Origin of the sequence: Arthrobacter zhangbolii, assembly GCF_022869865.1 — a bacterium.
Taxonomy (GTDB): domain Bacteria; phylum Actinomycetota; class Actinomycetes; order Actinomycetales; family Micrococcaceae; genus Arthrobacter_B; species Arthrobacter_B zhangbolii.
On record NZ_CP094984.1, the window covers coordinates 2981743 to 3038170 of the forward strand.

At 66.0% G+C, this 56428-nt stretch carries 50 protein-coding genes, 1 tRNA gene, 3 pseudogenes and 1 riboswitch (2 of these 55 running past the window's edge); of the genes and pseudogenes, 27 read left to right on the top strand and 27 right to left on the bottom strand.

The features are described 5' to 3' along the window. The 3 genes and pseudogenes from MUK71_RS13865 to MUK71_RS13875 form a co-directional block, all read left to right on the top strand. A protein-coding gene (locus MUK71_RS13865; protein ID WP_227902534.1) for an MFS transporter crosses the window boundary here: on the top strand, positions 1-813 show its 3' portion. The gene continues 528 nt to the left of window position 1, outside the view; only the last 813 of its 1341 coding nucleotides appear in the window; the start codon falls outside the window, past its left edge; its stop codon occupies positions 811-813. Between the two features lie 7 nt (positions 814-820). After that, entirely contained in the window at positions 821-1282 is a 462-nt protein-coding gene (aroQ, locus tag MUK71_RS13870) for a type II 3-dehydroquinate dehydratase (RefSeq protein WP_227902535.1), read from the top strand. A 79-nt stretch (positions 1283-1361) separates the two neighbouring features. Then, positions 1362-2267, top strand: a pseudogene (locus MUK71_RS13875) (DUF2332 domain-containing protein); the annotation flags it as partial. A gap of 4 nt (positions 2268-2271) precedes the next feature. Here MUK71_RS13875 and MUK71_RS13880 read toward each other — a convergent pair. Further along, positions 2272-3453: a MarP family serine protease gene (locus tag MUK71_RS13880; RefSeq protein WP_227902538.1), complete on the bottom strand. Its 1182-nt coding sequence runs from the start codon at positions 3451-3453 to the stop codon at positions 2272-2274. A gap of 224 nt (positions 3454-3677) precedes the next feature. On the opposite strand from MUK71_RS13880, the gene MUK71_RS13885 reads away from it, so the two are divergent. Then, positions 3678-4355 (top strand): Crp/Fnr family transcriptional regulator, encoded by a 678-nt coding sequence (locus tag MUK71_RS13885; protein WP_146360700.1) that lies wholly within the window; start codon positions 3678-3680, stop codon positions 4353-4355. Between the two features lie 99 nt (positions 4356-4454). On the opposite strand, the gene MUK71_RS13890 is transcribed toward MUK71_RS13885, so the two are convergent. From MUK71_RS13890 to sp36, 3 genes are read right to left on the bottom strand one after another with little or no spacing between them, the layout of a single operon-like run. Beyond that, a complete protein-coding gene (locus tag MUK71_RS13890; protein ID WP_227902539.1) occupies positions 4455-5366 on the bottom strand; it encodes an NUDIX hydrolase in 912 nt (303 codons plus the stop codon). Continuing rightward, the gene (locus MUK71_RS13895; RefSeq protein WP_227902541.1) at positions 5359-5841 is read right to left on the bottom strand and encodes a RidA family protein; all 483 of its coding nucleotides are present in this window, start codon (positions 5839-5841) and stop codon (positions 5359-5361) included. Before MUK71_RS13895 ends, MUK71_RS13890 begins: the two co-directional genes overlap by 8 nt. Then, positions 5838-5996 carry a Sp36 family protein gene (gene sp36 / locus MUK71_RS13900; protein WP_227902544.1) on the bottom strand — a complete coding sequence of 53 codons (159 nt, stop codon included), beginning with the start codon at positions 5994-5996 and terminating at the stop codon, positions 5838-5840. Before sp36 ends, MUK71_RS13895 begins: the two co-directional genes overlap by 4 nt. 35 nt (positions 5997-6031) lie before the next feature. Between sp36 and MUK71_RS13905 the strand changes: the two genes are divergently transcribed. The 3 genes from MUK71_RS13905 (at position 6032) to MUK71_RS13915 (ending at position 9548) form a co-directional block, all read left to right on the top strand. Beyond that, entirely contained in the window at positions 6032-8368 is a 2337-nt protein-coding gene (locus MUK71_RS13905) for a transglycosylase domain-containing protein (RefSeq protein WP_227928563.1), read from the top strand. Beyond that, entirely contained in the window at positions 8368-9309 is a 942-nt protein-coding gene (locus MUK71_RS13910) for a metallophosphoesterase (protein ID WP_227928561.1), read from the top strand. Before MUK71_RS13905 ends, MUK71_RS13910 begins: the two co-directional genes overlap by 1 nt. Before the next feature lie 162 nt (positions 9310-9471). Then, a tRNA-Pro gene (locus tag MUK71_RS13915) sits at positions 9472-9548 on the top strand. Positions 9549-9711: 163 nt separating this feature from the next. Here MUK71_RS13915 and MUK71_RS13920 read toward each other — a convergent pair. Both MUK71_RS13920 and purD read right to left on the bottom strand, forming a co-directional pair. Then, entirely contained in the window at positions 9712-10614 is a 903-nt protein-coding gene (locus tag MUK71_RS13920; protein WP_227928559.1) for a phosphoribosylaminoimidazolesuccinocarboxamide synthase, read from the bottom strand. Beyond that, complete coding sequence (purD, locus tag MUK71_RS13925) at positions 10611-11936, bottom strand: phosphoribosylamine--glycine ligase (RefSeq protein WP_227902553.1); 1326 nt, start codon at positions 11934-11936, stop codon at positions 10611-10613. The genes MUK71_RS13920 and purD overlap by 4 nt, the downstream gene beginning before the upstream one ends. Before the next feature lie 324 nt (positions 11937-12260). Here purD and MUK71_RS13930 point away from each other — a divergent pair, with 324 nt between their 5' ends. Genes MUK71_RS13930 through purM form a run of 5 tightly spaced genes read left to right on the top strand, consistent with a single transcriptional unit; the run spans position 12261 to position 16720 of the window. Next, positions 12261-13265, top strand: a complete 1005-nt coding sequence (locus MUK71_RS13930) for an asparaginase (protein ID WP_227902554.1) — start codon at positions 12261-12263, stop codon at positions 13263-13265. A gap of 4 nt (positions 13266-13269) precedes the next feature. Beyond that, on the top strand, positions 13270-13632 hold the full coding sequence (locus MUK71_RS13935; RefSeq protein ID WP_227928558.1) for a sterol carrier family protein: 363 nt from the start codon (positions 13270-13272) through the stop codon (positions 13630-13632). Positions 13633-13641: 9 nt separating this feature from the next. After that, positions 13642-13986 carry a hypothetical protein gene (locus MUK71_RS13940; RefSeq protein WP_227928556.1) on the top strand — a complete coding sequence of 115 codons (345 nt, stop codon included), beginning with the start codon at positions 13642-13644 and terminating at the stop codon, positions 13984-13986. Between the two features lie 50 nt (positions 13987-14036). Continuing rightward, a complete protein-coding gene (gene purF, locus MUK71_RS13945; RefSeq protein WP_227902561.1) occupies positions 14037-15605 on the top strand; it encodes an amidophosphoribosyltransferase in 1569 nt (522 codons plus the stop codon). Further along, positions 15602-16720 (top strand): phosphoribosylformylglycinamidine cyclo-ligase, encoded by a 1119-nt coding sequence (gene purM, locus MUK71_RS13950; RefSeq protein ID WP_227928555.1) that lies wholly within the window; start codon positions 15602-15604, stop codon positions 16718-16720. Before purF ends, purM begins: the two co-directional genes overlap by 4 nt. Positions 16721-16868: 148 nt before the next feature. Here purM and MUK71_RS13955 read toward each other — a convergent pair whose 3' ends face one another. Then, a complete protein-coding gene (locus MUK71_RS13955) occupies positions 16869-17102 on the bottom strand; it encodes a DUF3073 domain-containing protein (protein ID WP_227902565.1) in 234 nt (77 codons plus the stop codon). A gap of 276 nt (positions 17103-17378) precedes the next feature. Between MUK71_RS13955 and MUK71_RS13960 the strand changes: the two genes are divergently transcribed. Continuing rightward, entirely contained in the window at positions 17379-19640 is a 2262-nt protein-coding gene (locus MUK71_RS13960) for a septum formation family protein (protein WP_227928553.1), read from the top strand. Between the two features lie 111 nt (positions 19641-19751). Here the strand turns inward: MUK71_RS13960 and clpB are convergent, their stop codons facing one another. Together clpB and MUK71_RS13970 are read right to left on the bottom strand one after the other, a co-directional pair. Continuing rightward, positions 19752-22376, bottom strand: a complete 2625-nt coding sequence (gene clpB / locus MUK71_RS13965; RefSeq protein WP_227902568.1) for an ATP-dependent chaperone ClpB — start codon at positions 22374-22376, stop codon at positions 19752-19754. 173 nt (positions 22377-22549) lie between these two features. Continuing rightward, positions 22550-23146 carry an SRPBCC domain-containing protein gene (locus tag MUK71_RS13970; protein WP_227928552.1) on the bottom strand — a complete coding sequence of 199 codons (597 nt, stop codon included), beginning with the start codon at positions 23144-23146 and terminating at the stop codon, positions 22550-22552. 437 nt (positions 23147-23583) lie between these two features. Between MUK71_RS13970 and betT the strand changes: the two genes are divergently transcribed. The 4 genes from betT to MUK71_RS13990 all read left to right on the top strand — a co-directional run bounded on the left by betT (position 23584) and on the right by MUK71_RS13990 (position 30793). After that, a complete protein-coding gene (gene betT / locus MUK71_RS13975; RefSeq protein ID WP_227902574.1) occupies positions 23584-25692 on the top strand; it encodes a choline BCCT transporter BetT in 2109 nt (702 codons plus the stop codon). Next, complete coding sequence (locus MUK71_RS13980) at positions 25689-27173, top strand: aldehyde dehydrogenase family protein (RefSeq protein ID WP_227902576.1); 1485 nt, start codon at positions 25689-25691, stop codon at positions 27171-27173. The genes betT and MUK71_RS13980 overlap by 4 nt, the downstream gene beginning before the upstream one ends. A 6-nt stretch (positions 27174-27179) precedes the next feature. Next, on the top strand, positions 27180-28751 hold the full coding sequence (locus MUK71_RS13985) for a GMC family oxidoreductase (protein WP_227928551.1): 1572 nt from the start codon (positions 27180-27182) through the stop codon (positions 28749-28751). Between the two features lie 101 nt (positions 28752-28852). Beyond that, the gene (locus MUK71_RS13990; RefSeq protein ID WP_227928549.1) at positions 28853-30793 is read left to right on the top strand and encodes a penicillin-binding transpeptidase domain-containing protein; all 1941 of its coding nucleotides are present in this window, start codon (positions 28853-28855) and stop codon (positions 30791-30793) included. 135 nt (positions 30794-30928) lie between these two features. Here the strand turns inward: MUK71_RS13990 and MUK71_RS13995 are convergent. Further along, positions 30929-31324: pseudogene (locus MUK71_RS13995) on the bottom strand (YccF domain-containing protein); the annotation flags it as partial. Between the two features lie 87 nt (positions 31325-31411). Between MUK71_RS13995 and MUK71_RS14000 the strand changes: the two are divergent. After that, complete coding sequence (locus MUK71_RS14000; protein WP_227928546.1) at positions 31412-31873, top strand: pyridoxamine 5'-phosphate oxidase family protein; 462 nt, start codon at positions 31412-31414, stop codon at positions 31871-31873. A 90-nt stretch (positions 31874-31963) separates the two neighbouring features. Here the strand turns inward: MUK71_RS14000 and MUK71_RS14005 are convergent, their stop codons facing one another. Continuing rightward, positions 31964-33580, bottom strand: a complete 1617-nt coding sequence (locus MUK71_RS14005; protein ID WP_227902594.1) for a DEAD/DEAH box helicase — start codon at positions 33578-33580, stop codon at positions 31964-31966. A gap of 267 nt (positions 33581-33847) precedes the next feature. Between MUK71_RS14005 and trmB the strand changes: the two genes are divergently transcribed. After that, positions 33848-34693, top strand: coding sequence for a tRNA (guanosine(46)-N7)-methyltransferase TrmB (trmB, locus tag MUK71_RS14010; protein ID WP_227902596.1), 846 nt, complete (start codon positions 33848-33850; stop codon positions 34691-34693). 6 nt (positions 34694-34699) lie between these two features. Here the strand turns inward: trmB and MUK71_RS14015 are convergent, their stop codons facing one another. Next, the gene (locus MUK71_RS14015; RefSeq protein WP_227928544.1) at positions 34700-35464 is read right to left on the bottom strand and encodes an SDR family oxidoreductase; all 765 of its coding nucleotides are present in this window, start codon (positions 35462-35464) and stop codon (positions 34700-34702) included. Between the two features lie 101 nt (positions 35465-35565). On the opposite strand from MUK71_RS14015, the gene MUK71_RS14020 reads away from it, so the two are divergent. From MUK71_RS14020 to MUK71_RS14030, 3 genes are all read left to right on the top strand, one after another. Further along, complete coding sequence (locus MUK71_RS14020; protein ID WP_227928543.1) at positions 35566-36405, top strand: helix-turn-helix transcriptional regulator; 840 nt, start codon at positions 35566-35568, stop codon at positions 36403-36405. A gap of 163 nt (positions 36406-36568) precedes the next feature. Continuing rightward, on the top strand, positions 36569-37558 hold the full coding sequence (locus tag MUK71_RS14025) for an NYN domain-containing protein (protein ID WP_227902603.1): 990 nt from the start codon (positions 36569-36571) through the stop codon (positions 37556-37558). A gap of 90 nt (positions 37559-37648) precedes the next feature. Next, positions 37649-38296, top strand: a complete 648-nt coding sequence (locus MUK71_RS14030; RefSeq protein ID WP_227928541.1) for a class I SAM-dependent methyltransferase — start codon at positions 37649-37651, stop codon at positions 38294-38296. A 54-nt stretch (positions 38297-38350) separates the two neighbouring features. On the opposite strand, the gene MUK71_RS14035 is transcribed toward MUK71_RS14030, so the two are convergent. The 5 genes from MUK71_RS14035 to dnaK form a co-directional block, all read right to left on the bottom strand. Beyond that, positions 38351-39088 carry an MOSC domain-containing protein gene (locus MUK71_RS14035; protein ID WP_227928540.1) on the bottom strand — a complete coding sequence of 246 codons (738 nt, stop codon included), beginning with the start codon at positions 39086-39088 and terminating at the stop codon, positions 38351-38353. A 53-nt stretch (positions 39089-39141) separates the two neighbouring features. Continuing rightward, on the bottom strand, positions 39142-39654 hold the full coding sequence (locus MUK71_RS14040) for a heat shock protein transcriptional repressor HspR (protein ID WP_227928538.1): 513 nt from the start codon (positions 39652-39654) through the stop codon (positions 39142-39144). A 62-nt stretch (positions 39655-39716) separates the two neighbouring features. Next, positions 39717-40712, bottom strand: coding sequence for a DnaJ C-terminal domain-containing protein (locus tag MUK71_RS14045; protein ID WP_227902614.1), 996 nt, complete (start codon positions 40710-40712; stop codon positions 39717-39719). Positions 40713-40852: 140 nt separating this feature from the next. Further along, positions 40853-41488 (bottom strand): nucleotide exchange factor GrpE, encoded by a 636-nt coding sequence (locus tag MUK71_RS14050; RefSeq protein WP_227902615.1) that lies wholly within the window; start codon positions 41486-41488, stop codon positions 40853-40855. Positions 41489-41490: 2 nt separating this feature from the next. Next, on the bottom strand, positions 41491-43371 hold the full coding sequence (dnaK, locus tag MUK71_RS14055) for a molecular chaperone DnaK (protein WP_227902616.1): 1881 nt from the start codon (positions 43369-43371) through the stop codon (positions 41491-41493). A gap of 244 nt (positions 43372-43615) precedes the next feature. On the opposite strand from dnaK, the gene MUK71_RS14060 reads away from it, so the two are divergent. Genes MUK71_RS14060 through MUK71_RS14070 form a run of 3 tightly spaced genes read left to right on the top strand, consistent with a single transcriptional unit; the run spans position 43616 to position 45604 of the window. Continuing rightward, a complete protein-coding gene (locus MUK71_RS14060; RefSeq protein ID WP_227902620.1) occupies positions 43616-44419 on the top strand; it encodes a methyltransferase domain-containing protein in 804 nt (267 codons plus the stop codon). 50 nt (positions 44420-44469) lie between these two features. Continuing rightward, the gene (locus MUK71_RS14065; protein WP_227928537.1) at positions 44470-45006 is read left to right on the top strand and encodes a low molecular weight protein-tyrosine-phosphatase; all 537 of its coding nucleotides are present in this window, start codon (positions 44470-44472) and stop codon (positions 45004-45006) included. Continuing rightward, a complete protein-coding gene (locus MUK71_RS14070) occupies positions 44996-45604 on the top strand; it encodes a nucleoside/nucleotide kinase family protein (RefSeq protein ID WP_227928535.1) in 609 nt (202 codons plus the stop codon). Before MUK71_RS14065 ends, MUK71_RS14070 begins: the two co-directional genes overlap by 11 nt. 24 nt (positions 45605-45628) lie before the next feature. Here MUK71_RS14070 and cls read toward each other — a convergent pair whose 3' ends face one another. Beyond that, a complete protein-coding gene (gene cls, locus MUK71_RS14075; RefSeq protein ID WP_227928534.1) occupies positions 45629-47104 on the bottom strand; it encodes a cardiolipin synthase in 1476 nt (491 codons plus the stop codon). Between the two features lie 84 nt (positions 47105-47188). On the opposite strand from cls, the gene MUK71_RS14080 reads away from it, so the two are divergent. Continuing rightward, on the top strand, positions 47189-48064 hold the full coding sequence (locus MUK71_RS14080; RefSeq protein WP_227928533.1) for an aminodeoxychorismate lyase: 876 nt from the start codon (positions 47189-47191) through the stop codon (positions 48062-48064). Between the two features lie 31 nt (positions 48065-48095). On the opposite strand, the gene MUK71_RS14085 is transcribed toward MUK71_RS14080, so the two are convergent. From MUK71_RS14085 to MUK71_RS14095, 3 genes are read right to left on the bottom strand one after another with little or no spacing between them, the layout of a single operon-like run. Further along, positions 48096-48917, bottom strand: a complete 822-nt coding sequence (locus tag MUK71_RS14085) for an energy-coupling factor transporter transmembrane component T family protein (RefSeq protein ID WP_423724606.1) — start codon at positions 48915-48917, stop codon at positions 48096-48098. Then, positions 48914-50530: an ABC transporter ATP-binding protein gene (locus MUK71_RS14090; RefSeq protein ID WP_227928531.1), complete on the bottom strand. Its 1617-nt coding sequence runs from the start codon at positions 50528-50530 to the stop codon at positions 48914-48916. The genes MUK71_RS14085 and MUK71_RS14090 overlap by 4 nt, the downstream gene beginning before the upstream one ends. Before the next feature lie 2 nt (positions 50531-50532). Then, positions 50533-51087: an ECF transporter S component gene (locus MUK71_RS14095; RefSeq protein ID WP_227928669.1), complete on the bottom strand. Its 555-nt coding sequence runs from the start codon at positions 51085-51087 to the stop codon at positions 50533-50535. Between the two features lie 179 nt (positions 51088-51266). Next, positions 51267-51400: riboswitch (TPP riboswitch) on the bottom strand. 109 nt (positions 51401-51509) lie between these two features. On the opposite strand from MUK71_RS14095, the gene MUK71_RS14100 reads away from it, so the two are divergent. Further along, positions 51510-51773, top strand: a complete 264-nt coding sequence (locus MUK71_RS14100) for a DUF4235 domain-containing protein (protein WP_227902630.1) — start codon at positions 51510-51512, stop codon at positions 51771-51773. A 221-nt stretch (positions 51774-51994) separates the two neighbouring features. Here MUK71_RS14100 and mnhG read toward each other — a convergent pair. The 6 genes and pseudogenes from mnhG to MUK71_RS14130 form a co-directional block, all read right to left on the bottom strand. Further along, positions 51995-52363, bottom strand: a pseudogene (mnhG, locus tag MUK71_RS14105) (monovalent cation/H(+) antiporter subunit G); the annotation flags it as partial. Between the two features lie 3 nt (positions 52364-52366). Continuing rightward, on the bottom strand, positions 52367-52624 hold the full coding sequence (locus tag MUK71_RS14110) for an MrpF/PhaF family protein (protein ID WP_423724610.1): 258 nt from the start codon (positions 52622-52624) through the stop codon (positions 52367-52369). After that, on the bottom strand, positions 52624-53202 hold the full coding sequence (locus MUK71_RS14115; RefSeq protein WP_227928527.1) for a Na+/H+ antiporter subunit E: 579 nt from the start codon (positions 53200-53202) through the stop codon (positions 52624-52626). Before MUK71_RS14115 ends, MUK71_RS14110 begins: the two co-directional genes overlap by 1 nt. A 14-nt stretch (positions 53203-53216) precedes the next feature. Continuing rightward, complete coding sequence (locus MUK71_RS14120; protein ID WP_227928525.1) at positions 53217-54827, bottom strand: Na+/H+ antiporter subunit D; 1611 nt, start codon at positions 54825-54827, stop codon at positions 53217-53219. Then, positions 54824-55312, bottom strand: coding sequence for a Na(+)/H(+) antiporter subunit C (locus tag MUK71_RS14125; protein ID WP_227902642.1), 489 nt, complete (start codon positions 55310-55312; stop codon positions 54824-54826). The genes MUK71_RS14120 and MUK71_RS14125 overlap by 4 nt, the downstream gene beginning before the upstream one ends. Continuing rightward, positions 55309-56428: the 3' end of a Na+/H+ antiporter subunit A gene (locus tag MUK71_RS14130; protein ID WP_227928523.1), read on the bottom strand. Its footprint extends 1922 nt past the window's final position; only the last 1120 of its 3042 coding nucleotides appear in the window; its start codon lies beyond the right edge, outside the window — the gene reads right to left on this strand; it ends in the stop codon at positions 55309-55311. The genes MUK71_RS14125 and MUK71_RS14130 overlap by 4 nt, the downstream gene beginning before the upstream one ends.

Sequence of the window (56428 nt, forward strand, 5' to 3'; positions counted from 1 at the left end):
ACCGGCATTTTCCTGCTGCTGGCCCAGGTCTCCGATGAAGCCATGGAAGCGGGGGTCTGGCGGATTCCGTTCCTGCTCGCCTTCCCCTTTATGGGCATTGCCCTGTACATGCGGTTGGCCATTGATGAGACCCCCGTCTTCAAGGGCGTAGCCAAGGCACACCAGGTCATCCGCGTTCCTGTCCTGGAAGTGCTGCGCACGCAGTGGCTGGCGCTGCTGGTGGCCGCCTCAGCCGCCCTGCTGGGCATCGGCTCCTACTTCCTGATGACCACCTACACCCAGTCCTACGGGATCACTGAGCTGGGGCTGTCCCAATCCACGGTCCTGAACGCTGCGCTGGTGGGTTCGGTGCTGCAACTGGCAACCATCCCCGCCTTCGGCTTCCTGGCCAACCGGATCGGCTCAGCCCGCATGGTCCTGGCCGGCGCGGTGGCCACCCTGCTGATTTCCTTCCCGCTGTACTTCATCATCAGCAAGGCAAACGAGCCGGTGTACATCCTCACCATCCTGATCGGCGGTATTGCCCCGACAGCAGCCTGGGCCGCCCTGGGCGGGCTGATGGCCGACCTGTTCCCCGCCCGCACCGGGTTCACGGCCATGTCCCTGGCCTACAGTTTCGCCGGCATCCTGTCCGGGTTCACCCCGTCCATCACCGCGTGGTTCGGCATCCAAACCGACGGCGCCTGGTGGCATCCCGGCGTCGTCCTGGCCGCGATGTCCCTGATTACCATCGCCGGCGCGCTCCTTTCGCGGCGGATGACACCGCGTAACACAGCCGACCTGCCGTCTTCAGAGGTATCTGCTCCGGCATAGTTAAGCCATGACTACAGCGCAGACCCGCAACCTCCTGATCGTCAACGGACCCAACCTGAACCTGCTGGGCACCCGTGAGCCGGCCATCTACGGCAGTGACACGCTGGAGGACGTCGAGGCGGCGGCACTGGCCGCCGCCTCAGCCCACGGCTGGACAGTGGACTGCGTGCAGTCCAACCACGAAGGCGACCTGATCGACGCGATCCACAGCGCCCGAGGCACTGCTGACGGCATTGTCATCAACCCGGCCGGGTACAGCCACACATCCGTAGCCATCGCCGATGCCCTGTCCGGTGTGGAGCTGCCCGTAGTGGAAGTGCACCTGAGCAACATCCACCGGCGCGAGGAGTTCCGGCACCACTCGTTCGTCTCGGCGGTGGCCGAGGCAGTGATCTGCGGTGCAGGGATCAGCGGCTACCGGATGGCGGTGGAGTACCTGGTGCAGATCTCGGAGCCGTCCGGTGGCTGACGCGCCGCCCACTGGGCAGCGGTACGAACAGTTCGCCCGCCTGGAGGCCCGCGGTTCCTCGTAGCTCTACGAGCAGTGGGCCATGGAAATCAGCCGCGACACCGAAGTGCTGGAGCTGATTGACGGTTTACCCCGCAACAATCGCCAACCCAACCTGGTGCTCTCCGCCGCCCGAAGCCGGGGCGCCGACGACGGCCCCTACAGCGCGTTCCGTACCTTCCTGAAGGATCATTGGAGCGGCATCCGGGACGTCATCCTGAGCCGCAGCACACAAACCAACGAGCCGCGCCGATGTGCCGTGCTCCTTCCCGTACTGGCCGGGATCGCGCGGAGCGAGGGCCGCCCGCTGGCGCTGATAGAGGTTGGTGCGTCCGCCGGCCTCTGCCTGTATCCGGACCGGTACGCCTACCGGTACGACGGCGGCGCTGTCATCAACGGCCAGGGACGCCGGGACCTGGTGTTGGAATGCCGAACCACCGGCAATCCCCCGCTTCCCCGCGCTGTCCCGGACATCATCCACCGGACAGGCGTGGACCTCAATCCGCTGGATCCGGGCAACCCCGAAGACCTGGCCTGGCTGGACGCTCTGATCTGGCCGGGCATGGAGGACCGCCGCAGGCTGCTGCGCGCGGCGGCAGCGGAGGCTGCCCGCACCCCCGCCGAAGTGGTCCGGGGCGATCTGAATGACGAAGTTGCCGGACTCATAGAGGCCGCCCCGCCCGAGGCCGCCGTCGTCGTATTCCACACCGCGGTGCTGGCCTACCTGCCGGAAGCAGACCGGGAGGTTTTCCGGGACACCATGTCCGGCCACCTGAACGTTCCGGGACGCCCTGTGCATTGGCTCGCCAACGAAGGGCAGGGAGTAGTTCCGGGCTTTGAGGCGCCCTCCGGAGAGATGGCCCCCGGCCTGTTTGTGCTGCACCACAACGGCACACCTGTGGCGCGCACGGGCCCCCATGGCCAGTCCCTGGACTGGCTCAGCTAACCGGCTATTTGCTGGTGCACTGGCCCGCGGAGACAGGCTCGCTGTAACCGGGAGCAGCCTCGATAACGGGGCCCGCTTCAGCCAGTGAGAGGGCGTAGCCGATGGGCTGGTCCCCCGTGGTCTTGGCAAAGATCACTCCGGCTATGCGCCCGTCGATGTCCAGCAGCGGCCCGCCGGAGTTGCCCTGCTGCACGTTCGCGGCCAGGGTATAGACCTCCAGCACCTCGGGCGCGGTTCCATAGATGTCGCGCACGGCGACGTCGGAGAGTCCCTCAACACTGGCGGCCTGCAGCCGGAAGGGGCCGCCGGCCGGATACCCGGCAAAGGCCGCCGTGGCGCCCGCGGCCAGCTCCTCGCCTACCGGCAGCGCCGCGGCATCCAGGTTGTCCACGGCAAGAACCGCCAGATCCCGGGCCGAATCGAAATACACTACCCGGCCGGGAAGCACGCTTCCGTCCGGCACTTCCACCACGGGTTCATTCACGCCGGCAACCACGTGGGCGTTGGTAACCACCCTGTCATCGGCCACCACGAAACCGGACCCCGTCTGGTTCTGCCCGCACTGGTACGCCGTGCCGGTGATCTTCAGTACCGAGGCGGACGCCGTCCGCAAAGCCGGGGAATCCACTTCTGCGCTGGGCGGGACCACCGATTGGGGAGCCGCACTGTCCAGGATGGTCGGCAGCCCCTCGGAGACCGTGAAGGAGCGGATCTGTGCACTCCAGGCCTTCACCTGTTCCGGTGTGGCGTCGTCAATGGTGCCCAGCACCCTGGACGCGGCGATCTGCTGCGAAAGGAAGGGCACACCCAGCGTGGTCACGCTGAACGCCAGCATTGCCATCACCAGGGCCGCGACCACCAGGTTCACCGCACCGCCAAGCAGGCGGTCCAGGAAGCGCAGCGGCGGGAAATTCAGCCAGCGCCGGATCATGCCGCCCAGCGCCGCGCCTGCGGCATGCCCCACCAGCACCAGGACCACCGCCGTGGCAATCACCACGGTCAGCCGCCAGCCGTTGTCGGGCACCCAGCCCGCGACAAGGGGGATGGCGAAAAACGCCGCCACTGCGCCCGCAACAAATCCCACGATTCCGCCGAGGGTCACTACCAGTCCGTTACGCAGACCGGCCAGCAGGTAAAAGAGCAGGACAAGGAGCAGAATGATGTCCAGAAGTGTCAATCCGAGCACAAAGAGCTCCAAAAGTTCAGTCGAGGCGTCCCGGCGGAGGGTAGGCCGCTCGGTGTTGACGAGTTTATCCGGACAACCTGAAGAACCCGCTATCCGCCTCCACCCGCCATACGCGTGCTGAGGCTCTTTTTCTCATCCATCGGCGAACAAACGTGCTTTAGGTGTCACAAGGGAGTGACGTGCGGCAAGATAATAGGTAGAGAACACTATTTACAGGAGATTTCATGGATATCGAGGTACTGCGCCGCGCGCCGTTGTTCGCCTCTCTGGGAGACGACGTCTTCGCCGCTCTGACCGAAGAGCTCACTGAGGTCGACCTCTCACGCGGGGCCTCCGTTTTCCGGGAAGGCGACCAGGGCGACCAGCTGTATTTCATCGTCTCCGGCAAGATCAAGCTGGGGCGGTCCGCCCCGGACGGCCGTGAGAACCTGCTGGCCATCCTGGGTCCGGGTGAACTGTTCGGCGAGATGGCACTCTTTGATCCCTCGCCCCGCAACGCCACGGCCACCGCGGTCTCTGAAACCCGTCTTGCCGGCCTGCGGCACGAGAACCTCCGCGCTCTGATTGAAACCCGCCCCGAGGTTTCCGTGCAGCTGCTGCAGGCACTGGCCCGCCGCCTGCGCCGCACCAACGAGTCGCTGGCGGACCTCGTCTTCTCCGACGTTCCCGGCCGCGTTGCGAAGGCTCTGCTGGATCTGGCGGACCGCTTCGGCCGTCCCGCCACCGATGGCATCCTTGTGGCACACGAGCTCACCCAGGAAGAGCTGGCCCAGCTGGTCGGCGCTTCGCGTGAAACGGTCAACAAGGCCCTTGCCGAGTTTGTCCAGCGCGGCTGGCTCCGCCTGGAAGCCCGTGCCGTGGTGATCCTGGACGTGCAGCGGCTGCGGCAGCGTTCCCGCTAACTGTCAGTAATAACAGCACACGACGACGGCGCCGGCTCCCCTGGGGGATCCGGCGCCGTTGCTGTTTGTGTCACCGTCATTTCCGGGCGGCGGGCAACCTCAGCGTCCGTGCTGGGACGACCCTTCGGCCGCACCTCCCGGGCTGACCGCCAGGCGCGGCTCGCCGTCGATGTCCACCAGCTCGGGCCGGTACACCGTTGCCGGCCGGCGGCTGGAGAGGTAGGCAATGCAGCCGCGCGCCGAGGCAAGCTTCTCCAAGGTGATCTCCACCGGCGGCACCACCAGCTCCCCCAGAGTCAGTCCCTGGGTATCCGGGCGTCCGATTTCGTCGCCCAGCTCCGGGGTGTCCCGCGCCGCAATGACGTCTCCGGCAGGTTTCCAGGCCGCCCAGACGCCTTTGCCCTCAAGCAGCGTGGCATCCTGGCCCAGCGGCTGGACCGCAGCGAAATAACGGGTATCAAAACGCCGAAGGGCGAAATCCGGGCTGTGCCAGTTGGACAGCGGCCGCAGCAGGTCAGTCCGCAGGCCAAGGCCCCGCTTGCCCAGCAGCTCGAGGAAGGACGCGTCCTGGGCGGCAATGGCTGTGCGCGCCGCCATCCACTCGGGCGCGCGGTTGCTTTCCAGCAGCGTTGATTCATCCGGACCTGCGAGCAGGATGCCGGTCTCTTCGAAAAGCTCCCGAATGGCGGCCACAACGTGCCGGCGGGCCAGGCGGGCATCGCTGATCCCCATCGACTTGGCCCAGGCCGACGGCGCCGGGCCGTACCAGGTCCCCTGCGCGTCGTCGTTCTCCTCAACGCTTCCGCCCGGGAAAGCGACCTTGCCCAGCGGCGACTCACCGCGGCGGTAGGCAAGATAGGTTTCCGTCCCGCGTGGAGAGTCCCGCAACAGCACCACTGAGGACGCCAGCCGCGGTTTGCGGGGCGTCCGGTCAGGGCGTTCGAACCAGCTTTGCGCGGCTACCCGCTGATCCGGGGCAACGGGAAAAAGCCGGACGGTGGAGCTAGGCAAATTCCACGATCATTTCTACTTCGACGGGCGCATCCAGCGGCAGGACGGCAACGCCGACGGCGGAGCGGGCATGGCTTCCGGCCTCTCCGAATACCTTCCCAAGCAGTTCCGAGGCACCGTTGATTACGGCAGGCTGTCCGGTGAAGGAGGGATCCGACGCAACAAAGCCCACCAGTTTCACCACCCGGCTGATGCGATCAAGATCACCTATTTGTGACTTCACCGCGGCCAGGGCATTGATGGCGCAGATGGCGGCGTAAGAGGCGGCGTCCGCGGGATCCACGGACGCTCCGACTTTGCCCGTGGCCGGCAGCGCACCGTCCACGAACGGGAGCTGGCCCGAGGTGTGCACCAGGTTCCCCGTGATGACCGCAGGGACGTAGGCAGCCACCGGAGCCGCGACGGCGGGCAGGGTCAGGCCCAGCTCCCGCAGCCGGATCTCAACGGCCGAAACTGCCCCGGCAGTCGCGCTCACGACGTTTTTTCGCGTTTCATGTAGGCCACGGAGCCGGTCCCGTTGGGCGCCGGGGCGATCTGGACCAGTTCCCATCCCTCATCGCCGTGCATATTCAGCACCTGCCCGGGTGTGTGAAGTGGAAGTGGTGTAATGAAGTATTCCCATTTGGTCATAAGGGAAAGGGTAACGTGCTTGTAGACTGTCACGCATGGCAGCACGCAAATCACCGTTCTTCGACACGGCGACCACTCTCGGAAAGCTCGTCGCGTTCTTCGGCATCAGTGCTCTTTGCGGAGTTCTGGCAGCCGGTCTCCTGGTTCCGGCGGCCGCAGCAACCGGCACCGCGGCTTCCGGCTCTATCCAGTTCTTCGACCAGCTTCCCTCGGAACTGGAGCGGGGCGCACTGGCTACCCCGTCGAAGATCTACGCGAATGACGGTTCGCTGATCGCCACCCTGTATGAGGAAAACCGCCAGCCGGTGACCCTCGAAGAGGTTTCGCCCAACATGGTGGACGCGATGCTGGCCATCGAGGATGACCGCTTCTACGAGCACGGCGGCGTGGACCTGCAGGGCATCATGGGCGCCCTGGTCTCCAACGCCACCAGTGACAGCACCCGCGGTGCTTCCACCATCACCCAGCAGTACGTGAACAACGTCATCATCGACACCAACCTGCAGAACGACGAGGAAGTTGTTTTCAGCGGCGGTAAAACGGTCGGTGACAAGCTGCGCGAAATGAAGCTTGCCATTGCGGTGGAAAAGGAGCTCAGCAAGGAGGAAATCCTTGAGGGCTACTTCAACATTGTCCCGTTCAGCGGCACAACGTACGGCGTCCAGGCAGCAGCGCGCTACTTCTTCAACGTGGATGCCAAGGACCTGAATATCGCCCAGTCGGCACTGCTGGCCGGCGTGGTCAACGGACCCACCTTCTACAGCCCGGAGCTGAACCCGGAACGCGCCCTGGAACGCCGCAACCTGGTGCTGGCGGCCATGCTGGACAAGGGCCGCATCACGCAGGAGGACTACGACGCCGCGGTGGCCACCGACCTGGGCCTGCAGATCACCCCCGTGCCCAGCAACTGCGTCGGCGCCGAACAGGCACCGTACTTCTGCGACTACATCACACATCTGATCCTGAACGATGAAAACTTCGGCGCCACCGACGAAGACCGTACCAAGCTGCTCTACCGCGGCGGACTGAGCATCAAGACCACTCTGAACCCGACGTTCCAGAACGCCGCGCAGACGGCAATCAACGAGACGGCCAACCCGGACACTACCGACGCTGAGATCGGCCACTCCATGGTCAGCGTGGAGCCGGGCACCGGCAAGATCCTCGTGATGGCCCAGAACACCCGCTACACACCGGAAATTGCCGCAGGTAACTCTGTCCAGAACTTCAACGTGGACGTGAACCAGAACGGCGATCCGAACAAGTACCTCAACGGGCTGGGCGGCTTCCAGCCTGGCTCCACCTACAAGCCGTTCACGGTCGCGGCCTGGCTCGACGCCGGCAAAACGCTGAACACCACACTGAACGGCTCCAAGCGGACCTACCCTGCCGGGCACACGTGGAACGCCAGCTGCCTGCCGGGAGGCCGGTATGTGGCGCTGGAGCCGTGGACGCCGATCAACTACGGCGACACCAACTACAAGACCACAACGGTTCTGGACGGCCTGGCCCAGTCCTACAACACGATTACCCTGGCTGAGATCAACCAGCTGGATCTGTGCTCCTTCCAGAAGCTGGCCTTCGCTGCCGGCATCCACAACGGCAAGAGCGCCGACGGCGAGCGGCAAATGCTCTCCATCGACCCGCCGTCGACCTTCGGCGGCGGCGGCGACGCTTCGCCGCTGTCCATGGCCACCGGTTTCGCCACCTTCGCTGCAGAGGGCCTGAAGTGCGAGCCCATCGCGCTTGAATCCGTGACCGGCTCCGACGGCACGGAGTACCCGGTGCCGCAGCAGTCCTGTGAACAGGTGATGAAGAAGGAAGTTGCCCAGGGCGTCAACATGGCGACCCAGCGCGTAATGACCAACGGCTCCGGCCTGAACCTGCAGGTCGGTGTGCCCACTGCAGGCAAGACCGGAACCAATGACTACCGTTCCCAGACCTGGTTCATGGGCTACAGCACCGGCATGGCGACCGCCTCCTGGATCGGCAACTGGAAGGCCAACAACACCACCATGTCGGACAAGCTGATCGGTGGCCGGGTTTACCCGGAAATTGACGGTTCACTCATTGCGGGGCCCTCATGGAAGAACTACGTCCAGCGCATCGCCGGCCAGTACGAGGCCAACGCGTTCACCGCACCGCCGCCCAGCATCATCGGTAATACCGCGCCGCCGCCCCGGGCTACTCCGCCGGAGAAACCGGCCGCGGACAAGGATGATAAGCCCGGTAACAGCGGCAGCGAGGGCAACAACGGAGGCGGAGCTCCCGCCGGAGATGCCGGAAACAACGCGGGCGGCGCCCCCGGTGGGGATGCCGGAAACAACGGCGGCGGTGAAGGCGGCGCCAACAACGGCGGCGGGAACGGTTAGTGGCTGATTCATCCCTGGCCTCCGCTGCGCGGACGTCGGCCTGGTTGGCCGGCGGCGTCGCAGGGGCGGGCGCAGCCGCGCTTGCCTACGGGTCCCTGATCGAGCGCAATCTCTTCGGCCTGCGGGAAGAAACCGTTCGGGTTCTTCCCGCAGGTAGCAGCCCGTTGCGGGTCCTGCACCTCTCCGACATCCACTTCGTTCCCGGCCAGGAGCGCAAGGTCCGGTGGCTGCAGAGCCTCGCAGAGCTTGAACCTGATCTGGTGGTAAACACCGGGGACAACCTCAGCCACCCGTATGCCGTCCCGCCGGTGCTGGAGGCGCTGAAGCCGCTGATGCGGTTCCAGGGTGTGTTTGTTCCCGGGTCCAATGATTACTACGCACCGGTGCTGAAGAACCCGTTCACGTATTTCACCGGCCCGTCCAAGCACAAGCACACCCCCCGGGAGCTGCCGTGGAACCTGCTGTTTACGGCCTTTCGTGATGCCGGCTGGCAGGACCTGACCAACACCACGGCCCTGATGGAGCTGGGCGGGCTGCGCCTGAACTTTTCCGGCGTGGATGATCCGCACCTGTCGCGTGACGAATACCCCGGCTTTGACGACCTCCCGGCCGGAACGGATTCCTCCGCTCCGGAGGTTCGGATCGGGGTTGCGCACGCGCCCTACCAGCGGGTACTCAACCAGTTCACCGACGGCGGCGCGGAGATTATCCTGGCAGGCCACACGCACGGCGGCCAGGTGCGCATTCCCGGGTACGGAGCGTTGGTCAGCAACTGTGACCTGCCCACGTGGCAGGCGCGCGGCCTGACGTCCTGGGCGCACGGCGGACGGCGCATCCCGCTGAACGTGTCGGCCGGCATCGGTACTTCCCGGTTCGCCCCGGTCCGGTTCGCCTGCCGGCCCGAGGCCGTCCTGCTGACCCTCGCAGCCCGGGATTCCTGACTCCGGCAGCACCCGCCCGGCGCCCGGTTTCGGGACGCCAGGCAGCGGGAAAACGACTGTGACGTAACCGCCGCTGGGGCCGGTTTCGCGGAATCGGGGTTTCTCTAGTATCCTTGTAAAGTTGCTTCGCGAGGTGGTCAAACACTCGGGAAACAATGGTTACGGGGTGTGGCGCAGCTTGGTAGCGCGCGTCGTTCGGGACGACGAGGTCGCAGGTTCAAATCCTGTCACCCCGACCAGCAAGGCTCCGGTCAGAGAAATCTGGCCGGAGCCTTTTGCGTTTAACTCCGCAAGACAAAGCGACCCGCCGACAAAGAGATTCGCAGGACAAAAACAAAAGAAAGGGGTGCCGCGGCTTTACCGCCGCGGCACCCCTTTCGTCGTTTCCCGCCTCAGCCGGTGTTAGACAAACGCCTGTCCGGTAAGCCGCTCATAGGCTTCCACGTAGCGCTCACGGGTGCGGTGCACGACGTCGTCGGGCAGCGCAGGCGGCGGCGCGTCGGAGGCCTTGTCCCAGCCCGAGGCCGGGGACGTGAGCCAGTCGCGCACGTACTGCTTGTCAAAGGACGGCTGAGCCCTGCCCGGTGAGTACAGGGCCGCATCCCAGAAGCGCGAGGAATCGGGGGTCAGCACCTCATCCCCCAGCGTGACATCCCCGGTTTCCGGATCCAGCCCGAACTCCACCTTGGTATCCGCCAGGATAATGCCGCGCTGCCGGGCAATGGCCTCGGCGCGGGTATAGATATCCAGGGTCAGCGTGCGCAGCTGTTCGGCGGTGTCTGCGCCTACGGTCTGTTCGACGGCTTCGTAGGTGATGTTCTCGTCGTGCTCGCCCTGTTCAGCCTTGGCCGAGGGGGTGAAGATGGCCGGCTCAATCCGGGAACCGTCCACCAGCCCGGCGGGCAGCGGCAGGGAGCAGACCGTCTGCGAGGACCGGTATTCCGCCAGACCGGATCCGGTGAGGTAACCGCGGGCAATGCACTCCACCGGATACATCTCCAGCTTTTTGCAGATCATGGCCCGCCCGGCCACCGCGGCCGGGATGCCCTCCCGGGCGGAAATGACGTGGTTGGGGATTTCCCCCAGCTGATCAAACCACCAGAGGCTGAGCTGCGTGAGGATCCGGCCCTTGTCCGGGATGATGCTGGATAGCACGTGGTCATAGGCGCTGATCCGGTCGCTGGCGACAACCAGCACCCGGTTGCCGGCGCCGTCGTCCCCCGCCGGCACGTACAGGTCCCGGACCTTGCCCGAGTAAACGTGCCGCCACCCGGGCAGTTCCGGTGCCGTGCCGATGCCGCTCATGCCAGGTCCTTTTCACTCGGTTCGCCCGCCAGGCCGGTACCTGCGCTGCCCTGGGGCACCCGGACTTCTCCGCGTGCGGCCTGCAGGGCAATGTCGGTGCGGTGCTGTGAGCCTTCCAGGCTGATCAGGTCCACACCGGCATACGCACGGTCCCTGGCCTGGACCAGGTCCTCCCCCAGTCCGACGACGGCGAGTACCCGGCCGCCGGCGCTGCGGACCTTGTCCTTTTCCAACCGGGTGCCTGCGTGCAGCACATGCACACCGTCCAGGCGGCCGGCCTTCTTCAGCCCGCGGACCCTGTCACCGGTGCGGGGCGTGTCGGGATAATTTTCCGCCGCCACCACTACGGCGACGGCAGGGCGCGGATCCCACTTCAGCTGTTCCATGGCATCCAGTTCGCCCTTCGCAGCGGCCATCAGCAGCCCGCCGAGCGGGGTTTTGAGCCGTGCCAGCACTGCCTGCGTCTCGGGGTCACCGAACCGCGCGTTGAACTCGATAACGCGCATGCCCCGGGTAGTCAGTGCCAGTCCGCAGTACAGCACCCCAACAAACGGGGTGCCCCGCGAGGCCATTTCGTCGATGGTCGGCTGCGCTACGCGGCGGACAACGTCTTCCACCAGACCTGCCGGCGCCCAGTCCAGCGGCGAGTAGGCGCCCATGCCGCCCGTGTTGGGGCCGGCGTCGCCGTCGTAAATCCGTTTGAAGTCCTGGGCAGGGGCCAGCGGCACCGCATGACGGCCGTCCGAAATCACAAAGAGGGACACCTCCGGGCCGTCCAGGAACTCTTCGATAACCACACTGCCGCCTGCATCGAAGCAGGCCCGGGCATGATCCAGCGCCTGGTCCCGGTCATCGGTGACCACCACGCCTTTGCCTGCGGCCAGCCCGTCATCCTTGACCACGTACGGGGCTCCGAAGGTATCCAGGGCGTCAGCCGCTTCCTCCGGTGTTTTTGCCACGCGTGCCATGGCGGTGGGCACGTTGGCTGCGGCCATGACCTGTTTGGCGAATGCCTTGGAGGCCTCCAGCCGGGCGGCAGCCCTGGACGGGCCGAACACGGCAATGCCGGCCTCCCGCAGGGCGTCCGCCACGCCTGCGGCGAGCGGGGCTTCCGGACCGATCACCACCAGGTCGGACCCGAGCGAGGTGGCAAGTTCGGTCACCGCTTCCGGCGAGCCTGCATCGACGGGGTGCACGGGAACCAGCTCTGCAATCCCTGCGTTACCGGGGGCCGCGTGGACCTCCCGGACATAGGGATCGGCCAGGAGTGCTCGGACAAGGGCGTGTTCGCGGCCACCTGGGCCAACAACGAGTACCTTCACAGTAGTTCAGGGTACTTGCTGGCCGGGAGGGCCTGAAAGCATCACCGCTTACATGACGCGGTGGCGCGGGACCGGCGCGGCTACCTGGGCCATGCCCGGTTCCGGAGAAGGCGTGCCGTATTCACAGGTGTTTTGGGCCGAACAGTACCCGCACGGCAGCACAGCATTGCAGGTAACCGGCCGGTAGCCCGATAGTGGAACTGCGGACGCCGGGCCAGGCAGCAGGGCGCCGCAGGCCAGCGGGGGGCGGCAGATCGACGGCGGTGCCGGGGCCGCCATCGCCGGTTCGTCCCCCGCGGTCCGCCGCCCTTTAGACTGAATGACATGCCCGCAACTTTTACCGCATCCGATGCCGTTGAACTGGCCGTGCTCGAACGCAACGGCTTCATAGAATCCCGCCACATCGGCTCTGCCGTTGTGATGGCCGCAGACGGCACCGTGGTTACGGAACTCGGCGACATCACCGCGCCCATCTTCCCGCGCTCCACCCTCAAGCCGTTCCAGGCGGTTGCCGCCATGCAGTCAGGGGTGCCGCTGCGCGGCCCGCAGGTGGCACTGGCCGCCGCGAGCCATGTCGGTTCGCGCGAGCACATGGACGTGGTGCGGGGCATGCTCTCCGCCGCGGGTGTCACCGAGGGGCACCTGCAGTGCCCGGAAGACTGGCCGCAGGACACCGAGGCGCGCAACGAACTGATCCGTGAGGGCAAGGGCCCGCAGCGGGTGGCCTTCAACTGTTCAGGCAAGCACGCCGCGTTCCTTTGGGCCTGCACCGAAAACAACTGGGATCATGCCACCTATCTGGACCCGGAGCACCCGCTGCAGCGCCGGATAGCCGAGGTGATCGAGGAATTCACCGGCGAAAGCATCCAGCACTGGGCCGTGGACGGCTGCGGCGCCCCACTGGCGGCGGTGTCGCTCACCGGACTGGCACGCGGTATCGGCCGGCTCGCCAAGGCGCCCTCGGGAAAGCACGGCAACGCCCGCGCGGCGACCGTGGCCACCGCCATGCTTGACTACCCGTGGGCCGTCCACGGCCACGGCCGGGAGAACTCCGTTGTGATGGAAGATCTCGGGATCATTGCCAAGAACGGAGCCGAAGGAGTCCTGGTGCTGGGCACCGGGACAGGCGCGTCCGTGGCACTGAAGATCCTGGACGGCAACACCCGGGCCGCGTCGCTGGTGGGTCTGACCCTGCTGGCAGCCAGCGGTGCCGTGGACCCGCTGGCAGTAGAGAAGGTGCTGGACAAAATCGTCCAGCCTGTCCTGGGCGGCGGACAGCCCGTAGGGAGCCTGCGGCTGGGCGCGCCGGTCACGGCGCTGCTGGGTTAACCGGATGGCCCGGCGCCGGATTTCCGCAGCGGATGGACGCGCGGCCCTCCAGGCCGTGGCAGCGGGCGGGGCGGACCGCGCCACCACCGCAACGGCCGTACGGTACACACTCGAGGAGCTCGCCGAACGGGCCCCGGGCAACAGCGTGGAGGTCCGTGTCCCGCCCTTCGGCGTCACCCAGTGCGTGGCCGGGCCGCGGCACACCCGCGGCACACCGCCGAACGTGATCGAGACCGACGGCGCCACCTGGCTTGAGCTGATCTCGGGGCGGCAATCCTGGTCGGAGGCCGTGCAGTCGGGAAAGGTGGCCGCCTCAGGTCTGCGTGCCGATTTATCCGAGGTGCTTCCGCTGTTTCCCGGCCGGTAGAATCTACCTATGGTTTCCGAGCAGCACAGCCCCGAGCGCCGCGAGATTACAGTCCGCCGCGCCCCCCGCTTCGTCCCGTTCCTGGCATTGGGCGTGATCGCCGGGTTTATCGCTGCACTCTTCGTTGCCTACGGCGGCGCCGAGGATCCGAACTTCACGCGCGAGGCAACGCTCGGTTTCTTCACCATGATGTTCGCTATGCCGGGGCTGGTCCTCGGGGCGCTGACAGCACTGACCCTGGACTGGGTGAGCGTCCGCAAGTCCCGCCGGGCAACCGTGGAAAGCATGGATGCCGACGCCCCCGAAGCCTCCGCACCGCAGGAATCCGCGGCCTCGGAAAAGCCTCTGCCGTAACGGTTGCGCACACAGGCGGCCCGGCTCACAACGCGTGAGAGAATGCTTGCATGGCACGCGGAGACGGACAGCTTTCCCATGATCTATTGCCCGGCGAAAAAGGCCCACAGGACGCCTGTGGAGTCTTTGGAGTCTGGGCCCCCGGCGAAGAGGTAGCGAAGCTTACCTACTACGGGTTGTACGCCCTGCAGCACCGGGGGCAGGAATCGGCGGGCATCGCCACCAGCGACGGCAGCCGCATCAGCGTCTATAAGGACATGGGCCTGGTATCCCAGGTTTTTGACGAGACAACACTGAACACCCTACAGGGGCACATCGCGGTGGGCCACTGCAGGTACTCCACCACCGGGGCATCCCACTGGGCGAATGCGCAGCCGACCCTCGGCGCCACGGCCAGCGGCACGGTGGCACTGGCCCACAACGGCAACCTGACCAACTCAGCGGAACTGTATGAACTGATCCTCGAACGGGAGGGCCGCCCCCGCAGCGGCGAAATTGCCCAGGGCAACACTTCCGACACGGCCCTGGTCACCGCACTGCTCAACGGCAGCGACGGACGCTCCCTCGAAGACACGGCCATGGACCTGCTGCCCAAGCTGCGCGGCGCATTCTCGTTTGTCTTTATGGACGAGGGCACCCTCTACGCCGCGCGGGACACCTACGGTGTCCGCCCGTTGGTCCTCGGCCGGCTGGAACGCGGCTGGGTGGTGGCCTCCGAGGGGTCCGCACTGGCCACCGTGGGCGCCAGCTTCATCCGCGAAATCAAGCCCGGTGAATTCATCGCCATTGATGAAAACGGTGTCCGCAGCCGAACCTTCGGGGAGCCGACCCCGGCCGGCTGTGTCTTCGAGTACGTCTACCTGGCCCGCCCCGACGCCACCATTGCGGGCCGTTCGGTCTACGAATCCCGGGTGGAGATGGGCCGTCAGCTGGCCCGTGAAAACTCGGTCGAAGCAGATATCGTGATTCCCGTCCCCGAGTCCGGCACCCCGGCTGCAGTGGGATACGCCGAGGAATCAGGCATTCCGTTCGCCCACGGGTTCGTGAAGAACTCCTATGTTGGCCGCACCTTCATCCAGCCCAGCCAGACCCTGCGCCAGCTGGGCATCAAGCTGAAACTAAACGCTTTGGAATCGGTGATCCGCGGCAAGCGGGTGGTCGTTGTTGATGACTCGATTGTCCGCGGCAACACCCAGCGGGCCATCGTAAGGATGCTGCACGAGGCCGGCGCCGTTGAGGTTCATGTAAAGATTTCCTCCCCCCCGGTGAAATGGCCCTGCTTCTACGGCATCGACTTCGCCTCCCGCGCCGAGCTCATTGCCAACGGTGCTGCGGTCGAGGAAATCTGCGCGTCCATCGGCGCCGACAGCCTGGCCTACATCTCCGAAGACGGCATGATCGATGCCACCATGCAGCCCCGCGAGCGGCTGTGCACTGCCTGCTTCACCGGCGTGTATCCGATTGAGCTGCCCTCAGCGGACCGGCTCGGCAAGAATCTGCTGGAAACCCAGGGTACGGCCAATCCCGCCGAGAACAGCGGCTCCAACGGCTGCGATCCCGGCCCGGACAGCGAATTCGAGAACCTGCTTAACGATTCCGACAAGAAAGAGGCCGTATGAGCGCCCCTGATACCTCCATCACCTACGCCTCCGCAGGGGTGGACGTCGAAGCCGGAGACAAAGCCGTGGAACTGATGAAGGCCGCGGTGAAGGCCACGCACAATTCCTCGGTCCTGGGCGGCGTGGGAGGATTCGCGGGCCTGTATGACGTCTCCCGCCTCCTGACCTACAAGAAGCCCCTGCTCGCTACCTCCACTGACGGCGTGGGTACCAAGGTCGCCATTGCGCAGGCCCTGGACATCCATGACACCATCGGCTTCGACCTGGTGGGGATGGTTGTCGATGACATTGTTGTGGTGGGCGCCGAGCCGCTGTTCATGACCGACTACATTGCCTGTGGCAAGGTGGTGCCGGAACGGATTGCCGGCATTGTCAGCGGCATTGCGGCTGCCTGCAAGGTTGCCGGTACGGCACTGGTGGGCGGTGAAACCGCTGAGCACCCAGGCCTTCTCGGTGAGCACGAGTACGACGTCGCGGGCGCAGCCACCGGCGTTGTGGAAGCCGACAACCTCCTCGGCCCGGAGCGTGTACGCCGCGGCGACGTGGTGATTGGTATGGCAGCCTCCGGCATCCATTCAAACGGTTACTCCCTGGTCCGCCGCGTGATCCACCACGCGGGCTGGCAGCTGGAACGGCAGGTCCCCGACTTCGGCCGCACCCTCGGCGAAGAACTGCTCGAACCGACCCGCGTCTACGCAGCCGACTGCCTTGACCTGGCCCGCCATGAGCCGGCCGGCGTGCATGGCTTCAGCCACGTCACCGGCGGCGGACTCGCGGCCAATCTGGCACGTGTCCTGCCCAAGGGCCTGCAGGCCACAGTGGACCGTTCCACCTGGGAGCTGCCTCCCGTCTTCAAGCTGGTCGCCGAACTGGGGAACGTGCCCAGGCCGGATCTGGAACGCACCCTGAACCTGGGTGTCGGCATGGTAGCCATTGTCGACGCCGCGGGATCGGACGCGGCGCTGCGGCAACTCGCTTCCCGCGGTGTCCCGGCATGGGTGATGGGCACAATCGGTGACGCCGAGGAAACTCCGGCAGGCTCGGACCCTGATTTTGTGCAGGGCGCCAAGGGTGTTGACGGCGGCTCAGTGCGGCTGGTTGGCGACTACGCCTGAGAACGGCAAAGGCCCCGGACCGGTGAAACCTGGTCCGGGGCCCTGGACCCGTAGCGGGTCCGGAGAACCGGTGTTAACGACATTCAGCGGATCCACCCGAAGGTGATCCGCTGAATGCGTGGCAATCGGCCAACGTTTGAGGCTGCCGCTAGCTTATGCGGCGGTCACCCTCATCATCGTCTTCGTCGCCAAATTGATCCGCGTACTTATCCTCATACGCCGAGTAGTCCGGCTCAGCCGGTTCCTCAGGGTATCGGCTCGATGGACGACTCGTGGGTCCTGAGAGCTCACGCTGGAGCGCCGAGTAGTCCGTGGCAGGGGTGAAGTACTTCATTTCCCGTGCCTGCTTGGTTGCTTTTGCCTTTTGACGGCCGCGCCCCATGGCGTGACCCCCTTTTTGCGTCGATCCGGAGGTGGGTCGTTCGGGCAGATGAACGAGGCCTCGGAATATTTGGTCAATTTGTCGTAAGTACAGGTTACATGTTTTCCCGCCGCCTTGTGCCCCCGGCACCCCGACAGGAGCTATTGCCTAACCACTTAGTACAGCTCCCCGACACCCCGTTTCCTGCGCCTGCCCCCGGATATTGGCTAAAGTCAGGGGGAGAGACAGTTTTGGGGCGCTTCGCGGCGCCACCTATAGGGAGGACAGGCGTTCACCATGAGCGATCAGAAAAATACACCGGGAGCGGACTCACCGCCACCGGAGGAGGCCGGTTCGTCATCGGCCTTCCCAGATCTGAGCGCCCGGTCGGACTCCCCCGCTTGGCTCTCCGCTGACGGAAGCCACGACACCGGCCTATGGGAGCGCAGCTTCGAGAACCCGGACAACGCACCGGAGGAGGAGTCCGCCGGCAACGGCACAGCCAATGACGGCAGTTCCCCCGCCGCGGCTCCGGCCGACAGTGCTCCTGGCACTGGCCCGGCAGGCGAGGATGCAGACTCCGCGCGGGAACCGGACATCACCCCGGCCGACGACGTAGTGCTTCCAGACGACGTTGTGCTTCCACCGGAACCGGTGGTCGTGGCGCCCGAGGAACTGACGCTTGAAGAACCCGCCCTGGCCGATCCGGCCCTGAGCAGTGATGCAGTTGAGGCCGCCTCGCTGGAGGAAGTTGTCTCTGAAGCGGCCGCTGTGGAAGCGAATGCGGCGGAAGCGGGCAGGCTTTCCGGACTTGAGCCCGCCCCTGCCGGCGCGGAGATCCAGGTCGGCAAGGACGCCGTCGAGGACGCAGCAGAACCTCCGGCCGTTGACGAAGCAGCCACAGATAGCGACGGCGCTGGTGATGGCGATAGCGACGACGGCGACCGCGACAGCGAGGGCGGCGACCGCGACAGCGAGGGCGGCGACGACGACGGTGACGGCGACGGCGACGACGCAACCGTGGATGCCGGCGATCCCGCGACCGCCGGGACAGCTATTCCTGCACCGGCACCTGCCGACAACACTGCCGGTTCGGACACTGAGCAGGGTTCACAACAGGACGCCGAGCAGGCGGAACAGGCGGAGCAGGACACACCGGCGGCCAGCGCCGCCCCGAACATGGAGGGCGCCGGCGCCACGCCGGCACCTGCTGAGGATGCGGAAGCATCTCCTGAGGACACGGCAGAAGCCGTTGAGGCTGATGCCGCAGCAGAAACCGATGTCGCTCAGAAAGCAGAAACTCCTGTCGACGCGAATGCCGAAGCGCCTGTCGATATGGATGCCGAAACGACGGAGCCGGAAGCTGCGGCGGACGGCGCAGCAGCAGCAGAGGAAGCTCCGGCGGACGGCCTTGCAGAAGCCGCGGCAGATACCGAGGCAGCGGAGGCCGGGTCAGCCGACGGGGTAATCGAGGACGAGGTAACCGCGGACGGGGTTGCCCCTGATGCCGAGGCAGGAACCGGGGCCGTTGCGGAGGCAGAACGCCCCGCCGGGACAGACGCCGAGGCAACTGAGGAAGATCCTCAGGCTGAGACCTCCGCTGAGACAGACCCCGCTGTCGATGGTGAAGCTGCCGCTGACGGCGAAGGAACAGACGACGCAACTGCCGGCGCGGTTGCCGAACCGGAAGCCGGCGAACCCGATACTGAAAGAGAAGCCGGTGAACCCGGCACGGAGAAGGAAACCGGCGAAACCCCTGCCGACGTCCCCGATGGCAGCCGCGAGGATCACCCCCTGCACGGAATCGCGGCCGCAGCACCCGCAACCGGCGCCCTGCCCGAATCTTCCGCGACGTCCGCCGCGGATGCAGCGGGCGCCGAGGGCACCAGTGCCGGCTCCGCAGATGCTGCGCTTCCGGCAACGGGTGCCGTACCGGCCGCTGACACGCGCCGCTCCCGCCGCCTTGCCGAAAGCCAGGCTGCGGGCGCCTCAGCCGCCCGGCAGAATCCTGCCGGAACAGCTGCGGGTACGCCGGGCTCAGGAACTGCAGCCGCCGGGCCTTCCGCAGCGGGCGCAGCAGCCAAACAGGGCGGCTCGACCGGTCGCAACACCCGCCTCGCCGTGATCATCGGCGGGATCGTGCTGGCCGCCGTCGTCGCTATCCTGCTATTTGTCTTCGTGTTCAATGACAAGGGTGAAGGCGTGATTGAGGAGAACGTCAACCCGGTGGACCTCGAAACCGGCGCCTGTCTTCAGGACTGGGAAGATGTGAACTCCCGGGCCGACGTCGTGAGCTGTGAGACCCCGCACGACGCCCAGCTGGTAGCCACGGACAGTTTCCCCGACGGGGATGCCTTCCCCGGCACAGCCGCCCTCGAAGAGCGCGTCAATGAAGTCTGCGACGCCGTGGACTTCGCGGATGCCGCAGCTGAATACCCGGACCTGAAGCTGACCAAGTCCATCCCTACAGAGCAGACCTGGTCCAACGGTGACCGGCGGCTGGACTGCTTCGTCTTTGCACCCGAAGGCCAGGAGATCACCGGGTCCCTGCTGCGCTAACCTGTCGGAGCAGCGTCAGAGAACCACAGCAAAAAGGGCTGCACAGCGGGAGTACCCGCCGTGCAGCCCTTCGTCTTTTATAAGGTCGTTCCCTGCCGGACCGGCGTGCCGTTAGCCGGCCGCAGCCACTGTCAGTCCGGTCTCGGCCACCAGGCCGTCGCCGTCCAGTCCGTCGGTGGCCCGGTCCACCAGCACCGTGTCACCGTCGCTGATCTTTCCGGCCAGGATGCCCCGGGCCAGTTTGTCGCCGATCTCGCGCTGCACCAGGCGGCGCAGGGGCCTGGCACCGTAGGCCGGATCGTAGCCGGTAAGCGCAAGCCATTCACGGGCCGCGTCGGTGACGTCCAGTACCAGCCGGCGCTCGTGCAGGCGGGCGGCAAGCGCCCTCACCTGGATGTCGACAATCCGGGTCAGGTCCTCCAGGCTCAGCGGGTCGAACAGGATGACATCGTCCAGGCGGTTGAGGAACTCGGGCTTGAAGTTGGCGTTGACCATGGCCATCACCGATTCCCGTTTCTGGTCCTCATTCATGCCCGGGTCCACCAGGAACTGCGAGCCGAGGTTGGACGTGAGGATGAGGATGACGTTCCGGAAATCCACCGTACGGCCCTGCCCGTCCGTGAGGCGTCCGTCGTCGAGGACCTGCAGCAGAATGTCGAAAACGTCCGGGTGCGCCTTCTCCACCTCGTCCAGCAGGATCACTGAATACGGCCGGCGGCGCACCGCTTCGGTGAGCTGGCCACCCTCTTCGTATCCCACGTACCCGGGGGGAGCTCCCACCAGGCGGGACACGGCGTGCTTCTCGGAGTACTCGCTCATATCGATGCGGACCATGGCCCGCTCATCATCAAAGAGGAAGTCTGCGAGCGCCTTGGCGAGTTCGGTCTTGCCGACGCCGGTGGGGCCCAGGAAGAGGAAGGAGCCGGTGGGGCGGTCCGGGTCGCTGACGCCTGCCCGCGACCTGCGGACAGCATCCGATACTGCAGCCACCGCTTTGGTCTGTCCGATCAGCCGCGACCCGATGACTTCTTCCATGTCCAGCAGTTTCTGGGATTCCCCCTGCAGCATCCGGCCTGCCGGAATGCCGGTCCAGGCCGAAACCACTTCGGCGATGTCGTCCGCCGTGACCTCCTCGGAGACCATCAGCTCCTGGGCTTCGTCGCCATATTTGCTCGCCTCTGCCTGCTGGGCGGCTTCGAGCTCCTTCTGCAGGGCGGGAATCTCGCCGTAGAGGATTCGCGACGCCTCGGTGAGGTCACCGTCGCGCTGGGCTTTTTCCGCCAGGCCGCGCAGTTCGTCCACCTTGGCCTTCAGGTCGCCCACCCGGTTCAGGCCGGCCTTTTCAGCTTCCCAGCGGGCATTGAGGGCAGCCAGTTGCTCCTTCCGGTTGGCCATGTCTTCACGCAGCACTTCCAGCCGCTCGATGGAGGCCTGGTCGGTTTCGTTGGCCAGGGCCAGTTCCTCCATGGTCAGGCGGTCAACGGCACGCCGGAGCTCATCGATTTCCTCCGGCGCGGAATCGATTTCCATCCGCAACCTGGAAGCGGCTTCATCCACCAGGTCAATGGCCTTGTCCGGCAGCTGCCGCCCGGTGATGTACCGGTTGGACAGGGTGGCTGCGGCGACAAGGGCCGAGTCCGCGATGGCAACCTTGTGGTGTGCCTCGTAGCGTTCCTTGAGCCCGCGGAGGATGCCGATAGTATCCGGCACGCTGGGCTCGCCAACGTAGACCTGCTGGAAGCGGCGCTCCAGCGCTGCGTCCTTCTCGATATTCTCCCGGTACTCATCCAGGGTGGTGGCGCCAATCAGCCGCAGCTCGCCCCGGGCCAGCATCGGCTTGAGCATGTTGCCGGCGTCCATGGACCCTTCCGCTGCGCCGGCACCCACCACCGTGTGCAGTTCGTCGATAAAGGTGACAATCTGCCCTTCAGCGTTGGAAATTTCTTCGAGTACGGCCTTGAAGCGTTCCTCGAACTCACCACGGTACTTGGCGCCGGCCACCATGGATCCGAGGTCCAGCGACAGCAGGGTTTTGCCATTCAGCGACTCCGGCACGTCTCCGGCCACAATGCGCTGGGCGAGCCCTTCGACGACGGCGGTCTTGCCAACACCGGGCTCGCCGATGAGCACAGGGTTGTTCTTGGTCCGGCGGCTCAGGACCTGGATGACGCGGCGGATTTCCGCATCCCGGCCGATCACCGGGTCCAGCTTGCCCGAGCGGGCCATCTCGGTCAGGTCCGTACTGAATTTCTCCAGTGCCTGGAAGGTGTTCTCCGGATCAGCGTTGGTCACTTTACGATCTCCTCTTACGGATGGAAGCACGGCGATGAGGGCATCATGGCCCGCGTTGTTCTCACGCAAAACCTTGCCTGCCGGCCCGCTGTCGAGGGACAGCCCCAGCAGGAGGTGCTCGGTGGAAACGAAAGCGTCCCCCAGCTGTTCCGCTTCCTGCTGTGCGGCGTTTATAACCTGGAGCAGGGGACGGGAGAACTGCGGCTGGGCCACTGAAGAGCCGGAGGAGGAAGGGAGCTGGTGGATGGCGCTGCTGGCTCCTGCACTGACCGTGTCCACGTTGACCCCGGCGGCCTTAAGCAGCGCGACGGCAACGCCCTGCCGCTGGTCCATCAGCGCTTTGAGCAGATGGGAGGGTTCGATCTGCGGATTTCCGGCAGTGTTCGCGTTCATGGCCGCAGCCGAGAGCGCTTCCTGGCTCTTGTTCGTGAATTTGGTGTCCACGGTGGCTCCTCAAAACCTGGGCAGATTCAGCTTTAGCGGTGCTGCTCTAACAAAGTTGAGTCTAATTAGCTCAACTTTGAAAGTAAAGTTATCCACAGCACATCCACCGGCGGACCGGGGTTTTCTGAGGGTGCTCCGGTTCCGCCATTTTGCGGACCGGTCCCAGCCGAAAACTAGAGGGCATGCTCCTGGTCAAATTCATCCGCGGCCCGTCGCCACCGCGCATTCCGCGCCTCGAACAGCTCCCCCATTGCCTCGTCGGGGCTGAGGTCCGGCATCAGTCCCAGTGCCTTCTCCGGCACCCGGCCCTCCACATACTCTTCCAACTGGTCCAGGAAATACTCCCACCCGGCCCCTCCGGTCCACAGCCCGCCGGCCGGGTCGGAGGTGAGGGCAAACCCCTTGCGCACTGATGCGTAGCGGAGCTCAATCCGCGTTCGGCTGTCCTCTGCCGCCAACCGGAACTCAAGCTCCGCCGGATGCCTCTCCCCCCGGGCCCAGGACACGGTCATCAGGCGGGGAGCATCGCAGCGCAGAATGTCACCGTGGGAACCATCCGGGAGATTCCAGGTGCCGCCCCGGCGAAGGTCCCCGTCAGGTGCACCCAGCCACTGCCCCAACCGCTCCGGGACAGTCAGGGCGGACCATACGTCCCCAATGGGCCATCCGATTTCGCGCACCATAACCACCATGAGCGCATGGCCGGCCTGGATCTGCCGGCGGCCCATGGAGCGTTCCGTTTTGTCCAGAATTATGTCCAGATCGGACATCCGCCCACTCCTCTTTCGAACAACCCGCAACCGCCCAGAGCCGGCATCAGCCGTCGGCGCCGACAGGCTGTCAGCCGGAATTTCCCGTGGAAGCAGCTTGTGGTGTTGGCCACAAAAGTGCCATTTCCAAAAAACGGTAGCAGGGAAACCAGGGTGTGCACAGGGCTCACCGGCTGCCGGGAGCCAGCCGGGACCAGGGCTTCGCCCGACGGCCCTGACGTGGAGGAATGTGACCCATATCTAAGGAATCGAGGGGGCGTCGAGGGCTTTGATAGATTCGAAAATGCCTCCGGATGTGCTTTGCCACTGCCGCTGCCACCGTGAGTCCTGCCGCAGAGTTGCAGCAGGCCGGTGCGCTGCCGCGGCCACATTCAGTGTTTCCCGGCTGCCGGAGCGCCTTTTACAACTCCAAAGCAACCCGAAGGACTGACCCCCCAATGAGCAAACTTGCGGAACCGGAGACAGCGGAGACCGCTGTGCCGCGAACCCGGGTAAACAAGACGGTCTTCATCGGTTCAGCTACCGGAATCCTCGCCATCGCCCTGTGGGCCATGCTGGCCGCCGACAACGCTGAGACGGTCATCGGCTCCATGGTGGGTTGGGTCTCCAAGAACATGGGCTGGTACTACTTCCTGGTGGTCAGCCTCGTTGTGGTTTTTGTTCTGGTCACAGCACTGACACGCGTGGGCAAGACCAAGCTGGGCCCTGACCACTCCAAACCGCAGTTCGGCGTCTTCACCTGGGCGTCCATGCTTTTTGCCGCAGGCATCGGGATTGACCTGATGTTCTTCTCGGTCTCGGAGCCGGTCACCCAGTATCTGGCGCCGCCCACCGGGGACGGCGCCACCGCGGAGGCCGCCCGGCAGGCACTGGTGCTGACACTGTTCCACTACGGAATCACCGGGTGGGCGCTGTACGCACTGATGGGCCTGGCACTGGGCTACTTCGCCTACCGGCACAACCTGCCCCTGAGCATCCGTTCGGCCCTGTATCCGATCTTCGGCAGGAAAATCGATGGTCCGCTCGGCCACGGCGTGGATATTGCCGCCCTGCTCGGCACCATCTTCGGCATCGCCACGTCCCTCGGCATCGGCGTCGTCCAGCTGAACTACGGCCTGAGCTTTATGTTCGGGCTGCCCGAAAACCTGACCGTGCAAATCGCACTGATTGCACTTTCCGTCATCATGGCCACCGTCTCAGTGGTTTCCGGCGTTGAGAAGGGCATCCGGCGGCTGTCCGAACTCAACGTCATCCTCGCCGTCTGCCTGATGCTGTTTGTGCTCATCGCAGGCAAAACCAACTTCCTGCTCGACGGGATTGTCCAGAACATCGGTGACGTCCTGAGCCGTTTCCCCGCCATGACCATGGACACCATGGCCTATGACCGTCCGGACGCGTGGCTCAGCTCCTGGACATTGTTCTTCTGGGCCTGGTGGATTGCCTGGGCTCCGTTCGTGGGCCTGTTCCTGGCCCGGATTTCGCGCGGCCGCACCATCCGGCAGTTTGTGCTGGGCACCATGGTTGTCCCGTTCGCCTTCATCCTGCTGTGGATCTCCATCTTCGGCAATTCCGCCCTGGAGCTGGTGATGGGCGGCAACGCGGCATTCGGCGAAGTGGCCATGAACCAGCCCGAACGGGCCTTCTACGGATTGCTGGAGCAGTACCCGTGGGCGCCGGCCACAGCGGCCATCGCCACCTTCACCGGACTGCTGTTCTACGTGACATCCGCAGACTCCGGCGCCCTGGTCATGGCCAACTTCACCTCGCACCTGAAGGACGCGGATTCCGACGGCCCCAAGTGGCTGCGGGTCTTCTGGGCCGTGGTGACCGGCCTGCTCACCCTGGCCATGCTGATGGTTGGCGGTGTCACCACCCTGCAGAACGCCACCATCATCATGGGACTGCCGCTGTCCATCCTGCTGCTGTTCATCATGCTGGGCGTATACAAGGCCCTGCGGGTGGAGAACTCCCTGACGGACAGTTACCGCGCCTCCCTGCCGAGCATCATTGCCGGCCGCAGCCTGGACGCGCGCAGCGGACGCAGCTGGCGCCAGCGACTCTCCCGTGTGATGACCTACCCCGGTCCGCGGCAGGTGGAACGCTTCATCGAAACCGTTGCCCGCCCTGCCCTGCAGGAAGTCCACGACGAACTCAAGGAACGCGGCGCCGACGTCGCACTCTGCGAAGGCGAGGCGGCACCGCACGGCATTCATCACCTGGACCTGCAGGTGGGAATGGCCGAGGAACGCGTATTCAAATACCAGATCTACCCCGTGCAGTACGACACCCCGTCCTACGCAACCAACGCGTCGGCGGACAGCAAGTACTTCCGCATGGAGGTGTTCTCCCTTGAGGGCAGCCACGGCTACGACCTCATGGGCTACACGAAGGAACAGGTCATCACCGATGTCCTGGACCACTACGAGACCCACCTGGAGTTCCTGCACCTCAACCGAGAGGTGCCGGGCAATACCTCCATCACGGAGGACCAGGTTCCGAAAGACAACTGGGAAGCTGACTTTGTCAGCGAGGAGGGACGAGCATGACAACGGCCACTTTGTTCATCGACGGAGCATGGGTGCCCGCATCCGACGGCGGCATCCGCGAGATCCACAACCCGGCCGACGGCGAGTTCGTCGCCGCTGTCTCCGAGGCGACCCGTGAAGACACCGAACGGGCGATCGCCGCGGCCAAGGCGGCGTGGGAGCGCGGGGAATGGTCCTCCGTGCCGGCTCCGGAGCGCGGGGATTTCCTGCTGAAGGTCGCTGCCCGGCTGCGCGAGCGGAAGGATGAATTTGCCCGTGCGGAGACGCTGGACACCGGCAAGCGCCTGGTGGAAAGCGAAATCGACATGGACGACATCGCTGCCTGCTTCAGCTACTTCGGCAAAATCGCCGCATCCAACGCGGGCCGGATGGTGGACGCAGGCAACAACGACGTCGTCAGCCGGATCGAGTACGAACCCGTGGGTGTCTGCGGGCTGATCGCCCCGTGGAACTACCCCCTGCTGCAGGCAGCATGGAAGATCGCACCCGCACTGGCAGCCGGTTGCACCTTCATCCTTAAGCCCTCCGAGCTGACCCCGCACACCGCCATCCTGATGATGCAGGTGCTCGAGGAACTCGGCCTGCCCCGCGGCGTTGCCAACCTGGTGCTCGGCGCCGGGCCCGTGGCCGGAGCACCGCTCTCCGAGTCCCCGGACGTGGACCTGGTCTCCTTCACCGGCGGCGTGGCCACCGGCAAGATCATCGCCGCCGCCGCGGCCAAGACCGTGAAGAAGGTCGCCCTGGAACTGGGCGGCAAGAACCCCAACGTTATTTTCGCCGACGCCGACTTCGACGCCGCACTGGACAACGCCCTGAACGCCGCCTTTGTCCACTCCGGCCAGGTCTGCTCAGCCGGTGCCCGGCTGCTGGTTGAGGAACCGATTGCCGAACGTTTCGTGGATGAGCTGGTACGCCGCGCCGAAATGATCCGGATGGGCGGACCCTTCGACGAAAAGGCCGAAACCGGGCCGCTGATCTCCGCCGCGCACCGTGACAAGGTTACCGCCTACGTCAACAAGGCAGTGGAGGAAGGCGCCCGTATCCGCTGCGGCGGCACCTGGGGTACCGGGGACCTGGAAAAGGGCTTCTACTACGCCCCGACCGTGCTGGACAACGTCAAGCGCGGCGGCTCCTCCCTGATGGATGAAGCCTTCGGCCCGGTCGTCACGGTGGAAACCTTTAACGGCGAAGACGAGGCCGTGGAACTGGCCAATGACACCGACTACGGGCTGGCCGGAGCCGTCTGGACGCAGGACGCCGGCAAGAGCCAGCGCGTTGCCCGCCGGATGCGCGCCGGCACCGTCTGGATCAATGACTTCCACCCGTACCTGCCGCAGGCCGAATGGGGCGGCTACGGACAGTCCGGCATCGGCCGTGAACTGGGCCCCACGGGACTGGGCGAATACCAGGAAGCCAAGCACATTTACCAGAACATCAACCCGCAGGTGACCGGCTGGTTCACCGATCACGGAAAGGGCTAGGACCTTATGGCTGAGAAGACGGAATTCGACTACATCGTGGTCGGCGGCGGGTCCGCCGGCGCGGCTGTAGCGGCCCGCCTGAGCGAAGATCCCGACGTCGAGGTGGCACTGGTCGAGGCCGGGCCCGATGACCGCGGGCTCGATGAGATCCTGCAGCTGGACCGCTGGATGGAGCTCCTGGAATCCGGCTACGACTGGGATTACCAGATTGAACCGCAGGAAAACGGCAACTCCTTTATGCGCCATGCCCGGGCCAAGGTGATGGGCGGGTGTTCCAGCCACAACTCCTGCATTGCCTTCTGGGCTCCCCGCGAAGACATTGACGAGTGGGAAACCAAGTTTGGCGCCGAGGGATGGAACGCCAAGATGGCCTGGGAGCTGTACCGGAAGCTTGAGTCCAATGAGGACGCCGGCCCCGATGCACCCCATCACGGCGATTCCGGTCCCGTGCACCTGATGAACATCCCCGCCAATGATCCGTGCGGCGTCGCCCTGCTGGACGCCTGCGAGCAGTCCGGCATCCCGCGGGTTAAGTTCAACACCGGGGAAACCGTGATTAACGGCGCCAACTTCTTCCAGATCAACCGCCGTGCCGACGGGACCCGTTCCTCCTCCTCCGTCTCCTACATCCACCCGATCATGGAGCGGAAGAACTTCACCCTGCTCACCGGGTACCTGGCCAAGGAACTGACCTTCGATGACGCGAACCGCTGCACCGGCGTCGACGTCGTTGACAACCCGTTCGGCCGTGCCAAGCACCTGGGTGCCCGCCGGGAGGTCATTGTTTCCGCCGGAGCCATCGACTCCCCGAAGCTGCTGATGCTCTCCGGCATCGGCCCGAAGGAACATCTTCAGGAGCGGGGCGTTGAGGTCCGGGTGGATTCCCCCGGAGTCGGCGAGAACCTGCAGGACCATCCTGAAGGCGTGATCCAGTGGGAGGCGAAGAAGCCGATGCCCGAAACCTCCACCCAGTGGTGGGAGATCGGTGTCTTCACTCCCACCGAGGACGGGTTGGACCGTCCGGACCTGATGTTCCACTACGGTTCGGTGCCGTTTGACATGCATACCCTGCGCCACGGCTACCCCACCACGGAGAACGGTTTCTGCCTGACTCCGAATGTTACCCATGCCCGTTCCCGCGGCACGGTCCGGCTGCGGAGCCGGGACTTCCGGGACAAGCCGATGGTGGATCCGCGCTACTTCACCGACCCGCACGATATGCGGGTCATGGTGGCCGGCATCAAAAAGGCCCGCGAGATCGTGGCCCAGCCGGCCATGGCCGAATGGGCCGGCGAGGAACTGTACCCGGGCAAGGACGTGCAGACGGACGAGCAGATCGCCGAATACATCAAAAAAACGCACAACACCGTCTACCACCCGGCCGGAACCGTACGGATGGGCGCCGCTGACGATCCGATGGCTCCGCTTGACCCGCAGCTGCGGGTCAAGGGCGTCACCGGACTGCGGGTCGCCGATGCATCGGCGATGCCGGAACTGGTGACCGTCAACCCGAACATCACCACCATGATGATCGGTGAGCGCTGCGCGGAGCTGGTGAAGGCAGACCGCACCGCCTAGTATTCCGCGCGACGTAACAAAGGGCGGCCGGAGCGCATCCGGCCGCCCTTTGTGCGTGTCAGCGGACATCTTCCGTCACCCTGCACGGGTAGCCTGTCCGGATGGGGAAAAACCGTGCAACCGTTTCCGTACTCGCCGCTGCCCTGGCCTTCACTCTGGTGTCCTGTTCCGCGGACAAACCTGCCCCGGACGACGCCGCCGCCGAGCTGGCACGCGGACTGAGCGGTGCCGATGTTTCGGGGTCGGCGTTCACCGCCGGGACCGCCGCAGAGGTGAACACCGAGCTGGAGACCCTGCTGGCGGGCATGGGCCCGGTCCGTCCCGCCGTGACCGTGGCCAGTGTGGACGAGGATCCCGGGGATGACGACGCCGCCACCGCCCGGCTGGCCTATGCCTGGGACGTCAACGGCGATTCAACACCCGACTGGAATTACGAGAGCACCGCCCCGCTTCGCCGCGGCGACGACGGCGCCTGGCTGGTGGAGTGGTCACCTTCAGTCCTGTTCGATTCACTGCAGGACGGCGATAAGCTGGTCCGCACCGCCAATGCCCTGATCCCCCGCGCGGACATCCTGGACCGCAACGGGAAACCCCTGATGGGCGCCCGGCCGGTGCTGCGGATCGGCATCAGCAAACCGGATGTGCCGGAGGGGCTGCAGGCAACCTCCGCCGCTGCCCTCGCCGAGCTGGCCGGACTGGATCCGGCCGCCTACACCGCACAGGTTGAGGCCTCCGGGCCGGAGGCCTTCGTCGAAGCCATTGTCCAGCGCGCGGAGGCGGAGGGCCCGGTCACCGTCGCCGACGTCGAAGCCATTCCCGGCGCGGTTGCCCTGCCGTCCGAACGGGTCCTGGCACCCACCCGGGAGTTTGCACGGGCGCTGCTGGGGACCGTGGGCGAAGCCACCGCGGAACTGATCGAAAACTCCGAAGGCCGGCTGGCGCCCGGTGACACCGCCGGACTCTCCGGCCTGCAGCAGCAGTACGACGAACAGCTGCGGGGCAGCGACGGAGTGGAAATCACGGTGGAAAGCGCCGACGGTGCCAGCACCAGCGTGATGACCCTTGACCCCGAGCCCGGCACCAGCCTGCAGACAACCCTCGATCCCGGGCTGCAGACGCTCGCCGAGTCCGTCCTGGCAGATGAGCCCTCGGCGTCGGCCATCGTTGCCATCCAGCCCTCCACCGGTGAGATCCTCACCGTCGCCAACGGCCCCGGCAGCGAAGGCCAGCAAACGGCCCTGCTGGGCCAGTACCCGCCCGGCTCCACCTTCAAGACCGCTACGGCGCTTGCCATGCTGCGCACCGGCACCACGGAGGAGACCACCGTCCAGTGTCCGGCCGAGCTCACCGTGGACGGGCGGCGGTTCGCCAACGTACCCGGTTACCCGGCCGCGGCGACCGGCGACATTCCACTGCGCACTGCGTTCGCCAATTCCTGCAACACCGCGTTCCTCAATGCACGGGACAGCGTGTCCCAGCAGAACCTCGCGGCAGCAGCGGCAGATCTGGGGATAGGTGTTGAGGCATCCCTCGGCACGCTGGCCTTCTTCGGGTCCGTTCCTGCCGCTGCAGAGGGAACCGCCCATGCGGCCTCGCTGATCGGCCAGGGCGAAATACTCGTCAGCCCGCTGGCGATGGCCGTGGCAGGCGCGTCCATCAGCACCGGCGAACGCGTTGCCCCCTCACTCATCCGCAACGGCACGGCTGACGGCGATTCTGCTGCCCCCTCCCCTGACACGACCTCATCCGCCGCTGCGCCGGGCAACCTGACTCCGGCCGAGGCTGAGTCACTGCGGCAGATGATGCGCGCGGTGGTCACCGAGGGCGGTGTGCAGATGCTGGGTGAGGTGCCCGGGGACCCGGTGCTGGCCAAGACCGGCACCGCGGAATTCGGCAGCGAGTATCCGCCGCAGACCCACGCCTGGGTGCTTGCCCTCCAGGGCGATTTGGCCGTGGCGGTGTTCGTGGAGCAGGGTGAACGCGGTTCCACCTCGGGCGGACCGCTGATGAAGGCCTTCCTGGAAGGCGTGCCCCGCGGCTAGGCCTGCCCGCTAGCCGCCCCGGGTTAGGCCTGCCCGGGGTTAGTACTGCCCCGGCTGCTGGTACGGCCCGGGCTGTGGGTACTGTCCCGGCACCGTCCGCCCGGCATACCCCGGCTGCCGGTAGGCGTTTCCTGCATAGGGAGTGATCTGCCAGCTATCCGTAGGCACAATGACCTTTCCCAGCGGCATCAGGGAAATGGGCACCATCTTCAGGTTCGCGATCCCCAGCGGAATACCGACAATGCTGACGAACATCGGAATGGCGGTGACCACGTGGCCGATGGCAATCCAGATCCCTGCCAGCAGCAGCCAGATGATGTTGCCCACCAGGCTCAGCGGACCGGAGAATCCGCCGCGGTCCACCACTGTCCTGCCAAAGGGCCAGAGGGCGTAGTTAGCGATCCGGAAGGAGGCTATGCCGAACGGAATCGTCACGATCAGCAGGCAGCAGAGCACCCCTGCCAGCGCATACCCCAGCGCCAGCCAGATGCCGCCGAACAGGAGCCAGATGACATTCAGGATCGCTTTCATCCACCCATTCTTCTCCACCGGCCATTGTTAAGCCACGGCCCCGGGCCTGCTTGGCCGCGCCGGGCCCCGCTGGCCTAGACTGGCGGCATGCCGACCTCCGAAGAAGCCACCGCAGACCGACTCACTTCCAACCAGTGCTGGGACTACATCCGGCGGGCACAGTTCGGCCGGCTGGCCGTCATTGTGGACGGGCAGCCGGAGATTTTCCCGATCAACTTTGCCGTGGACCACGGCAGCGTGGTTTTCCGCACCGCCGCGGGCACCAAGCTCTCCGGCGCACTGTCCGGAAACACCGTCGCCTTCGAAATCGACGGCTATGATGACAACCTTTCCTCCGCCTGGAGCGTGGTCCTCAAGGGCACCGCTTCCCTGCTGGCGGACAACGAGGACCTTCTGGCCTCGGAAGACCTGCCCCTGTTCCCCTGGCAGGCGGGTACCAAAAACGCATTTGTGCGGATTGACCCGGAGGTGACCTCCGGACGCCGGTTCATCATTTCCAACGTCGCGCGCCGCAACGTCCTGCGCGGCATGGGCCTGTACACCGAGTAGGTCCGCTGCCCGGACACAGCGAAAAGGCGCCGCTTCCCGAGGGGAGGCGGCGCCTTTTTCTTTGCCAGTGCCTGGGGCACTGGCAGCTATTTAGCGTGAACGGCGCTCGTTGGATGCCGGAGCGGTAGCGCGGCGGGAACCGGCGGCACGTGCCGGACGGCCGGCAGCAGTTCCGCCGGAACGCTGGCCGGCGCCTGCACCTTCAGCGCGCTGGCCCGTGGCGGGGCGGCGGTTGCGTCCGGAGGCCGTGGCTGCGCCGGCGCTTGTGCGGCGGCCTTCCACGGCGCGGGCCGGACGCTGGGTGCGTGCGCCGTCACCGGCGGCTGCGCGGTCATTGCGTTCGCTGCGGTCCATCCGCTCGGGGCGTTCGGCAGAGACGCGGCCGCGTCCGCCGTTGCCGCCGCGTCCGCCGGCGCGGGGGGCGCTGGTGCCGCGGGCGGCGCGCTTGCGCTGGGCGTTGGCGCCGGTGGAACGGCCGCCGCCCTGCTGCGGGGACTTGGCCGCGAGCTGCGCGGCGCGGACGTGCGGGTCCACCACGGCAGCGCGTTCGCCGATGAGCTTGGCGATTGACGGTGAGTTGTGGCTGACCTTTTCAATGGAGACGTCCACACCGGCTGCCTTCATCAGCTTGGACACTTCGCTCTTCTGCTCCGGAAGGGTCAGGGTCACCACGGTGCCGTCGGAACCGGCGCGGGCGGTACGGCCCGAGCGGTGCAGGTACGCCTTGTGTTCCGTGGGCGGATCGATGTGGACCACAAGCTCCACGTCATCCACGTGCACGCCGCGGGCGGCAACGTCAGTGGCGACCAGGACGCGGACATCGCCGGAAGCGAATTCGGCCAGGTTCCGGTCACGGGCGTTCTGGGACAGGTTGCCGTGAAGATCCACCGTGGGGATGCCGCTGTCCGTAAGGAACTTGGCCATCTTGCGGGCGTGGTGCTTGGTGCGCATGAACATGATGCGGCGGCCCTGGCCGGAGGCCAGTTCCTTGACCAGCAGCTTCTTGGCGGTCTGGTCCTGGACCAGCAGCACGTGGTGTTCCATGGTGGTGACTGCGGCCTGCGGGTCATCCACGGAGTGCGTCAGCGGGTTGGACAGATAGCGGCGGACGAGCTTGTCCACGCCGTTGTCCAGGGTGGCGGAGAAGAGCATACGCTGGCCCTTTTCCGGGGTGCGGTCCAGCAGTCGCTGGACCACCGGAAGGAAGCCGAGATCGGCCATGTGGTCGGCCTCGTCCAGCACGGTGATTTCCACGGACTCGAGGCTGATGACCTTCTGCTTCATCAGGTCTTCGAGCCGGCCGGGGCAGGCGATGACGATGTCGACGCCTGCCTTCAGCGCCTTTTCCTGGCGCTGCTGGGAGACGCCGCCGTAGATCACGGTGGTGTTCAGGCCCAGTTCCTTGGCCAGCGGTTCGATCACGTTGTTGATCTGGGTGGCCAGCTCGCGGGTCGGTGCCAGGACCAGGCCCAGCGGGCGGTTGGGCCGGCGGCGGTAGGCGGCTTCGGCGTCGGCCAGCCGGGCAACCAGCGGGAGCGAGAATGCGAGGGTCTTGCCCGAGCCGGTGCGGCCGCGGCCCAGGACGTCGCGTCCCTTGAGGGTGTCCGGGAGGGTCTCCACCTGAATGGGGAAAGGCTCGGCAATTCCGGCAGCGGCGAGGGAGGAAACAAGCGCCTTGGGCACGCCAAGGGCAGCAAAAGTAGTCATTAAAAGACAGGCAACTTTCGGTAAGTGGCCCCCAACGCCGTTTGGGCCGGGGGTTCGCCGAAGAAAAGTCAGACAGTGTCTACCGCACTAACAGGCGGGACAAAAGAAAGCGTTCATCGACGCAGGCTGGACTGCTTACACACACGGTTTTTACGCCGTGGCAGGACCAACATCTCCCACCAGCTTACCTGCTGGGGGGAAGTTTCCTAATTCGACGGCCAGCCGCAGTGAACTTTGGGGGCACGCCAGCCGATAGCATTAAGGGTAATGACTACTGAACCAGCCCTGCCCGACGCCACCGACACCGCTGACACCGAGGACCGGCATTTCCGCTCGCCTGTCTCGTTTGTCCGCCGCGGCTCCCGGTTGCAGGGCCGGCGCCAGCAGGCGTGGGATGAACTCTCGGACCGCTTCGTGGTGGACGTGCCGCGTGATGAAGCAGACACCTCCGTGCACCCGGACTATGTCTTCGACGCCACGGCCGAGTTTGGCCGCACCGCTCCCCTCGTCGTCGAGATCGGGTCCGGCCTTGGCGAGGCAGTCACGCACGCTGCCGAGGCAAATCCGGACAAGGACTTCCTGGCCGTGGAGGTCTATCTGCCGGGTCTGGCGCAGACGCTGCAGCGGATCGGGCAGAAGGGCCTGACCAACGTGCGGGTGGTCCAGGCCAACGCGCCGGAGGTGCTGACCACCATGCTGCCCGCCGGGTCCGTTGACGAGGTCTGGGTATTCTTCCCGGACCCCTGGCACAAGACCCGCCACCACAAGCGGCGCCTGGTCAAGGAATCCTTCGCCGAACTGGTGGCGCGGGTCCTGGTTCCCGGTGGCACGTGGCGCCTGGCCACGGACTGGTCCGACTACGCCGTGCAGATGCGCGAGGTCCTCGATGCCTCTTCCCTGTTCGGGAACCTGCACGCCGGTGAGCGGGCCGGGGCGGACAGCCCGCTGACGCGGGTCCGCCGGGAAGGCCTGGAAAACAAGGCCCCGGAGGACGACGTCGATGAGCGCGGTGGTTGGGCCCCCCGCTTTGAGGGCCGCACGCTCACCAGCTTCGAGAACAAGGCGCACCAGGCAGGCCGGCTCATCTTCGACCTCGCCTACCGGCGCGTCTAGCGGCGCCTAGCCCGGCTCCCCCGCGGGTACGGCCGGGTTTACGGCGGCCACCGCATCCGCGTAGCGTCCCTCCGTTTCGGCAAAACGAAGGAATTTCACGGCGTCGACCAGGATTTCCCGGGCGTCGGGCTGTGTCTCGAGCAGGGCCATGACTTCGTCGGCGAAATCGTCGAGCGGGAGGTAACGCTCGTTCACCGACCCGCCGGGCATCAACTCGGTCTGCACCGCCGGCGGCACCAGCTCAATCACCTGGACCGGGGTATCTGCCAGCTGCAGGCGGATGGTTTCGGTGAACCGGTGGATAAAGGCCTTTGTGCCGTTGTAGGTGGGCGTGGACATCAGCGGTGTGTGGGCCAGACCGGACGAAACAGTAATGATCGCAGCCTCCTCCCGGGTCTGCAGCTGCCCGATGAATGCTGCCATCAGGCGCAGGGGTCCGTTGATGTTCGTGTTCACCATCCGCTCGGCCCGGGCCAGGAACCCACCGTCGTGGACGTCCTCCGGTGCCATGATTCCCGCCATGGAGATCAGGACATTCAGCTCCGGATAGCGTTCCAGCACCGCATCCCGGGCCGCCGGCACGGAGTCCGGGTCCGTGGTGTCAATAACCACGGTACCGAAGCCGTGATCGGCAGCGAGCTCTGCCAGGACGTCGGTCCGCCGCCCGCCGATGATGACTTTGTTGCCGGCAGCCTGCAGGCGGAGGGCCAGCGCGAGGCCGATACCGGAGGTGGCGCCGGGAATGAAGATGGTGTTTCCGTAAATGTTCATGCTCCAAGTCTTGGCCGGGCGGCCGACGGGCGGCAGAGGAGCGTTTGTCGTAGGATTCCCGGTCCCTGTATGGAACGGCTGCGGTGGATCATGATGGAGCCATGGACCGCGCCGCACTCGCCGATTTCCTGAAGTCCCGCCGGGACGCACTGTTGCCCGAAGACGTGGGACTCTCCCCCGGCCTGCGGCGCCGGGTCTCCGGGCTGCGCCGGGATGAGGTTGCCCTCCTGGCGGGCATGTCGGTTGATTACTACACCCGGTTGGAGCAGGCACGCGGCCCCCAGCCGTCGGAGCAGCTGCTGGGCTCCCTGGCACGGGCCCTGCGGCTCAGTTATGACGAGCGGGACTACGTGTTCCGTCTGGCGGATCGGAATCCTCCGCTTCGGACCTTCCCGGATACCCACGTGGCGCCCGCCCTCCTGCGGGTGCTGGACCGGCTGGAGGATACGCCGGCCCTCATCCTTTCCGCGCTTGGGGAAACGCTGGCCCAGAACCGGCTCGCCAAGTTGCTGTTGGGCGACCATTCGCGGTTTACCGGCCACGCCCGCAGCAGCGTTTACCGCTGGTTTACGGACCCCGCCGAACGCAGCATCTATCCGGCAGGTGACCAGGAACGGCAGGGCCGGGCGCAGGTTGCCGGGTTGCGGGTCGCCGTTTCCGGCAACACTGCGGGAGCACGGGACGTGGTTGAGGCGCTGCTGCACCGCTCCCGGGAGTTTGACCGGATCTGGAAGTCCCACGCGGTGGCCACCCGTTTCGCCGACCATAAAACACTCCTGCATCCCGAGCTGGGCGAAATCGAGGTGGACTGCCAGACGCTGTACAGCGAGGATCGCGGGCAGGCGCTGCTGGTGCTGACCGCGCCCCCACGCAGTGAAGGGGCACAAAAGCTCGGCCTGCTCGCCGTCATTGGCCAGCAGCGGTTCACGCCGGATCGCTGATACCCTGCCCGGCCCCGCTGGTGTCTCCGGGTGGCCTGCTGTGCAAGGGTGACGGCTTTTACCGCCGGCTCTGCCGACGCCGGTTTGCCCCAGCCGTACCGGCCGCAGGAAACTGGGGGTACGGGCGGCAGCAAGCCGTCCGCCGTCCAGAAGGAATTCCCCCATGCATGAACCGAGCGATCCGCGCGTCGGCCTGTACATCGACTTCGACAACATTGTGATCTCCCGCTACCAGCAGCTGCACGGCCGCAACGCGTTCCAACGTGACGGGATCCGCAACTTCGACAAGACCAGCAGGGACGCGGATCCGGAGGTCGCTGCCCGGCTCGCCGCGGCCACCGTGGACTTCAACGCCATCATCGACTTCGCCGCGTCCTTCGGCACCCTGGTGGTTAACCGTGCCTACGCGGACTGGTCCGTGCCGGTCAATGCCAGCTACCAGCGCCAGCTGATGTCCCGGGCCGTGGACCTCACGCAGCTTTTTACCACCACCACCCGGGGCACCAAGAACGGCGCCGACATCCGCCTCGCCGTGGACGTCGTCGAGGACCTTTTCCGCCTCCCTGACCTCACGCACATCATTATTGTGGCCGGGGATTCGGACTACATTGCCCTGGCACAGAAGTCGAAGCGCCTTGGCCGGTTTGTTGTAGGCATTGGTGTCGCCGGGTCCACCAGCACCTCCCTGGCCGCGGCCTGTGACGAGTTCGAAGACTACGATTCCCTGCCCGGCATTGTGAAGGCGGAGGCAGCACAGGCCGCTCCGGGATCATCACCATCCCCGGCTGAGGCCGCGATGGACCAGACCCCCAGCAAGGCGCGCAAGCTCACCGTTGTGCCCATGTTCTCGCACACCGAGGATGCCCGTTTCGAGGAACCGGACGTCGCTGAGGACATTGATCCGCGGACGCTCGCCACGGAACTGCTGGTCCGGGCGCTGAAGATCGGCCATGCCAAGGGCGATGACGAATGGCTGAACACCGGCACGGTGAAGAACCAGATGCGGCGGATGGACCCCTCCTTCAACGAGAAGCCGCTTGGCTTCCGTTCCTTTACCGACTTCCTCTCCTCGCACAGTGACCTGGTGGAACTGGACGACGACGGCCCGCAGCGGCTCATCCGGCTTCGGCCGGACGCCGGCGCCCGGGAATAGCAGCCGGCCCGGCCGGGGTGGGCCTGCAGCCTTTGCCGGTCCGGCAACGGGGTTTGCAGCCCGGCCTCCGGGCGACGCATGCTTCAAGGTATGGAACCGACTCAAGATCCCGCCGCCACACCGGACCCGGCAACCGTTCAGGAAGACTGGGACCAGCGATACGCCGGCCGGGATGCGCTGTGGAGCGGTGAGCCCAATGGCGCACTTCTCACCGAGGTTGCCGGCATGGCTCCGGGGCGGGTGCTCGACGTGGGCTGCGGCGAGGGCGCGGATGCGCTGTGGCTGGCGGCCCGGGGCTGGGACGTCACTGCGCTGGACGTTTCACGTGTAGCGCTGGACCGGGCCGCCCGTCAGGCCGCCCAGCGGTCCCTGCAGGTGACGTGGCTGCACTCGGGACTGGTTGAAGCGGACCTTCCGGCCGGAGGCTTCGATCTGGTCTCGGCCCAGTATCCGGCGCTGCTGCGCACGGGGAATAATGCCGCCGAGCAGGCGCTGTTGCATGCGGTCGCCCCCGGCGGTGTCCTTCTGGTGGTGCATCATGCGATGCCCGCCGTTCATGAACCGCAGGACCAGGCTCCCGTCGACATGCGCGCCTACGTCCTGCCCGGCGATATTGCTGCCGCCCTGGACGGGGACTGGGCGGTGGAGGTGAATGAGACCCGCCCCCGGAGCGTCACGGCCGGCGCCGGAGCGCACCACGTCGAGGATGTGGTCCTGCGGGCACGGCGCCTGCGCTGACCGGTCGGCCCGCTACGCCCTGGCGGTCACCTCACGGCAGGGACATGCTGCCCTTCAGGCAGCACCGGACCCAAGGTGCAGGGTTACGGTGTCACCGGCCCGCAGCATCCCGGTGCGCAGCACATGGGCCTGCAGGCCGAGTTCGGCCCGGTGATGCGCACCCAGCACCTTCAGTGCCTTCGCCCCCGCATCGACGCCGGCCTGGGGCTGGTCGACCATAACGCAGCGCGGCATGCCCGGCCCCAGCTGCAGGAGCACCTCCGGGCCCAGGGCCAGTTCGGCACCTATCCAGGCGTCCTCGGTGAATACCCGCTCCGGACCGGTATCAATGATGATGTTGGCCCGGAAGCGGCGCTCGTCCACCTGTGCGCCGGTGAGGTCGTCCAGGGCGGCAAGGGAAGATGTGGTTAGCAGGTGCAGCGGAGTTTCGTCATGGTGCTGCACCGTGGTTTCAGGCTGCACGCGAAGCTCGCGGCCCAGGGCTGAGCTCAGGGCAGTGGATGCCGCCGGCTCATCGACCCGGTAGGACCGCCCATCGGGGCCGGTCAGCAGCGGCACGCCGTCCTCCGCGGTGCTGGAGGACCATTGCATCAGACCGGGCACCGGCCGGAAGCGGCGGGTGCGCTTGCCGCTGGCAATCCCGCCGTCGTTCGTATAAACCGCCCAGAGGCGGTCATCACGCAGGCCTCGCCGGGTGACCTCGACGGCGGCCAGCGCCTCGCCTGCGGTTGATTTGACCGGGTAGCGGTACAGCGCGCGCACGGTACCGACCGGACTTCCCATCTGTCGCATCCGGGCATCATCTCATGCCGCGCGGGCTGGTGCTGCGAACGTGCTGCAGGCCCTCAGAGCGACTGGATGTAGCCTTCTTCGGCGTAGTTCCGGTCCGCAGACTTGCCGGCCGGCAGTGCGCGGAGCCTGCCGCTGCGCTGCATCAGGGACACAAGTCCCAGCTGCTGCACCGAGCCCGGAGCCGCCGGCGGCCGCTGCCCGCGGCTCAGGGTCACCACATCGCCGGCCCGGCCGGCCGCGAAGACACGGCTGCGGTCCGAGGTGTGGCGGCGGGCAGTCTCCAGCTCGGAGGAAAGCTCGCTGACCCGCTGCCGCAGCCCGGTGACCTGGTTCTGCAGCTCCATGATCCGTTTGATTCCCTCCAGCGAGACACCCTCCTGGGAGAGTTTCTGGACCTCGCGGAGCAACTGGATATCCCGTTGGGAATACCGGCGCGACCGCCCGGGCGCCCGGCTGGGCCGGACTATTCCGAGCCGGTCATATTGCCGGAGGGTCTGCGGATGCATCTCCGCGAGCTCAGCGGCAACGGAGATCACAAAAATAGGCGCGTTGACGTCTATGCCCATTGTTCCTCCTTCACTGCTGGTTGAAATCCTAACCCCGGCGGGTCAATCCGCCGGGGAGCCGGCTAGAGCCGCGCCTTGGCGGCGAGCCCGGCCCGGGGGTCCTCACCCTTGGTGGCCTCGGCAAACGCCTCCACCGCGGCCTGGGCCTCTTTGTTCAGCCGTGAGGGCACGGCGACGTCCACGGTGACCAGCAGGTCGCCGTTGCCCTTGGACGTGTGCACGCCGCGGCCCTTGACCCTCAGTGTCCGGCCGGACGGCGTACCGGCGGGTACCTTCAGGCGCACGGTATCTGAGGTCAGCGTGGGCACCTCAATGGTGGCGCCCAGTGCGGCCTCCGGGAAGGACACCGGAACGTGGATCCGGATGTTGTTGCCGTCGCGGACAAAAAAGTCGTGCGGGGTGACATGCACGGTGACCATCAGGTCCCCGGCACCGGCGGCGCCGGGCTGCCCCTTGCCGCGCACACGGATCTTCTGGCCGTCCTTGACGCCGGCCGGAACCCGGACCTCCACTACTTCTCCGCTGGGTTCGCGGAGGCCGATCACGGTGCCGTTAATGGACCCCGCGAAGGAGATGGTGGTGCTGGCTGTCCGGTCCGCGCCTTTGGTAGGCGGCGGGGCGCCGAAGCCTCCGCCACCGAAACCGCCGCCGCCGAAGAGGTCGGCGAACTCCGGCGGGATGTTGCTGCCGCCGGCGTTGAACGTGGTCCGCCGGCCGCCGCCGCGGGCGGTCTGGCCGAACAGGTCCCCGAAGATATCCTCGAATCCTGCGCCGCCTGCTCCGCCGCCGCCCGGGGCACCGCCTGCAGAGAATCTGGCACCGCTGCCCATTGCGCGGATGGCATCATACTGCTGGCGTTCCTCTGCGTCGGAGAGCACCGAGTATGCCTCGGAGAGATCCTTGAACATCCGCTCCGCGTTGGCGTCACCCTGGTTCTGATCAGGATGGTATTTCCGTGCCAGCTTGCGGTAGGCCTTTTTGATGTCGGCGTCTGACGCATCCTTGGGAACACCCAGAATCTTGTAGAAGTCCTTATCGACCCAATCCTGACTAGCCAATTGGCGTCCCCTTTCTTGTGCACTGATCCCGCGTCGCTGCCGTTTGAGCCGGCCGACGGGCTTACTGCCGGCCCTGCTGCGGGACCTGCCTATGGAAATGTCCGGGGCTGCCTTCAAGGGCAGCCCCGGACACTGTGGAACTACTGTTCCGGAACCGAAACAATCACCTGCGCGGCACGCAGGACCCGGTCGCCGGACTTGTAGCCGGCGCGCAGGATCTGCGTGACCGTATCAAACGTGACATCGGCGCTCTGCTGCTGGATGAGTGCCTCGTGGATATTCGGATCGAACTCCACTCCGGTCTCGTCGATGCGGCTGAGTCCGTACGTCTTCAGCGAGTTTTCCAGCTTGGTGGCGATGGCGGCGAACGGTCCCTCCGCCAGGTCACCGTGCTGGCGTGCGGCATCGATGTCATCCAGGACGGGCATCAGCGTGTTCAGCACACCGATGACTGCCATTTCCCGGGCAACGTCGCGGTCCCGCTCCACCCGCTTGCGGTAGTTCACGTACTCGGCCTGCAGGCGCAGCAGGTCATTGCGCAGTTCCGCGGCTTCGGGCGAACCCGTATCCGCAGGCTGTGCCGGTACGTCAGCGTTGTTCAGGATCTGCTCGGCCTGGGACAGCGCGTCGCCGTCCGGTCCGGCGGCCGGGGAGGAAACGCCCTCCCCGGCTGCCGCTGCGTCCTGCTGTGCTGCTTCATCCGGCGCGGACTGGTCCTGGCCGCTGATCGGATCCTCGCCTTCGGGGGTGTTCCCGTGCTCGTTTCCAGCAGCCATGGTTACTTCTTCTCTTCGTCGTCGACAACCTCGGCGTCAACGATGTCTTCATCGCCTGCACCGCCGGCTGCCGCGCCGTCGCCTGCTGCGCCGTCGGCCGCACCCGGAGCGCCTTCGGCACCCGCAGCGGAGGCCGAAGCGTAGATGGCTTCGCCGAGCTTGGTCTGGGAAGCCTGCAGCTTCTCAAACGCGCTCTTGACCTCGTCGTCGTTCTCGGTGCCTTCGAGCGCCTTCTTCAGCGCGTCGACGTCGCCGCGGACCTCGGTCTTGACGTCTTCGGGCAGCTTGTCGTCATTGTCGGTGAGGAGCTTGTCCACCGAGTAGGCGAGCTGCTCTGCCGAGTTGCGGACGTCGGCTGCCTCGCGGCGCTTCTTGTCCTCCGCAGCGTGCTCTTCGGCTTCACGGACCATGCGGTCAATGTCGTCCTTGGAGAGCGAGGAGCCGCCGGTGATGGTCATCGACTGCTCGGCGCCGGTGCCCTTGTCCTTGGCGGACACGTGCACAATGCCGTTGGCGTCGATGTCGAAGGTGACCTCGATCTGCGGGACACCGCGCGGAGCCGGTGCAATACCGGTCAGCTCGAAGGTGCCCAGCGGCTTGTTGTCCCGGGTGAACTCACGCTCGCCCTGGAAGACCTGGATGGCCACCGAGGGCTGGTTGTCATCAGCCGTGGTGAAGGTTTCGCTCCGCTTGGTGGGGATGGCCGTGTTGCGCTCAATCAGCTTGGTCATCACTCCGCCCTTGGTTTCGATACCCAGGGACAGCGGGGTGACGTCGATGAGGAGCACATCCTTGCGCTCGCCCTTCAGCACACCGGCCTGCAGTGCGGCACCCACGGCGACGACCTCATCCGGGTTGACGCCCTTGTTCGGCTCCTTGCCGCCTGCCAGTTCCTTCACCAGTTCGGAGACGGCGGGCATACGGGTGGAACCGCCCACGAGGATGATGTGGTCGATGTCGGAAACCTTGATGCCGGCTTCGGCGATGACGTCATTGAACGGCTTCTTGGTGCGGTCCAGCAGGTCCTTGGTCAGGTCCTGGAACTTGGCACGGGAGAGGTGCTCATCCAGGTGGACCGGGCCTTCGGGAGTGACCGAGAGGTACTGCAGGGAGATGTTGGTGGAGGTGGCGGAGGAGAGTTCCTTCTTGGCCTGCTCCGCAGCTTCCTTCAGGCGCTGCAGGGCGATCTTGTCCTTGGACAGATCCGCACCCTTGGCCTTGGCCTGGCCCAGCAGGTAATCAACAATGCGCTGATCCCAGTCATCGCCGCCGAGGCGGTTGTCACCGGAGGTGGCGCGGACCTGGATGGTGGAGAACTCGTCCTCATCCTTGCCGACTTCGAGCAGGGAGACGTCGAACGTACCGCCGCCGAGGTCGAAGACGAGGATCAGTTCATCTTCCTTGCCCTTGTCCAGGCCGTAGGCCAGGGCTGCAGCGGTGGGCTCGTTGACGATGCGCAGCACGTTGAGGCCGGCAATTTCGCCGGCTTCCTTGGTGGCCTGGCGCTCTGCGTCGTTGAAGTAGGCCGGAACGGTGACCACGGCGTCCGTGACCTTTTCACCCAGGTAGGACTCGGCGTCGTTCTTCAGCTTCATCAGGATACGGGCGGAAATTTCCTGGGCGGTGTACTTCTTGCCGTCCACGTCCACGTTCCAGTCAGTGCCCATGTGGCGCTTGACGGAAGCGATGGTGCGGTCAATGTTGTTGACGGCCTGGCGCTTGGCGATTTCACCAACCAGGACCTCGCCGGACTTGGCGAAGGCAACAACGGAGGGTGTGGTGCGGCCGCCTTCGGCGTTGGCGATGACCGTGGGCTCGCCGCCTTCCAGGACCGAGACAACCGAGTTGGTGGTTCCGAGGTCAATACCTACTGCACGTGACATATTTGCTTCCTCTTTCCTTGGAAAAACCCGCATCTTCCGTGACATCAGCGGACCGGATCCCCAGGCGGGGAGCCCCTTCCGACATCGCGGCAGTGCAATTGAGCGTTCTGGACTCAACTCTACTCAGCCCTGATTCTTTGTCAACAAACTTGAGCCTTCCGCACTCAACTTCGCCCGGGGGTCTTGCGTGACACGGTATGACGCCTGCATACCGGCCGTCCGGCGCGGGCGGTAGGGTCCTGCTATGGGTCCCGAAACGTACTCCCACGGCCATCACCGCAGCGTGGTTGCTGCCCACGCGGTCCGCACCGCGAAGGACTGCGCCGCGTACCTGCTGCCCGAACTCCAGCCGGGCATGAGCGTGCTCGACGTCGGCTGCGGGCCGGGAAGCATCACCGCGGATTTCGCGGCACTCACCGCTCCGGGACCCGTGACGGGCCTGGACCAGTCCGAAGACGTGCTGACGCAGGCCCGCACCCTGGCTGCCGAACGGGGATTGCAGAACACCACCTTTACGGCCGGAAACGTGTATGACCTGGACTTCCCGGATGAAACCTTTGACGTGGTTCATGCCCACCAGGTGCTGCAGCACCTGATGGACCCGGTGGCAGCCCTGCGCGAAATGCGCCGGGTCACCAAACCGGGCGGCCTGGTGGCGGTGCGAGACGCCGATTTCCACGGCATGAGCTGGTATCCCGCCTCGCCCGCCCTGACGGAATGGATGCAGACCTACCAGCAGATTGCCCGCGGCAACCAGGCCGAACCCGATGCCGGCCGGCACCTGCTCTCCTGGGCGCTGGAGGCCGGGTTCACCGACATCACCCCGTCCTCCTCCAACTGGCTTTACGCCACACCGGAACAGCGTGCGTGGCATGCCGGTTCCTGGTCCGAGCGGGTCCTTCAGTCCGCGTTCGCCGAACAGGCGCTGGAACGCGGTTTGGCGGATCAGGCGGCGCTGGAACGCATCTCGGCCGGCTGGCAGGCGTGGGCGGAGGCGCCGGACGGCTGGTTCCTGATGCCCTGCGGCGAGTTGCTGGCGCGCGCCTAGCCCGCACGTCCATCCGGCTGGGCCCGCGGTTTGTGCGTAGGGTTTAAGCCATGTTCCGCATCCAGACCGTCTGCACGGGAAACATCTGCCGCTCCCCCATGGCCCAGTTCGCCCTCGACCGCGCCCTCACCGGCACCGGCGCCAGGATGGCCGTGGATTCCTCCGGCCTCACCGGATGGGAAGCAGGCAAGCCCATGGACACCCGGGCAGCTGCGGAACTGCGGCGGCACGGCTACCCCGACGCCGGACTCTCAGCATTCCGTGCCCGGGAGTTCCAGCCGGAATGGTTCAGCAGCCTCGACCTCATCCTGGCCATGGACTATGGGCATTACCTGGAACTCTCGCTGCAGGCACCCACCGCGGCGGACCGCGCCAAGGTGATGATGCTGCGGGCCTTCGATCCCGCCCTGCAGACCTCCGCGGGCCGCCCCGAACCCTCACCCGGGCTCAGTATCGAGGACCCCTGGTACGGGAACCGGAAGGACTTTGAAACCGCGTACGCGCTGATCGACGCCGCAGTTCCGGGCGTAGTGGACTACGTGGCGTCCCTGCATGCGAACCGGCCCGAAAGCCGTGATGAGCACTGAGTCTTCGCTACGCACAGCCCCTTCTCCCCTGCTCATCGCCGTTGATGGCTTCTCGGGGGCCGGCAAAACCACTCTGGCCACCGAGGTGGCCGCTGCCCTCAGCAGCCGCGGCTCCGTTCGCCTGTTCCATCTGGAGGACATTTATCCCGGTTGGGACGGGCTGGAATCCGGTATGGCCTATTACCGGGAGCGCATCCTGCGCCCGCTCTCCCGCGGGCTGCCGGCACGCTGGCAGGCGTGGGACTGGGATACCGGCCGGCCCGGCGCCGCGCGGGTCACCGAGCCCGCCGACGCCGTCGTTCTGGAAGGCGTCGGGGCAGCCCACCGCGAGGCGCGCGCCCTCCTGGACACCGTTGTGTGGGTGGACGGCGAGGAAGCCGTCCGCAAGCGGTACGCCCTTGACCGCGACGGCAGCACGTATGCCCCGCATTGGGAGCGGTGGGCGGCGCAGGAACGCCGCTGGGCCGCCACCGATGATGTGCCTGCCGCTGCTTCCCTGACTGTGCGGATGGTTGGCGCGGGCGCAAACCCCGCGGCCGCACTCGGCCAGGTGCTGGCACAGCTGTCCGGCGCCGACCCGGCGGGCGCCGCCGGATAGGGTCCGCGCAGACACCCGGAAGGGTTACTGCAGTGTCGCGGTCAGGCGGGCAACGTTGTCGATGTAGCGCTGCCAGACGGGACGGCCCACCCAGTTCTCCAGCAGCAGTTCCTTGGACAAGGCACGGTAAGTGTCCTCGATCCGGCGCATCTGCTCCACGATGGTGCCGTCAAACATCATCACGGATACCTCAAGGTTCAGGGAGAAAGACCGCATGTCCATGTTGCTGGAGCCCAGGACAGCCACCTCGTTGTCGATGGTGAAGTGTTTGGCATGGAGCACCAGCGGCTTGGGGTACTGATAGATCCGCACCCCCGCTTCCAGCAGCGCCTCGTAGTAGGAGCGCTGGGCGTGGTCCACCAGGAACTGGTCGCCCTGTTCGGAAACGAACAGTTCCACGGCCACTCCGCGCTGGGCAGCCGTGGTCACGGCATACAGCAGGGTGTCGTCGGGGACGAAGTAGGGGCTGGTGATGGAGATCCGGTCGGAGGCCGAATAGATCAGGGAGGCGAAGAGGCGCAGGTTGTTTTCCGTGCTGAAACCGGGACCGCTGGGGACCACCTGGCAGGTGACGTCTCCGGGATCGAACGTCCACTCGTACAGGCTCAGTTCCCGTTCCAGGTTCTCATCCGTTTCGGCGTTCCAGTCCGTGGCGAAGACAACGTTGAGTTCATCCACCACCGGCCCTTCCACGCGGGCCATCAGTTCCACCCAGTTGCGTCCGGAACGGCGGTTTTTGGCTTTGTGGTAGGCCGGCTCCACCAGGTTCTGGGACCCGGTGAACCCCACCGCGCCGTCCACCACCAGCAGTTTCCGGTGGTTGCGCAGGTCCGGGCGGCGCCAGTGTCCGCGGAAAGGTTCAATGGGCAGCATCCGCCGCCACTGGATGTCGCTGCTGCGCAGCTCCTTCAGGAGCTTCCGGTAGCCCTTGACCCGCAGCGTGCCGATGTGGTCGAAGAGGAGCCGGACGGTCACCCCGCGGCCCGCTGCCTCTTTGAGTGCATGGAAGAAGTCCCGGGTCACGGCGTCGTACCCCATGATGTAGAACTCCACATGTACGTAGCGGACAGCCTTCTCCACTGCGCGGGTCATCTCCTCGATGGACGCGTGGTAGTCCCGCTGCAGTTCCACCTTGTTGCCGTCCAGCGTGGGGAAGGAGCCCAGCCGGCGGTTGAGCTCGGCGGCGTTGAGCACCCATTCAGGCCCGGCATAGGTGCTGACTTCGGTTTCCAGTTCCTTGGTGTTTTCGCGGACGGCACGGTTAATTTCGGCCTGCCGGCGCACCCGCTGTTCGGAAAGCCGGTGGTTGCCGAACAGGGAGAACAGGATGATTCCGGGAATGGGGAGGAAGAAGATACACAGCAGCCAGGCCATGGCCGTGGTGGGGCGGCGGTTGCCGGGAACCACACCCAGCGCAATGATCCGGATGGCATAATCCACCACGGTCAGTACGACCGTTATCCACCCGGACGGGTCCAGGCCGGTCAGAGACCAGTACACACTCAAGCTCCTCCCAGCAGCCGCACCTGTGAACAGCCTATCTGTACGGCGGCCCGGCCGGGTCTTTGTGGCTAGGCTGGTGGCATGACTGTTCTGGTTTTCCTGGATCCTGCCTACCCTGACGGACGCCCGGCCGACGCCGGTGTTCCGGCGCTGATGATCAATGACCTCGGCGTCACGCGCGGCGACGGGATCTTCGAATCCCTGCTGGCGGTGGACGGCGTACCGCGCAAACCCGATGCCCACTTGGACCGTCTGGGTTCCTCCGCGGACCTGCTGGACCTGCGGATTCCGGAGCGTGCCGCCTGGGAGCGGGCCATTGCCACCGCGTTGGCGCTGCATGCCGGGGATGCGGGTCCCACCGGACGGGCCGCGGTGAAGCTGGTGGCCACCAGAGGTGTTGAAGGCGCCGGGGAAGCTACCGCATGGGTTCAGGTCACGTCCGCACCGGACAATGCGGCGCAGCAGAAGGACGGCATTCGCGTGCTGCTGCTGGACCGCGGCTATGACAGTCTGGCCGCATCCCGGGCGCCGTGGCTGCTGCTGGGAGCCAAAACCCTGTCCTACGCGGTAAACATGGCCGCTTTGCGGTATGCCAGGGCCAACGGTGCGGATGACGCCATCTTCACGTCCTCCGACGGCAAGGTCCTGGAAGGTCCAACCTCCACGGTGGTCCTGGCTACCGAACGCAACGGGGTGCGGACGCTGCTCACGCCCGAGCGCCGCTCCGGCATCCTGGCCGGAACCACTCAGGATGCACTGTTCAGGGCGGCTGAGGCCGCCGGCTGGGAGCTGGGCTACGGTCCACTGGTCCCCGAGGACCTGTTCCAGGCCGACGGCGTCTGGCTGGCTTCCAGCATCCGGATGCTAGTGCCGGTCCGTTCCATCGACGGACGCGGGCTGCCCTTCTCCGAAACGCTGAACGCCGAACTGGTGAAACTGGCGGACGCAGCACTGTAGCAGCGTCCGCCGGCGTCCCGTCTCCGCGGCGCTAGGTCAGGATGAAATTGAAGGTCCCTGCCGCCACGGCGGCCGCGACAGCTCCCGCTGACACGGCCAGGCCGGCACCGAAAACCGCCGCATCCACCCCGCTGAATGTGGAAGACCTTGCCCAGGTCCGTTCCGCTGCCCCGAATCCGCGGGCCTCCATGGCCACGGCCAGGCGAGTGGCACGGCGGATGGCCTGGACCAGCAGGGCCACCGACTGTCCGCCGAAACCCTTAAGCCGGGCGGCGGCACCGGTATCCGGTCCGGCCCCGCGGGCATGCCGGGCGAGTCCGAGCGTGCGCCACTCCTCCACCAGCAATCCCACCAGCCGCATCGCTGCCAGGGCTCCCAGGACAAAGCGGTGCGGCAGCTTCAGCTTTTGCGCCAGCGCATCCGCCAGGTCCGTGGGATCCGTGGTGGTCAGCAGGTAGATACCGGGCAGGGCAATGGCCAGGCCGCGCAGTCCGATCGCTATTCCGGCGGCCACGGACCCGGAAGTGAAGACCAGCGGGCCGGTCTCCAACAGCACCGTGCCGGTCTTTTCCGCCAGCAGGGCCGTACCCCACGCGCCGATGAGCGCGGCCACCAGCAGGGGCCAGGTCCTCCGGATCAGGGTGGCGATCCGGATGTGCAGCAGCGGCAGCAGGGCAAGCTCGGCCGCCAGGACCACGGTGGAACTTACCCAGTCCACGGTGACGAGGACAGCCAGGGTTAGCAGCAACGCGGAGGCCAGTTTGGACAGCGGATTCGCGCGTTTCAGCAAGCTGCCGCCCGGCCGTGCGGGTGCCGCGGCGGTGCCGTCCGGCCGTACCTGCACCCCGCTCACGGGTTCACCTGCACTGCGGCAGCCGGTGTCGAAGGAAGCTCGGTCACAGCGCCGTCCGCCACGCGCAGCGTCCGGGACGCGAGTGCCTGGACGAACTCAGCATCATGCGTCACGGAGACCACGCACTGTCCCTGCGCCAGCTGACCACGCAGCAGCGCCACCAGCTCGGCCCAGGTGCGGGCATCCTGCCCGAACGTCGGTTCATCCAGCAACAGGATCCGCGGCGCGGTGGCGAGCATGGTGGCCACCGACAGCCGGCGTTTCTCCCCGCCCGAAAGCGTGAAGGGGTTTGCCTGCAGCAGGTGGTCCAGCCGCAGGCGCTGCGCCAGTTCATGCACCCGGTCCAGCGTTTTCCCGTCGGTTTCCCTGCCTACGCGCCGCGGACCGAACGCCAGTTCATCCAGCACAGTGGCCGTAAGGAACTGGTGCTCCGGTTCCTGGAATACCGTTCCGATCCGTTCCACCAGTTCCCCTGATTTCCAGCGGAAAGGTTCGCGCCGGGCGGCGCCGGCCAGCTCCGCTGCCGCCTCGAGCGTGCCGGTATGCGGCCGGAGCAGGCCGCCCAGTGTCAGGGCCAGGGTGGATTTTCCCGCGCCGTTGGGCCCGGTGATCCCTACCGCGGTGCCGGCCGCCAGGCTCAGATCCGCCCCGGTGAGCACGGGCGGCCCGGTATTCGTCCGGCTCACCGCCAGCCCGCGCGCTGAAAGCAGCAGGCTTCCGTCACCACGGCCAGGATGCCAGGAGGCCCCCGAGTCCTCCGGTATCTCCGGCGCGGTCCCGGGCAGCCAGATGCCGGCCGCGGCAAGGGTTTCCCGGTGCCCGGGATCACCCAGCACCTGGCCGGGCGGGCCGTCCGCCAAAACCCCGCCACCCGCGGCCAGCACCACCACGCGGTCCACCAGCTCGGCCCACACCTGGACCCGGTGTTCCACCACAATGAGTGTGGCCCCGGTGCGGTCCAGTACCCGGCCTACGGCGTCGCGGATCTCCACAACGCCCGCGGGGTCAAGGTTGGCCGTGGGCTCGTCCAGAAGAAGCAGCCCCGGTTCCATGGCCATCACCGAGGCCAGGGCAAGGCGCTGCTTCTGTCCGCCGGACAGGGCCGCCGTCGAGCTTTCCAGCGGCACCTCCAAACCGACGTCGGCCAGCGCCGCACGCACGCGCGGCCAGATCTCCCCGGCGGGCACGGCCAGATTTTCCGCCCCGAAAGCCACCTCATCCCCCACCCGGGACAGCACGGTCTGGCTGTCCGGGTCCTGCAGGACCAGTCCGGTCCGGCCACGGGAGGCAGGATCGGACGGATGCGCGCCGTCCACCGCGAGCGTGCCGTGCTCCACGCCGCCGGTATCCGGTCCGAGAACCCCTGCCAGGGCGTGCAGGACAGTGGATTTCCCCGCACCGGAAGCACCAAGCAGCAGCACCCGTTCGCCGGGGGAAATGGTCAGGTCCAGTCCGGACACCGCGGAGGCACTGCGGCCGCCATGCCGCCAGCCCCAGCCGCGGGCAGTGACAGCGGCCGGCCGGGCCCGGGAACCGGACGGCGCAGGGGAACCGGACGGCGCAGGGCTGCGAAGGGCAGCCCGGCTCCGTCCGGCTTTTCTGCCAAACAGCACGGCTACGCCTTTCCGGTCTGTCCCGACGCGAAGGGGGCCAACGCACCCGTCCTGGCCAGCGCCCGCACCGCGAGCCAGGAGAGTCCGCCGGCAATCACCGCACCCGAGACCGCAGTCAGGATGACGTAGAGCAGCTGCCACTGCGCTGCCCATTCCAGGTTGTAAAGGATGTTTTCACTCAGTCCCAGGAACACACCGGAGCCGAGGCCCGCCAGCAGCGCCACGGGCAGCGTGAACCGACGGTAAAGGAAGATCAGGAACACGAGTTCGGCACCCAGTCCCTGGATAAAACCGGAGAGCAGCACGGAGAGGCCGAACTGCGTGCCCAATACACCGGAGACGGCTGCGGCCAGCATTTCACAGTAAATCGCCGCGCCCGGTTTGCGGATGATCAGCGCGCCAAGCACCCCGGCAATCAGCCAGCCGCCGGTATAAAGTCCGGCCAGCGGCGGAAACGCCGCCGTCAGTGCGCTGACCCCGGCATAGCCGAGGGACCATGCCCAGAAAATAACGCCTACCGCCACGGCGAGGACGGAGGCCACAACAATGTCCACCACCCGCCAGCGACGGTTGGACGCGGCAGGGCGTGCCGGGGGGAGCTGGTTGGCGGACGGTGCCGCTGCTGAATAACGGTCTTTCAATGGATATCCTCCTGTGAATCAGGAGGGGAGGGACGGCCGGTATACCGGCACAGCTTCCCGCCCGCACCGGCGGCTGCCGGCCCGTTGCGGGAAGATTCCCTGAGCTCTCGACTCCCTTCGCCGGTACTAACCGGATCAGGTTCGAGGGTCTGCGGATGTCCGCACTCTCAGCGCCCGTCACCCAGATCCGTTGGACCTGCTGCGGGACGGCGCTCCCCTGTCGTATGTTTGCGGTTCCACTCTACACACGGGCTCCGGATCTACACAGGCATCAGCAGATCCGCGTGTTCCACCGGTACCGTAGGGTTAGGGAAATCGCCCGAAGCTAGGAGTTACTCATGAACCTGATCCTCAAACTGCTGGGAACCGGCGCCAGCATTCTGTCCGGAATCGTCGCCGCCAAGGCACTTGATTTCATCTGGACCAAGGCCACGGGCAACGAGCCGCCCAAGGATGCCGAAGGAAGCCTGGAAAACAGCCTGCGTTCGGCCGTGGCGTTTGCCCTTGTCTCCGGTGCGGTCAGCTCCGTCATCCGGGTGCTCACCAACCGCGGTACACAGCGTGCCATCCAGCGCTACAAGAAGACGCCGGAAGTCGTCTAACCCGGTTTGCCGCCCGGCCGGCGGAACCGCGGCGCTCAGCCCTCGGGGTTTTTCCCCGGGCGCTGGGCGTCTGTGGTTAAGTCGCCCGCAGCTGCGCCGTCGCGGGCCCGCAACAGTTCATCGTCGTCGAGCTCTCCGGTGTACATGTCCGCTTCGGGGGCGGTCCCGTCCGGATCGTCATCCACCAGCGGGTCGTCCTCGTCATTTTCAAGAGCCTGCTCCTCCTCCGCCTCTTTCAGCAGCCGCTGGGCGCGTTCGACGACGTCGTCCAGCTCGTCGATCACCAGCAGTTCCGGGCGCAGGTGCTTGGTCCGGTAGCCTGCCCGGCCCACCATGTGGGCGGATACAGGTGCGGTCAGGAGCATAAAGATCCAGGCGACGGCGAGGATCGGAAGGAGTTTCCAACTGCGGAATTCCACGGCCATGGCCAGCAGGAACAGCAGCAGGCCCAGCACCTGCGGCTTGGACGCAGCGTGCATCCGGCTCAGCAGGTCCGGGAAGCGCATCAGGCCGATGGCCGCAGCCAGGGACATCAGGGCACCGCCGAGCATCAGCACGGCGACAATCACGTCATACACGGTCTCTTCCATTGCCTACCTCCTGTCCGTGACAAAGCGGGCAACGGTTACGGAGCCGATAAAGCCGACCAGTGAAATGGCCACCAGCAGCGCCAGGTAATCAAGGTTGCGGTAAACAATCATGTCGGTGGCCAGGGCTGCGCCGACTATGGCCAGCAGCACGTCAGCCGCCAGCACACGGTCCAGGATCGAGGGACCCTTGGCGATGCGGTAAATGGCTCCTGCACCGGCCACGGCCAGCATGAGGCACACGGCCACCACTGCTGCGGTCATCATGCCTGTCCTCCGATCTTGCGCTGCCGCGCCTCTGCCGTCTCGGCACGCAGTGCTTCGAGTTCCTTCTTGGTGCCCATTGTGCGGATCAGCCACGCCTCGGCATTGAGCACCTCGGTACGCGCCTTCTCTGCCTGTTCCGCTGTGGAAACGTCCAGTGCGTGCAGGTACAGCGTGGATGTGGAGCGGTCGACGTCGACAATCAGCGACCCCGGGATCAGCGACAGGGCGTGGCCGGTGGCGGTGACCAGCAGGTCCGAGCGGCTGCGCAGCTTCACCCCGATCACCCCGTTCCGGATCCGCGGCCCGCGGACCAGCGCAAGCCAGAACACGTGGAAACTGGCATGCACGAGTTTGTAGAAGAAACGGCCGGCAAAGACCAGCGCGTACAGCGGGTTGAACCGTCCGCTGAGCTCAACCGGCGGCAGGTAGAAGATGTTCGCCACGATAAAGGCGATCACCGCCCCGAAGATCAGGTTTCCGGCACTGAAGTCCTGCCACAGCGCGCCCCACAGGAACACCAGCCAGATCAGCAGCGGCAGTTCCTTCAGGAGCGGAACGCGGGCGCGGTTGCGCATGGGCGCTTCCTTCGTCATTCTGCGGCCCCCTCTCCCAGCACTGCTTCGATATAGGGCGTGCGGTCCAGCAGGTCCCGGGCCGCATTGTCGCTAAGCGAGAACAGCGGTCCGGCGAGGACGGTCAGTGACACTCCAAGCGCCACGAGTCCGACGGTGGGGTACACCATGGTCCGCGGCAGCAGGTCCACGGAATCCCGGGAGGAGAACCGGCCGCTGGTGATCTCGCTGACGTCTTCCGAGTTCCGCAGCCGTGATCCGTCCGGGCCGGTGGCCAGCAGGATCGGGTCCGGGTGGACCGCGTCCTCGGGGGTCCGCCAGAATGCCCGGTTCCAGACCCGTGCCATCACCAGCAGCGTCAGCAGGCTCGTTGCGGCACCGGCAGCCACCAGCAGATAGGCCAGCGGGGTGCCCAGCTCAACGCCGGCCTGCATCAGGCCAAGCTTGCCGAGGAAGCCGGAGAAAGGCGGGATGCCGGCGAGGTTGATGGCCGGGATGAAGTACAGCACGGCCAGCAGCGGTGAGAGCTTGGCGAGTCCGCCCAGGCGGTCCATGTTGGCCGTGCCGCCGCGCCGTTCAATCAGGCCGGTGACCAGGAACAGCGAGGTCTGCACGGTGATGTGGTGGACCACGTAGAACACGGCGGACCCGATGCCAACAACCGAAGCGACCGCCAGTCCGAACACCATGTAGCCAATGTGGCTGACCAAGGTGAAGGAAAGCATACGTTTGATGTCCGTTTGCGCCAGTGCACCGAGGATGCCCACCAGCATGGTCAGGCCTGCCACCACCATCAGCAGCGTGTTGATCCGGTCCCCCGGGAACAGCAGGGTTTCGGTGCGGACCATGGCGTAGACGCCTACTTTGGTCAGCAGCCCGGCGAACACGGCGGTGACCGGGGCCGGCGCGGTGGGATAGGAGTCCGGTAGCCAGAAGGAGAGAGGGAAGACCGCCGCCTTGATGCCGAAGGCCACCAGCAGCATCAGGTGGAGCATCATCTGTGTGGCGGGATCCAGATCGCCCAGCTTCAATGCCAGGTCCGCCATGTTCACCGTCCCGGTGGACGCGTAAATCATGGCAATGGCAATCAGGAAGAGCAGCGAGGAGACAACACTGACCACTACGTAGGTCACGCCGGCCCGGATCCGCGGAGTTGTTCCGCCCAGGGTCATCAGGACATAACTGGCGGTGAGCAGGATTTCGAATCCGACGTACAGGTTGAACAGGTCACCGGCAAGGAAGGCATTGGAAACGCCGGCCACCAGAATCAGGTACGTCGGGTGGAAGATCGAGATGGGTCCGTCTTCGTCGCCGTCGGCCATGCCCTGGCCCGCGGCGTAAATCAGGACGGCCAGGCTGATCGCGGAGGAGACTACGAGCATCAGTGCCGAGAACTGGTCCACCACCATGGTGATGCCGAACGGTGGCAGCCAGCCGCCGAGGTTTACGGCCACCGCGCCGGTGTTCCAGACGGAGAGCAGCAGGATCACTTCCAGCACCAGGGTCACTGCCAGGATGCTGACACTGACCACCCGCTGGGAGCGCTGGTGCCGGATCAGGATGAAGGCCAGGGCTGCGCCGAAGAACGGCAGCACCACGGCCAGGGGGGCAAGGCTTGCTGTGTTCATCGGTTCACCTCCGGTCCGTTCGTTGTTGTGTTTCCCCGTTGCGAGCCTGCGGCCTCTTCCGCCTCGTCCGGCGGAGTGAATTCCGTGGTGTCCTCGGGGACGTCCGCGTCATCCTCGGCGTCAAAACTGCTCTGGCTGGCCACGCGGCGGTCCTCAATATCGTCCTGGACCTCGTCCTGGCGGCCCAGCACCCAGGACCGGTAGATGATGCCAAGCATGAAGGCAGTCACCGAGAAGGAAATGACAATCGAGGTGAGGATAAAGGCCTGGGGCAGCGGATCATTGTAGGCGTCCGCCGGCAGGTCCTTGTTGAACATGGGGGCCAGCCCTGCCGGACCACCGGTCGCCAGCAGCAGGATGTTGGTGGCATTGGTCAGCATGGTCAGGCCCAGCACCACGCGGGTAAGGCTGCGTTCCAGCAGCAGGTAGATCCCGGCTGCGTAGAGGGCGCCCATGACCAGAAGGAGGGTGAGGTTGACCGTCACCGTGCCACCTCCTCTTCGCCGGCCCGTGTTCCGGTGGTGTCGCCGGCGTTTTCGTCCGCACTAATGATCTGGGGTTCCTCCACTATGGTGTCCTCGTCATCCCTGTCACCTTCGCTGCGCTCGTCGATCTCCGAGCCCAGGCTGCGCAGGACGTCCAGCACGAGTCCCACCACAATGAGGTAGACGCCGATGTCGAAGATCGTGGAGGTGACGAACTTGACCTCCCCGAAAATCGGCCAGGTGAACTTGATGATGGCGCTTTGCAGGACCTGTCCGCCGAAGAACAGCGGCGCTGCGGCGGACAGGGCGGCGAGGCCGAGGCCACCGCCGAGCAGGGTTCCGGCGCTGACGGGGCTGGCTTCCGCCAACTCGAACCGGCCGCCGGCAAGGTAGCGGATGGTCAGGGCGAGCCCTGCCATCAGGCCGCCCGCGAATCCGCCACCGGGGGCATTGTGGCCCGCGATAAGCAAGTAGACCGAGAAGATGATGACGGAGTGGAACAGCAGCCGCGTGATCACCTCGAAGATGATGGAGCGCCGTTCCGGGGCAAGCGTCCGGCCTGCCACCAGCCAGGCCTCGCGGCCAACGTTGGAGAACTTGCGGGCCAGAGCCAGGGTGGCCTGGCGCCGGCCGGTGGAGGCAAAGTGCTCCCGGCCGCGGTCCACCGAGCCGCTGGCAACCCCTTCAGCCCGGCGCCGCTTGTCGCCGCGGCCGCGGACAAAGATCAGGGAGGCCAGCCCGGTGGCGGCAATGGCCAGCACGGAGATCTCCCCGAAGGTGTCCCAGGCGCGGATGTCTACCAGCGTGACGTTAACAATGTTGTTCCCGCCACCGATTTCGTAGGCCAGCTTGGGGAAGTCCAGGGAGATGGGCGTGGCAACCCGGGACGCCATGGCGGTCATCGCGAAAATCACCATGCTGGCACCGAAGGCAATACCCAGGACGGCCCGCAGCAGCCGGTGCCGCTTCGGTTCGCGCTTCCACAGGCGTGCCGGCAGGGACCGCAGGGCCAGCACAAAGGCCACCAGCACAATGGTTTCGACCAGCATCTGGGTGAGGGCCAGGTCAGGGGCCCCCTGCAGCGCGAAGATCAGCGCAATGCCGTATCCGCTGACG

What these genes read in the sequence shown, in the direction of transcription:
- MUK71_RS14120 (WP_227928525.1), bottom strand. Translation starts at nt 54,827, where the DNA reads ATGAACACAGCAAGCCTTGCCCCCCTGGCCGTGGTGCTGCCGTTCTTC.
- dnaK (WP_227902616.1), bottom strand. Translation starts at nt 43,371, where the DNA reads ATGTCACGTGCAGTAGGTATTGACCTCGGAACCACCAACTCGGTTGTC.
- MUK71_RS13930 (WP_227902554.1), top strand. Translation starts at nt 12,261, where the DNA reads ATGCCCGCAACTTTTACCGCATCCGATGCCGTTGAACTGGCCGTGCTC.
- MUK71_RS14110 (WP_423724610.1), bottom strand. Translation starts at nt 52,624, where the DNA reads ATGACCGCAGCAGTGGTGGCCGTGTGCCTCATGCTGGCCGTGGCCGGT.
- MUK71_RS14005 (WP_227902594.1), bottom strand. Translation starts at nt 33,580, where the DNA reads ATGACTACTTTTGCTGCCCTTGGCGTGCCCAAGGCGCTTGTTTCCTCC.
- MUK71_RS14035 (WP_227928540.1), bottom strand. Translation starts at nt 39,088, where the DNA reads ATGCGACAGATGGGAAGTCCGGTCGGTACCGTGCGCGCGCTGTACCGC.
- trmB (WP_227902596.1), top strand. Translation starts at nt 33,848, where the DNA reads ATGACTACTGAACCAGCCCTGCCCGACGCCACCGACACCGCTGACACC.
- MUK71_RS14020 (WP_227928543.1), top strand. Translation starts at nt 35,566, where the DNA reads ATGGACCGCGCCGCACTCGCCGATTTCCTGAAGTCCCGCCGGGACGCA.
- MUK71_RS13985 (WP_227928551.1), top strand. Translation starts at nt 27,180, where the DNA reads ATGGCTGAGAAGACGGAATTCGACTACATCGTGGTCGGCGGCGGGTCC.
- MUK71_RS13955 (WP_227902565.1), bottom strand. Translation starts at nt 17,102, where the DNA reads ATGGGGCGCGGCCGTCAAAAGGCAAAAGCAACCAAGCAGGCACGGGAA.
- MUK71_RS13940 (WP_227928556.1), top strand. Translation starts at nt 13,642, where the DNA reads ATGGTTTCCGAGCAGCACAGCCCCGAGCGCCGCGAGATTACAGTCCGC.
- MUK71_RS14065 (WP_227928537.1), top strand. Translation starts at nt 44,470, where the DNA reads ATGTTCCGCATCCAGACCGTCTGCACGGGAAACATCTGCCGCTCCCCC.
- purF (WP_227902561.1), top strand. Translation starts at nt 14,037, where the DNA reads ATGGCACGCGGAGACGGACAGCTTTCCCATGATCTATTGCCCGGCGAA.
- MUK71_RS14015 (WP_227928544.1), bottom strand. Translation starts at nt 35,464, where the DNA reads ATGAACATTTACGGAAACACCATCTTCATTCCCGGCGCCACCTCCGGT.
- aroQ (WP_227902535.1), top strand. Translation starts at nt 821, where the DNA reads ATGACTACAGCGCAGACCCGCAACCTCCTGATCGTCAACGGACCCAAC.
- MUK71_RS13905 (WP_227928563.1), top strand. Translation starts at nt 6,032, where the DNA reads ATGGCAGCACGCAAATCACCGTTCTTCGACACGGCGACCACTCTCGGA.
- MUK71_RS14000 (WP_227928546.1), top strand. Translation starts at nt 31,412, where the DNA reads ATGCCGACCTCCGAAGAAGCCACCGCAGACCGACTCACTTCCAACCAG.
- MUK71_RS14115 (WP_227928527.1), bottom strand. Translation starts at nt 53,202, where the DNA reads ATGCGCAACCGCGCCCGCGTTCCGCTCCTGAAGGAACTGCCGCTGCTG.
- MUK71_RS13920 (WP_227928559.1), bottom strand. Translation starts at nt 10,614, where the DNA reads ATGAGCGGCATCGGCACGGCACCGGAACTGCCCGGGTGGCGGCACGTT.
- MUK71_RS14025 (WP_227902603.1), top strand. Translation starts at nt 36,569, where the DNA reads ATGCATGAACCGAGCGATCCGCGCGTCGGCCTGTACATCGACTTCGAC.
- MUK71_RS14100 (WP_227902630.1), top strand. Translation starts at nt 51,510, where the DNA reads ATGAACCTGATCCTCAAACTGCTGGGAACCGGCGCCAGCATTCTGTCC.
- betT (WP_227902574.1), top strand. Translation starts at nt 23,584, where the DNA reads ATGAGCAAACTTGCGGAACCGGAGACAGCGGAGACCGCTGTGCCGCGA.
- MUK71_RS13935 (WP_227928558.1), top strand. Translation starts at nt 13,270, where the DNA reads ATGGCCCGGCGCCGGATTTCCGCAGCGGATGGACGCGCGGCCCTCCAG.
- MUK71_RS13970 (WP_227928552.1), bottom strand. Translation starts at nt 23,146, where the DNA reads ATGTCCGATCTGGACATAATTCTGGACAAAACGGAACGCTCCATGGGC.
- MUK71_RS14030 (WP_227928541.1), top strand. Translation starts at nt 37,649, where the DNA reads ATGGAACCGACTCAAGATCCCGCCGCCACACCGGACCCGGCAACCGTT.
- MUK71_RS13980 (WP_227902576.1), top strand. Translation starts at nt 25,689, where the DNA reads ATGACAACGGCCACTTTGTTCATCGACGGAGCATGGGTGCCCGCATCC.
- MUK71_RS13960 (WP_227928553.1), top strand. Translation starts at nt 17,379, where the DNA reads ATGAGCGATCAGAAAAATACACCGGGAGCGGACTCACCGCCACCGGAG.
- sp36 (WP_227902544.1), bottom strand. Translation starts at nt 5,996, where the DNA reads ATGACCAAATGGGAATACTTCATTACACCACTTCCACTTCACACACCC.
- MUK71_RS13885 (WP_146360700.1), top strand. Translation starts at nt 3,678, where the DNA reads ATGGATATCGAGGTACTGCGCCGCGCGCCGTTGTTCGCCTCTCTGGGA.
- MUK71_RS13990 (WP_227928549.1), top strand. Translation starts at nt 28,853, where the DNA reads ATGGGGAAAAACCGTGCAACCGTTTCCGTACTCGCCGCTGCCCTGGCC.
- MUK71_RS14040 (WP_227928538.1), bottom strand. Translation starts at nt 39,654, where the DNA reads ATGGGCATAGACGTCAACGCGCCTATTTTTGTGATCTCCGTTGCCGCT.
- MUK71_RS14060 (WP_227902620.1), top strand. Translation starts at nt 43,616, where the DNA reads ATGGGTCCCGAAACGTACTCCCACGGCCATCACCGCAGCGTGGTTGCT.
- MUK71_RS14080 (WP_227928533.1), top strand. Translation starts at nt 47,189, where the DNA reads ATGACTGTTCTGGTTTTCCTGGATCCTGCCTACCCTGACGGACGCCCG.
- purM (WP_227928555.1), top strand. Translation starts at nt 15,602, where the DNA reads ATGAGCGCCCCTGATACCTCCATCACCTACGCCTCCGCAGGGGTGGAC.
- MUK71_RS14050 (WP_227902615.1), bottom strand. Translation starts at nt 41,488, where the DNA reads ATGGCTGCTGGAAACGAGCACGGGAACACCCCCGAAGGCGAGGATCCG.
- MUK71_RS14070 (WP_227928535.1), top strand. Translation starts at nt 44,996, where the DNA reads ATGAGCACTGAGTCTTCGCTACGCACAGCCCCTTCTCCCCTGCTCATC.